The sequence below is a fragment of the Pseudomonas nitroreducens genome, from assembly GCF_024170165.1.
Lineage (GTDB): Bacteria > Pseudomonadota > Gammaproteobacteria > Pseudomonadales > Pseudomonadaceae > Pseudomonas > Pseudomonas nitroreducens_C.
Genome location: NZ_JALJXP010000003.1, coordinates 55,058 through 111,320, shown reverse-complemented (window position 1 = coordinate 111,320; position 56,263 = coordinate 55,058). Strand labels below are relative to the sequence as shown.

Sequence of the window (56,263 nt, the reverse complement as noted above, 5' to 3'; positions counted from 1 at the left end):
GCCCCCTTTCGGTGCAATGAAAGAGAGGGCTTGCCCAGTCCGGTGCAAAGGGTTAGTTTTAGTCACCGGCCTGCCTGGCTGATGTACGTTGGACCCCGGTGAAAGCCCCGCTCATTTCGCGGGGCTTTTGCTTTTTCGGACTACTGCGCAGCTATGTGGATTCGCGCTTTGCGCCATGCCAGGCCTGTGTTAGAAGGCTTGCGTGTCATTGAAGGAAGAACCCGCTTGCACTGTGAATCCATCGTCTATGGCTGCATCCGCGACTGGCCCGGCGACTCGATGGAGCGCCGCCTGCGCCGCGCCGCCAACCGCAAGGTGCTCGACAGCCTGCCCATGGGCGAGGCCTGGCCATTCCTCGGCCGCGAGATGTTCAGCCGCTGCGAGACCGAAGGCGCGGGCCTGTACCAGTCCCAGGTGATCCATTTCGGCGCCAGCTACCAGACCATCGAATACGAATGGAAACTCTGGGTCGAACAGTTCGAAGCCCTGCTGCGCCGCCTCTACTGGGCCAGCGCCGTGGTGCACCTGGAAACCGAAGTCAACGGCAGCCACACCTTCCGCTGGGAATCCGAGAATGGCTTCCACAGCCCCCGCGAAGGCGAGCTGAAAGTTCGCTGCGCCTGGGAACGCGAGGGCGGCCTGCGCGGCTGAGCGACAAACATCGCGTCACGGAAACAACAGCATGATCAACTACCTCTGGTTCGTCCTCGCCGCCTTCTGCGAGATTGCCGGCTGCTATGCCTTCTACCTCTGGCTGCGCCTGGACAGGAGCGCCCTGTGGATAATTCCCGGCCTGCTCAGCCTGACGGTCTTCGCCCTGCTGCTCACCCGCGTCGAGGCGAACTACGCCGGGCGCGCTTATGCCGCGTACGGTGGCATCTATGTCGCGGCATCGCTGTTCTGGCTGGCCTTCGTCGAGAAGAGCCGCCCGCTGTGGAGCGACTGGGTAGGCGTGGCGCTGTGCGTGATTGGCGCCAGTGTGGTACTGCTCGGGCCGCGTATCGCGCCCTGAGCCATCGAGCACCCGGCGGATAACGCCGTTGGCGTTATGCGCCCTACCTGCTGAACAGGACTGAAACCTGTAGGAGCGAGCTTGCTCGCGAACAGCGTATCCGGCTGCACAGGCGTGGCCGGCGAGCGCAGGGTTCGCGAGCAAGGACTAGGCGTCCCCCTCGGTCCTACGAAGAGCCAAAGCCATTCCTGCTGCTCAGTCCTCCAGCCACTCCTTCGGCACTTCGCTTTTCAGCATCAGCTGGCACTGCTGGCTTTCCGGCTCGAAGACGATCACCGCCTCGCCGCGCTTGAGCGCATGGCGCGCCCGCTCCACGCGCACGTCCAGCGGCGTGTCGTCGCCGTTGTCGGTACCTTCGCGGGTGACGAAGTCTTCCAGCAGGTTGTTGAGGGTGTCGGCTTCGATCAGCTCGAAGGGGATCAGCATGGCGGGGTACTCGTGAGTCGTGCTGGTGAATCGCAGCGCGGGATTGTAGTCCCGCGCTGCGCTCAGTGCAGCTTCACTTCCTGCTCTTGTCCGAGTCCTTGCCCTTGTCGGACGAGCCATCGCCGCTGTCGATCAGGTCATCCACCGGCGGCACATGGGTGGTGCTTTCCATGTGTACCGGGTGCTCCAGCTGCTTGCTGAAGCGCTCCAGCGTGCCCTCGCTGGGCTCCGCGTCGCTGTCGAACACCGGCGGGCTGAGCATGTAGGCCGTGAGCAGTTTCGCCAGGGCGGCGAGGCTGTCTATATGGGTGCGCTCGTAACCGTGGGTGGCGTCGCAACCGAAGGCCAGCAGGGCGGTGCGGATGTCGTGGCCGGCGGTGATCGCCGACTGCGCATCGCTGTGGTAGTAACGGAACAGGTCGCGGCGCACCGCGACTTCGTGGCGTTCGCCCAGGCGCAGCAGGTGCCGCGAGAGGTGGAAGTCGTAGGGCCCGCCGGAGTCCTGCAGGGCCACGCTCACCGCGTGCTCGCTGGAGTTCTGCCCCTCGGCCACCGGAGCGATGTCGATGCCGACGAACTCGCTGACGTCCCAGGGCAGCGCGCCGGCCGCGCCGGAGCCGATCTCCTCGGTGATGGTGAACAGCGGGTGGCAGTCGATAGGCGGCACCTGGCCGCTTTCCACGATGGCCTTCAGCGAGGCGAGCAGCGCGGCGACGCCAGCCTTGTCGTCGAGGTGGCGGGCGCTGATGTGGCCGCTTTCGGTGAATTCGGGCAACGGGTCGAAGGCGACGAAATCGCCGATGGCCACGCCCAGGGATTCGCTGTCGGCGCGGCTGGCGGTGTAGGTGTCCAGGCGCAGCTCGACGTGGTCCCAACTGATCGGCAGGGTGTCCACGGCGGTATTGAAGGCGTGCCCGGAGGCCAGCAGCGGCAGTACGCTGCCACGGAACACGCCGTTCTCGCAGAACACCGTGACGCGGCTGCCCTCGGCGAAGCGGCTCGACCAGCAACCCACCGGCGCCAGTGCCAGGCGTCCGTTGGGCTTGATCTCGCGGACGATCGCGCCAATGGTGTCCAGGTGCGCCGAGACTGCGCGGTCCGGGCTCTTGCGCCGGCCCAGCAGGGTGGCGCGGATGGTCCCGCGGCGGGTCATCTCGAAGGGCACGCCGATCTCCTCCAGCCGCTCGGCGACGTAGCGCACGATGGTGTCGGTGAAACCGGTGGGGCTGGGGATGGCGAGCATTTCCAGCAGTACGCGCTGCAGGTAGTTCAGGTCGGGTTGTGGCAGTTGGGTCATGCCGGGGCCTCCACGTTGGGGTGTGGCTGGTCACGGTTGTCGCGGTGCAGCAGTTCGCGGCTCAGCGGGAAGAGCAGGTCGACGAAGCGCTCGGCGGTGGGCTGCGGCTCATGGTTGGCCAGGCCCGGTCGCTCGTTGGCTTCGATGATCACGTACTCCGCCTGGTCGGCCTCGGTGACCAGCAGATCGAGGCCGGTGACCGGAATCTCCAGCGCCCGCGCCGCGCGGATGGCGGCGTCGGCCAGCGCCGGGTGCAGGCGCTCGGTGACGTCTTCCAGGGTGCCGCCGGTGTGCAGGTTGGCGGTGCGGCGCACGGCCAGGCGCTGGCCGCTGGGCAGCACGTCGTCGTAGCTGAAGCCGGCGGCACTCAGGGTGCGCTCGGTTTCGCCGTCCAGCGGGATACGGCTCTCGCCGCCGGTGGCCGCCTGGCGACGGCGGCTCTGCGCCTCGATCAGCTTGCGAATGCTGTGCCGGCCATCGCCGATCACCTCGGCGGGGCGGCGGATGGCGGCGGCCACCACTTCGTAGCCGATCACCACGATGCGCAGGTCCTGGCCGGGGTGGTAGCTCTCAAGGATGACGCGGGTGTCGAACTGCTTCGCGTGGGCGATGGCTTCTTCCACTTCCTCCGCCGTGCGCAGGTCCACGGCAACGCCCTGGCCCTGTTCGCCGTCTACCGGCTTTACCACCAGCGCGCCATGCACTTCGAGGAACGCGGCATTCTCCTGCTCGCTGCCGGCCAGGCGCTGCTGCGGCTGGCGCAGGCCGGCGCGGTCGAGGGCGCGGTGGGTGAGGGTCTTGTCCTGGCACAGGCTCATGCTCACGGCGCTGGTGAGATCACACAGCGACTCGCGGCAGCGGATGCGCCGGCCGCCCTGGGTGAGCGTGAAGAGGCCGGCGTCGGCGTCCTGCACCTGCACCTCGATGCCACGCCGATGGGATTCGTCGACGATGATCCTGGCGTAGGGGTTGAGGCCTTCCTCCGGGCCGGGACCGAGGAACAGCGACTGGTTGATGCCGTTCTTGCACTTCACCGCGAAGGTCGGCAGCTCGCGGAAGCGCAGCTTGCGGTACAGCGACTTGGCCTGCTGGTTGCCGTGCAGCACCGACAGGTCCAGGTACGCCAGGCCCCGGCTCATGAAGTGCTCGATCAGATGGCGCACCAGCGCTTCGCCGACGCCCGGCCGGCTGGACTGCGGGTCCACCGCCAGGCACCAGAGGCTGGAGCCGCCTTCCGGATCGCGGAAGGCCTTGGCGTGGTTGATGCCCATGACCGTGCCGATCACCGTGCCGGTCTCGGCGTCTTCCGCCAGCCAGTAGGCCGGGCCGCCCTGGTGGCGCGGAGTGACGTTGGACGGGTCGACCGGCAGCATACCGCGCGACAGGTACAGGCGGTTGATCGCCACCCAGTCGTCATCGCTGTGCACGCGGCGGATGCGGAAGCCACGGAAGGGCCGGCGCGCCGGGCGGTAGTCGGTGAACCACAGGCGCAGCGCGTCGGAAGGGTCGAGGAAGAGTTGCTGCGGGGCGTGGGCCAGCACCTGCTGCGGCGCGGCCACGTAGAGGGCGATGTCGCGTTCGCCGGGCTGCTCGTTGAGCAGTTCGGCGGCGAGCTTGTCCGGGCTGGAGAAGGTGTGGCCGATCAGCAGGCGACCCCAGCCGCACTGCAGGATCAGCGGGCCGTGGCTCTCCGCGTGGTCACCGGCGAAGCGCGCCTGCAGGCGCTCGTAGGTCGGCGTCTGGCCGCGCAGCAACCTCTGGTTGTGAGGATGGGGCAGGTTGGAATGGGGTTTCATCTTGCGCTCCCTGATAAGGCTTCTGTCCTGGGCTGAAAGAAAAGGCAACGCCGCACGAGGCGGCGTTGCCGAGCTCTAGAGGCCTTGTTCCGTCAGCCAGAGGTTGAGGGCCGCCAACTGCCACAACTTGGAACCGCGCAGCGGGGTGAGGTCGCTTGCCGGGTCGCTGAGCAGGCGGTCGAACATCGCCGTCTCGAACAGCCCACGGTCCTGGCTCGGGTCCAGCAGCAACTCGCTGACCCAGGCGCGGGTATTGCCTTGCAGGTGCTTGAGGCCCGGCACCGGGAAGTAACCCTTGGGCCGGTCGATCACCTCGCTGGGGATGACCTTGCGCGCGGCGGCCTTGAGCACCTGCTTGCCGCCGTCGCCGAGCTTGAAGCGGGACGGGATGCGCGCCGACAGCTCCGCGACGCGGTAGTCGAGGAAAGGCACGCGCGCCTCCAGGCCCCAGGCCATGGTCATGTTGTCCACGCGCTTGACCGGGTCGTCGACCAGCATGATGGTGCTGTCCAGGCGCAGGGCCTTGTCCACCGGGTCATCCGCGCCGGGCTGGGCGAAGTGCTCGCGGACGAACTCGCTGGCCACGTCTTCCACCCGCAGGGCTTCGCGCACGGTGTCCAGGTACTCGCCGTGAGTGCGGTCGAAGAAGGCCGCGCGATAGGCTTGCAGCGGGTCCTTGGCGCCGGCGACTTTCGGGTACCAGTGGTAGCCGGCGAACAGCTCGTCGGCGCCCTGGCCGCTCTGCACCACCTTGCAGTGCTTCGAGACTTCCCGCGAAAGCAGGTAGAAGGCGATGCAGTCGTGGCTGACCATCGGCTCGCTCATGGCGCGGAAGGCTGCCGGCAGCTGCGCGATGACTTCGTTCTCGTCGATGCGCAGCTGGTGGTGGCGAGTGCCGTAGCGCCTGGCGATCAGGTCGGAATACTGGAACTCGTCGCCGCGCTCGCCGCCGGCATCCTCGAAGCCGATGGAGAAGGTCAGCAGGTCCTCGACCCCGGCCTCGTGCAGCAGGCCGACCAGCAGGCTGGAGTCCACCCCGCCGGAGAGCAGCACGCCGACTTCGCGGGCGGCCCGCTGGCGCACGCTCACGGCGTCGCGCAGGCTGGTGAGCAGGCGGTCTTCCCAGTCGTCCAGGGTCAGCTCGCGCTCATCCGGCAGCGGGCCGTAGTCCAGGGTCCACCAGCGCTGGCGCTCGGTGTGGCCATCGGCGTCGATGGTCATCCAGGTGGCCGGCGGCAGTTTCTGCACCTCGGCCAGCAGCGTGCGCGGCGCGGGGACCACGGCGTGGAAGTTGAGGTAGTGGTTGAGCGCCACCGGGTCCAGCGCCGGGTCGATGTCGCCGCCCTTGAGCAGCGCCGGCAGGCTGGAGGCGAAGCGCAGGCGTTTGCCGGTCTGCGACAGGTACAGCGGCTTGATGCCGAGGCGGTCGCGGGCGATGAACAGGCGCCGTTTGTCGCGTTCCCAGATGGCGAAGGCGAACATGCCATTGAGGCGTGGCAATAGTTGTTCACCCCAGGCGTGGTATCCCTTGAGGAGTACTTCGGTGTCGCCTCCGGAAAAGAAGCGGTACCCAAGGGCTTCCAGCTCGCCGCGCAGCTCGGGGTAGTTGTAGATTGCCCCGTTGAACACCAGCGACAGGCCCAGCGAGGTGTCGATCATCGGCTGACCGGAAGCTTCGGCCAGGTCCATGATCTTCAGTCGCCGATGCCCCAGGGCCACCGGCCCTTCGCTGTGAAAGCCCCAGGCATCGGGGCCTCGCGGGGCGAGGTGATGGGTGATGCGTTCGACCGCGGCAAGGTCCGCAGCCTGTTTGTCGAAACGTAACTCTCCTGCTAGTCCGCACATTTCCTTACCGGTTCTCCGTTGGGGATCAAGTGGGTGGCGCCTCATGGACGCCTTAGGGGATGACCCGTCGATCTGGCGAGAGTTCTATCTGATTTCATTGAGAAAAAATGACGGAGCAGCAGGTGGACTGAGATGGCCGAGAGCAAGACTGCGATGCGCAACGCCCATGCACTGGCAATGTTGCAGGCCCTGCGGCGCCTGCAACAGGCGGCGGAAGTGCACTCCAAGAGCCTGGGCCGCGACGGCGAACTGACGCCGCTGCAGCTGCTGATCCTGCAGGTGGTGGAACTGGAGGGCGAGATAACCGCTGGTCAGTTGGCGCGGCAGGTGGCGCTGTCGCAGTCGTCCATTTCCAGCGCGCTGACCCGCCTGGAAAGCAAGGGTCTGCTGACCCGCCGGCGCGACGAGGATGACCGCCGCAAGCAGTGGCTGAGCCTGGAGGCGGTCGGGCGGCGGGCGCTCAGGGATGGTCCGGAGCTCCTCCCCGAACACGCCCTGGAGCGTTTTTCCGGGCTGCCGGAGTGGGAGCAGCACGCGATCCTCGCCGGGTTGCTGCGCGCCGCCGAGCTGTTCGAGACGCCGGGAACCGGCACCGAGGAAGAGGAGTTCTGAGGCCGCGTTCTCAGCTCATCAGCTTCTGCGCCGCCAGCGACAGGCTGACTGCCACCAGCATCAGCGCGAACAGGCGCTGCAGCGTTGCGCCGCCCAGGCGCACCGCCAGGCGATTGCCGAACAGCACGCCGAGTGCCCCACCCGCCGCGAGGCACGCCAGCAACGGCAGCGGCGGCTGTGCATGGGTGAGATAGAGCAGGAAGCCGCCGCCGGAGACCAGCGCGATCACCGCCATGGACGTCGCCGTCGCGGCCAGCATCGACAGCGGCGTGAACCACAGCAGCCCCGGCACGATCAGGAAGCCGCCGCCCACGCCCATCAGGCCGGACAGAAAACCCACCGCCAGGCCCACGCCCAGCAACGGGCCGTTGCGCATCGGCTTGTCGCAGGTGCGCGGCTGGCTCGAACCCTGCCACATGCGCCAGGCCGACCACAGCACCAGCAGGCAGAAGCCGACGATCAGCCAGGCGTCCGGCACGTACTTGCCCAGCCACTGACCGACGGCATTGCCCGGCCAGCCGGTGATCACCAGCCAGAACAGCGGCTTCCAGGCCACCTGGCCCTGCCGCGCGCGGGGTATCGCGCCAATGGCAGCGGACAGCGCCACGGCGCCGAGGCTGACGCCGATGGCATCGTGCAGCGGCAGGTGCAGGCTGAGCAGCAGGGGCAGGGCCACCAGCGAGCCGCCGGCGCCGGTCAGGCCCAGCAGCAGCCCGAGGATCAGGCCGATGGCGGAAGATTCAAGCAGCAGTGCATCCATGTCGGTGGTCCGCTCTGGAGGCTGGTCGCGGCCCGCTCGATGGGCCGCGAGGTGTTCAGGAGTTCTTCTGGCCGCGCACGACGTCGCGCAGGAAGAAACGGTTCGGGTGGCAGGCCTCGGCCACGGCACGGGGCAAGGGTAGCGGTTCGTCGTCGATCCACGCTGCCAGCAGCTCGCCCGCTAATGGCGCGGTGACCAGCCCGCGCGAGCCGTGGGCACTGTTCAGGTACAGGCCGTCGAGCCAGGGGCAGGGCCTCTCCGGCACCTGGCGCGCATCCTTGCCGAGCACCGCGTAAGCCTGGGCGAAGGCTTCGCGATCCGCCAGCGGGCCCACCAGCGGCAGGTAATCCGGGGTCGTGCAGCGGAAGGCGGCGCGGCCCTGCAATGTCGCCGGGTCGAGTTGGGCGATGTGCATCCGCTCGCTCAGGTCTGTGGATATCTCCGCCAGCAGATCGAGGTTGCCCAGGTGTTCTGCCAATGATGGCTCAGTGTCGTCTCGCTTGAATTCGAAACTGGCGCCCAGGGTGTGCTCGCCGTGACGGGGCGGGGCAACGTAGCCTTCGGCGCAGACCACGGTGCTCAGCGCGGCGCTCTGCGGGGTGGCCGGCACGCGGGTGATCTGCCCACGGATGCGCTTCATCGGCAGTGTCTCGGCCCCGGCGAAGCGGCGCACTTCAGCGGCGGTGGCGAGGATGGCGATGGGCGCGCCGGCGAGCTTCTGCTCGCCGCTCCAGGCGCTCCAGCCATCGGCTTCGCGTTGCAGGCGGACTTCCTCGCCGGTCAGCACGCGGATGTTCGGATGCGCTGCGAGATGCCGGCAAAGCGCGGGCGGATGGACCCAGCCGCCTTCGGGGTAGAACAGCCCGCCGGCCGGCAGGCCGATACCGGCGATGGATTCCGCCTCGGCCTTGTCCAGCCGGCGCAGCAGGGTCGGCGGGAAGGCGTCGGCCAGTTTGCTCTGACGCTGGGTCTCGGCGTCATCGAAGCCCAGTTGCAGCACGCCGCAATCGGACCACTCCTCGCCTTTCTGCAGGCGCTGGATCAACCGCCGCGTGTGACCGAAGCCACTGACGATCAGCCGCGACAGCGCGGTGCCGTGGGCGGACAGCTTCAGATACAGCACGCCCTGCGGGTTGCCCGAGGCTTCCTCGGCAAGGCCTGTGTGACGCTCGATCAGCGTCACCTGCCAGCCCCGCGCGGCGAGGCTGGCGGCGCTGGCGCAACCCGCCATGCCGCCGCCGATCACCAGTGCTTCCCGCGCACCATCCGGTCGAATGGGCCGGCTGTACCAGGGTTTCTCCGCCGGCTGTTCGACGCCGAGGAATTCGCCCTGGGACATCTCCCATTTCTTGCCGAAGCCCAGGGTGCGGCGGATCTTGAAGCCGGCGGCGCCCAGGCCGCGACGGACGAAGCCGGCGCTGGTGAAGGTGGCGATGGTGGTGCCCGGCGCCGAGAGGCGGGCGAGCTGGGCGTAGAGCGCGTCGTTCCACATCTCCGGGTTCTTTGCCGGGGAGAAGCCATCGAGGAACCAGGCGTCGATACGTGCGTCCAGCTCGGGCAGGGTGTCCAGCACATCGCCCACCAGCAGCGTCAGTACCACGCGGCCCTCGGCGAAGACCAGGCGCTGGAAGCCGGGGTTGATCGCCACGTACTGCTCCAGCAGTTGCGCCGACAGGTGCGCCAGCTCGGGCCAGAGGGCAAAGGCGCGGCGCATGTCTTCCTGCGTCACCGGGTACTTCTCGGTGCTGACGAAGTGCAGCCGCGCATCGCTCGGCGCGCGCTCTTCGAACAGCTGCCAGGCACAGAGGAAATTCAGCCCGGTACCAAAGCCGGTTTCGCCGATGCACAGGCGCCCGCCAACGGGCAGTGCGGCGAAGCGTTCCGGCAGGCGGTTGCCGTTGATGAACACGTGGTGCGTCTCGGCGATACCGGAGACGGGGGAGAAATACACGTCGCCATAGACGCGGGAGGTCGGCTGGCCGTTCTCGTCCCAGTCGATCTGGGCGCTGCTGATGTCTGGCATGTGGGGGCAGGGTTGTGAAACGAAGCCGGCAGTTTAGCCGATCCGCTGCGCAGACAGCCTGCGTCACATCCGCTACCTTTTACTCACTTCGAGACAAGGAGAGGTGCATGTTCGAATCCGCCGAGATCGGTCATTCCATCGACAAGGAAACCTACGAGAAGGAAGTCGCGGTGCTGCGCGAAGCCCTGCTCGAGGCGCAGTACGAGCTCAAGCAGCAGGCGCGCTTCCCGGTGATCATCCTGATCAACGGCATCGAGGGCGCCGGCAAGGGCGAGACGGTGAAGCTGCTCAACGAGTGGATGGACCCGCGCCTGATCCGGGTGGAAAGCTTCCTCCTGCCCACCGACGAGGAGCTCTCGCGGCCACCGCAGTGGCGCTTCTGGCGCCGCCTGCCGCCCAAGGGCACGACCGGCATCTTCTTCGGCAACTGGTACAGCCAGATGCTCTATGCGCGGGTCACCGGCGAGATCAAGGACAGCCAGCTCGATGGCCTGATCAACGACGCCGAGCGCTTCGAGCGGATGTATTCCGACGAGGGCGCGCTGATCTTCAAGTTCTGGTTCCACCTTTCCAAGAAGCAGCTCAAGGAGCGTCTCAAGGCGTTGGAGAACGACCCCACCCGCAGCTGGCAGCTGAGCGAGATCGACTGGAAGCAGAGCGAGGTCTACGACAAGTTCGTGCGCTACGGCGAGCGCGTGCTGCGCCGCACCAGCCGCGACTATGCGCCCTGGTACGTGGTGGAAGGTTCTGACGAACGCTACCGCAGCCTGACGGTCGGCCGCACCATTCTCGAGAGCCTGCAGGCCGCGCTCAAGCGCAAGGACCGGCCGACCCCGCAGCCCCATGCCGCGCCGCTGGTGTCCAGCCTGGACAACAAGGGCCTGCTGGATGCGCTGGACCTGAGCCTGTCGCTGGACAAGGACCAGTACAAGGAACAGTTGGCCAAGGAGCAGGCGCGCCTGGCCACGCTGATGCGCGACAAGCGCTTCCGCAGCCACTCGCTGATTGCCGTGTTCGAAGGCAACGACGCCGCCGGCAAGGGTGGCGCTATCCGCCGCGTCACCGATGCGCTGGACCCGCGCCAGTACCGCATCGTGCCGATCGCCGCACCCACCGAAGAGGAGCGCGCGCAGCCGTACCTGTGGCGCTTCTGGCGGCACATCCCGGCGCGCCGGCAGTTCACCATCTTCGACCGCTCCTGGTATGGCCGCGTGCTGGTGGAGCGGGTCGAAGGCTTCGCCTCCGATGCCGACTGGCTGCGCGCCTATGCCGAGATCAACGACTTCGAGGAACAACTGGCGAACTACAACATCGTGCTGGTGAAGTTCTGGTTGTCCATCGATCAGGACACCCAGCTGGAGCGCTTCAAGGAGCGCGAGTCGATCGCCTTCAAGCGCTTCAAGATCACCGAGGAAGACTGGCGCAACCGCGACAAGTGGGACCAGTACGTGGACGCGGTGGGCGATATGGTTGACCGCACCAGCACCGAGATCGCGCCCTGGACGCTGGTGGAGGCCAACGACAAGCGCTATGCGCGGGTGAAGGTGCTCAAGACCATCAACGATGCGCTGGAGGCGGCTTACGCCAGTGCGAAGAAGGGCAAGAAGGACTGACGTTTCGGGCCGCCTTTTGTAGGAGCGAGCTTGCTCGCGAACCAGACCTGGCGCCGGCCTTGCCGGCGGATCGCGGGCATGGCCCGCTCCTACAGGGAGCCGTCGAGCATCGGCTTTGGCTCTTGATGATTTCCAGTGAGATATCCGCAAGCGCCGAACTGCCCCGTTCAGGAGGCCGAAGGTGATCGGAGTTTCAGGGGTTGAGCGACATGGATGTCGCGAGAGCCGCGATGGGCCAGGGATGGCCCTTCGCGGCGGGCCCCTGAAACTCCGAGGAACCGAGGGTACTTTTCGCGAAGCGAAAAGCCGGATGCCAGGGGCAAGACTTTTGCCTACTTTGCGTCGTTTGGCAAAGTAGGTCGCCCGAGGGGGCGAAACAAGAAGTCCGCGCGCACGCCAAAGCGGCGCTTAATCACAGAACCCCAAGCAAAAGTATCGTGGACAAAGCCCGCTCCTGCGATAAGCGGAAACACCGGAGCCGATCTTGTAGGAGCGGTCCATGTCCGCGATCCGTCGGCAGGGCCGACGGTCTACCCGCCGCTCTTCTGCGAAGGCTTCGGCGCCCCGACCAGCCGCCCCATCGCCCCGGCAATCCCCATCTCCCGTAGCACCTGCAGCTCGCCCTCGGTCTCGACCATCTCCGCGATCAGCGGCAGGTCGATGCTGTTGGAGGCGCGGTACATGGCTTCGATGAACAGGCGCTTGTCGTTGTCCTGGTCGATGGCACGGATGTAGCTGCCGTCGATCTTCAGGTAGGCAAGGCCCAGCCGGGTCAGGTTGCCGATCAGGCTGAAGCGCCCGCCGAAGTGCTGCAGGCCGAGCTGGGCGCCGACGTCCTGCACCGACTGGGCGAGTTTTTCCAGCTCGGCCGGTGGCGGCAGGTAGCGTTCGTCCACTTCCAGGGTCATCAGCTGCGCTTCCTGCGGATGCGCACGGAGGATTTCGAACAGCTGGCGCAGGGGCTCGGCGCTGCGCACGGTTTCCGCTGACAGCGACAGGGCCAGCGGTGCCGGTTGCTGGGCGAGGTGCGCGAGGGCGTGTTCGAGCATGGCCAGGTCGAAGCGCGCGGACCAGCCGAAGCGTTCGATCCACGGCAGGAACTGCCCGGCAGCGACCGCCTCGCCCTTGGGGTCGAGCAGTCGCGCGAGGACCTTCTGGTGCAGCAGTGCGCCGTTCTCGACACAGGCGCGCACCGGCTGGAACCACAGCTGCAGCTTGCCCTTCTGCAGGGCATCGTCGAGCCAGTCGCGCCACGCGCGGGAGTCCTGCGCGGGCTGGCCGCCGGAGCTGTCCAGGCGCTGCCAGGGGCGGTCCGGCGAGGATTGCGCTTGCGCCAGTGCCTGGTCCGCGCGGGACAGCACGCTGGCCGCCGATTCGCCGGGGCGGAAGGCCGCCAGGCCAAGGTGCGCCACCGGCTTGCAGTCGCTGGCGCCGGTGCCGCGTAGGTTCTCCAGGGCGGCGCTGAGCTGGTCGGCGAGCAGTTCGGCGCTGGCGCTGTCGACGCCGGGGGCGAGCAGGGTGAACTCGCCGCCACGGCTGCGTGCGGCCAGCCAGTCCGGGGTGCCGTGGGTCTCGCGCTCACGCTCCAGCAGCTCGGCCACATCGCGGATCAGCGCGTCGGTGCGCTGCCCGCCCAGACGCTGGTTGAGGCCGGCCAGGTCGTTCAGGCGCAGCAGCAACAGATAGCCGGCGGCATTCTGCTCGCTGGGGGACAGTTGCGCATCCAGCCGTGCGTCGAACAGGCGGCGGTTGGCCAGGCCGGAGAGACTGTCCTGGTACGCTTCCTCGCGCAGCTTCTCGCTGCGGGTGGCTTCCTCGGCGAACAGCGCCTTGAGCTTGTCGACCATCTGGTTCATCGCCTGCACAACGCGCTTGAGTTCCGGGGTGCGCGGTTCCTTGGGCAGGGTGAGGAATTCGCGGCGGGTGATGGCGTGGGCCTGCTGCACCATCTGGTCCAGCGGCTTCAACTGGGTACGCAGCAGCCAGCCGCCGAGGACGGCGCTGACCAGCCCGCAGGCCAGCAGCCAGGCGAGGCTGCCCAGCGCGCCGTCCCACAGCTTGGCCAGGGCGAACTGCGGATGGCTGACCACCTCGACCCGCGCGGCCTGCTCCCAGCCGCGCATGATCAGCGCGTCACCGCCCTGGGCCTTGAGGTTGACCAGCCTGGCGAACCAGGCCGGTACCTGCTGGTTCTGTGTGTCGCTGTCGCGTTCGACTATCACCTTGCCCTCGGGAATGCTCACCACGCGGATGGTGGCGAAGTAGCCGGAGTCGAAGATCGAGCTGACCATCAGCTCGATCATCGCCGGATCGTCCACGTGCGGGGTGAGCGACAGCCCCAGCGCGGTGGCGGCGTCCTGGGCGTGGGAGCGCAACTGGCCGATCAGCTGCTCGCGGGAGCTTTCCAGGCTGGCGGCGAAGCTGCCGGCGAAGGCCACCACGAGGAACAGGCAGATCGCCAGGAACAGTTGCTTGAGCAATGACATGCCGGGGTTCTCCTATCGCGTCTCGTCGAGGTCCAGGCCCTCGGCGCGCATCTTGGTCAACAGGTCCTGCCAGCGCGACAGCTTCTTGCTGTCGCCGGTGCGCTTGCCGCCGCCGGGGCCGGGCAGCCAGAGCCCCTCGGCGTTGAAGGCGTAGACGGGCAGGAGGTCCTTGCGCTGGGAGGCGGGCTTGATCTGCGGGATCAGGTTGTCCAGCACCAGCGGTTCGGCAGTGGGGGAGGCGTAGTAGGTGAGCACCATGTGCGCTTGGTTCTGCTGCAGCGCCTTGACGTAGGTGATGCGCAGCTTGTCGCTGGCGACCCCGAGGCGGCGCAGGGTGACGAACTTGGCGATGGAGTAGTCCTCGCAGTCGCCGGCGCCCTTGTAGAGGGATTCCACCGGTGTCGCCCAGTAGTCCTCCTGGTGCCAGACGGTGCGGTCGTCGGTGAATACCAGGGCGCCGTTGAAGAAGGCGTTGACCGCCTTGAGCTTGGCGGGCTCGTCGAGGTTTTCGCTGTCGTCGATCAGCCGGCCCCAGGACTGGATACGGCCTTTTCCGGTGCCGAGGTCGGGGTACTTCTGCTCGGCGTTCTTCAGGATGGTGTCGAAGTTCCAGGCGGCGCTGGCGGTCAGTGCGAGGAGCGCGAGCAGCAGCACGCCAGCCCGCAGACGTAGCGGGCTGGCGAACAGCCGGGGGGCTCCTCGGGGTGGCTGCATCGCCAGCGCTCCATGTGGGATGTGTGGAGTCTAGGCGCTCTTCGCAAACTTGCGCTGGCGCATCGCCATTGGCCGAAAAGCCGCGTGGTACGGGACTTGGCGGCGAAACTGACAGGATTGTCATTTAAGGGTCAGCGTGCGGTCCCGGGCTCTGGCTTATAACCCCAGGATGCGGCCGCTGTGGCCGAACCAGACGCAGGAGAGCGGGATGCAGGGGCAACGGCGGGTTTGGCTGACGGCAGGGTTGCTGGGAGTGGCGGCGCTGGGAGCGGGCATCTGGGGCTTTGCCGGCCGCCACGAGGCCCCGCAGGCGGCGGCCCAGCCAGCCGGCGTGCCGGTGACCCTGGCGCGGGTGGCCCGCGAGGACCTGACGCAGAACCTCGACGGCGTCGGCACCGTTACCTCGCTGCACAGCGTGCTGGTGCGCCCGCAGGTGGAAGGCCAGCTCACCGCGCTGCTGGTGGAGGAGGGGCAGATGGTCAAGGAAGGCGAACTGCTGGCGACCATCGACGACCGCGCCATCAACGCCGCGCTGGAACAGGCCGAGGCGACCAGGCAGAGCAACCAGGCGCAGCTGCGCATCGTCGAGCAGGACCTGGCGCGCTACCAGACGCTGAGCCAGCGCGGCTCGATTTCCCGCCAGACCCTGGAACAGACCGAAGCCGAGGCCGCGCGTCTGCGCGCCACCCTGCGCGGCAACCAGGCCACCATCGATGCCGAGCGCGTGCGCCTGTCCTATACCCGCATCACCTCGCCGGTCGCCGGCCGCGTCGGCATCCGCAACGTCGACGTTGGCAATCTGCTGCGCAGCAATGACAGCAGCGGCCTGTTCACCGTCACTCAGATGTCGCCGATCTCGGTGGTCTTTGCCCTGCCGCAGGAAAGCCTGCCGCAGCTGCAGCCGCTGCTCAGCAGCGATTCGCCGGTGGTCGCCCGCAGCCGCGACGGTGGCCAGCTGCTCGGCGAAGGCCACCTGCGCAGCATCGACAACCAGGTGGCCAGCAGCACCGGCACCATCCGCGTGCGCGCGGTGTTCGACAACAAGGACGGCCAGCTGTGGCCGGGCCAGTTCGTCGCCATCGACCTGCAGTCCGGCGTGCTGCACAACGGCCTGGTGCTCGACAGCCGCGCCGTCCGCCGCGGCCTGGACGGCGCCTATGTGTTCCGCATCGAAGATGGCAAGGCGCAGAAGGTGCCGGTACGCATCGTCCAGGAAGTCGACGGCCGCACCCTGGTGGAAGGCCTCGCAGCGGACGATGAAGTGGTGCTCGACGGCCACTCGCGCCTGACCCCCGGCGCCCGCGTGGAGGTGCAGGGCGACGTGCAGACCCTGGCCCGCCGGAGCGAGCCGTGACTGTGCGCGCCGGCATGTCCGGCTGGTGCGTGCGCCACCCCATCGCCACCTGCCTGTTGACCATCGCTTCGCTGATGCTCGGCCTGCTGGCGTTTTTCCGCCTGGGCGTGGCACCGCTGCCGCAGGTGGATTTCCCCACCATCCAGGTACAGGCGCTGCTGCCCGGCGGTAGTCCGGAAACCATGGCGTCGTCGGTGGCGACGCCGCTGGAAGTGCAGTTCAGCGCCATCCCCGGCATCACCCAGATGCTCTCCACCAGCGCACTGGGCTCGACTACCCTGACCCTGCAGTTCGACCTGGACAAGAACATCGACGTCGCTGCCCAGGAGGTCACCGCCGCGATCAACGCTGCCGCCGGACGCCTGCCGGCGGACATGCCGAACCTGCCGACCTGGCGCAAGATCAACCCGGCGGACAGCCCGATCATGATCGTCCGGGTGAACTCCGAGCTGATGCCGCTGATCGAGCTGAGCGACCTCGCCGAAGTGCTGCTGTCGCGCCAGCTCAGCCAGATCAGTGGGGTGGGGCAGATCTTCGTGGTCGGCCAGCAGCGTCCGGCGATCCGTATCCAGGCGCAGCCGGAAAAGCTGGCCGCCTACCGCCTGACCCTGGCCGACCTGCGCCAGTCGCTGCAGTCGGCGAGCATCAACCAGGCCAAGGGTGCGCTGTTCGGCGATGGCCGCGTGTCGACCCTGGCGGCCAACGACCAGTTGTTCAGCCCCCATGAATATGGCGACCTGGTGGTGGCCTATCGCGCCGGCGCGCCGGTGTTCCTGCGCGATCTGGCCAAGGTGGTGAAGGCGCCGGAAGACGATTACGTGCAGGCCTGGCCGGATGGGCGCCCCGGCGTGGCGCTGGTGATCCTGCGCCAGCCCGGCGCGAACATCGTCGAGACCTCCGATGCGATCCAGGCCGAGCTGCCGCGCCTGCGCGACATGCTGCCGGCGGGCGTCGAGGTGGAAGTGCTCAACGACCGTACGCGCACCATCCGCGCCTCGCTGCACGAGGTGGAGATGACCCTGCTGCTGACCATGGGGCTGGTGGTGCTGGTGATGGGGCTGTTCCTGCGTCAGCTGTCGGCGACCCTGATCGTCGCCACGGTGCTGGCGGTGTCGCTCAGCGCGAGCTTCGCGGCCATGTACCTGCTGGGCTTCACCCTGAACAACCTGACGCTGGTGGCGCTGATCATCGCCGTGGGCTTCATCGTCGACGACGCCATCGTGGTGGTGGAGAACATCCACCGCCACCTGGAACAGGGCAAGGACCGGGTGCAGGCGGCGCTGGCCGGCGCCTCGGAGATCAGCTTCACGGTGGTGTCGATCAGCTTCTCGCTGATCGCCGCATTCATCCCGCTGCTGTTCATGGGCGGCATCGTCGGGCGCCTGTTCCGCGAGTTCGCCGTCAGCGTCACGGCGGCCATCCTGATTTCGGTGGTCGCCTCGCTGACCATCGCGCCGATGCTCGCCTCGCGCTTTATGGGCGCGCCAAAACACGGGCACGACGACGGAGGCATCGCCGGCTGGCTACTGGCGCGCTACGCCAGGGGGCTGGACTGGTCGCTGCATCACCAGCGCACGGTGCTCGCCGGTTTCGTGGTCTGCGTGGCCATTGCGGTGGGCGGTTACGTCGGCATCCCCAAGGGCTTCTTCCCGTCCCAGGATACCGCCTTCGTCTTCGGCACCACCCAGGCCGCCGAGGACATCTCCTATGCCGACATGGCCGAGAAGCACAAGCAGCTCGCCGACATCGTTGCCGCCGACCCGGCAGTGCAGAGCTACAACCACGCCATCGGCATCACCGGCGGCAGCCAGAGCCTGTCCAACGGGCGCTTCTGGATCGTGCTCAAGGACCGCGGCGATCGCGACGTCTCGGTGGACGAGTTCATCAACCGCATCCGGCCCAAGCTGGCCAAGGTGCCGGGCATCGTCCTCTACCTGCGTTCGGCGCAGGACATCAACCTCGCCACCGGGCCGGTGCGCACCCAGTACCAGTACGCCCTGCGCAGCAACGACAGCGCGGCGCTGGCGCAATGGGCGGACCGCCTGACCCAGCGGCTGAAGGAGGAGGGCGGCCTGCAGGATGTGTCCAACGACCTGCAGATGGGTGCCAGCGTGACCTCGCTGCAGATCGACCGGGTGGCGGCGGCACGCTTCGGGCTGTCCGCCGAAGACGTCAGTCAGACCCTCTACGACGCCTTCGGTCAGCGCCAGGTCGGCGAATTCCAGACCGAGGTCAACCAGTACAAGGTCATCCTCGAACTGGATTCACGGCAGCGCGGCCGCGCGGACAGTCTGGCCTGGTTCCACCTGCGCTCGCCGCTGACCGGCGAGATGGTGCCGCTGGCGGCGTTGGCGCGGGTCGCGCCGGACCAGTCGGGGCCGCTGCAGATCAACCACAACGGCATGTTCCCGGCGGTGACGCTGTCCTTCAACCTGTCGCCGGGCGTGGCCCTGGGCGACGCCGTGAACTTGGTGCAGCGTGCCCAGGCGGAGATCGGCATGCCATCGAGCATCAGCGGTGAATTCCAGGGGGCCGCGGCGGCCTTCCAGAGTTCGCTGGCGAGCCAGCCGTTGCTGATCCTCGCGGCGCTGTTCGCGGTCTACGTGATCCTCGGCGTGCTCTACGAGAGTTTCGTGCACCCGCTGACCATTCTTTCCACCTTGCCGTCGGCGGGCATCGGTGCGGTGTTCCTGCTCTGGGGCTGGGGCCTGGAGTTCTCGGTGATGGCGCTGATCGGCCTGGTGCTGCTGATCGGCATCGTCAAGAAGAACGGCATCCTGATGGTCGACTTTGCCCTGGCCGCGCAACGCCAGCGCGGGCTGTCGCCCTACGACGCGATTCGCGAGGCATGCCTGGCGCGCTTCCGGCCGATCATGATGACCACGCTGGCCGCGCTGCTGGGGGCTATCCCGCTGATGATCGGCTTCGGCACCGGTTCGGAACTGCGCCAGCCGCTGGGTGTGGCAGTGGTCGGCGGGCTGCTGTTCAGCCAGGCGCTGACCCTGTTCAGCACGCCGGTGGTGTACCTGGCGCTGGACCGGCTGTTCCATCGCCAGCAACCGGCGCCGGCCACGCTGGGAGGTGCGGTATGAGGAGCGCCTGGGTAGCATGCCGGACTGCGGGCTTCACGAATGGAGGGCTGGCATGCGCGTACTGATTGTCGAAGACGAGAGCAAGACCGCCGACTACCTGCAGCGCGGGCTGAGCGAGCAGGGCTTTACCGTGGACGTTGCCAGCAACGGCATCGACGGCCGGCACCTGGCGCTCAACGGTGAATACGACGTCATCGTCCTCGACGTGATGCTCCCCGGCATCGACGGCTACGGCGTGCTGCGCGCCCTGCGCGAACAGCGCCAGACCCCGGTGATCATGCTCACCGCCCGCGAGCGGGTGGAAGACCGCGTGCGCGGCCTGCGCGAAGGCGCCGACGACTATCTGATCAAGCCGTTCTCCTTCCTCGAACTGGTGGCGCGCCTGCAGGCCTTGACCCGCCGGGGCGCGCACCTGGAAAGCGCGACGCAGATGCGCATTGCCGACCTCGCCATCGACCTCGTCAGCCGCCGTGTGCAGCGCGGCGGCACGCGCCTGGAGCTGACCGCCAAGGAGTATTCGCTGCTCTGCGTGCTGGCTCAGCGCAGTGGGGAAATCCTTTCCAAGACGGCCATCGCCGAGCTGGTCTGGGACATCAATTTCGACACCGACACCAACGTCGTCGAAGTCGCCATCAAGCGCCTGCGCGCCAAACTCGACGGGCCCTTCGACACCAAGCTGCTGCACACCATCCGCGGCATGGGCTACGTGCTGGAAAGCCGGGCCGCCCAGGAGCGCGAAGCGTGAGGGGGCTGTCGCTTTCCACGCGTCTGGCGGGCATGTTCGCCGCCGCCGCGCTGGGCATCTTCCTGCTGATCGGCTCGGCACTTTATTGCGTGCTCGATGGGCAGATCGAGCGCCTGCAGCGCTCGGAACTGGACACCCGCTTCAACATGGTCGCGCGCATGCTCGACAAGCCCGACCTTGCCGAACGCTGGCCGCACATGCAGCTCAAGCTCAACACCCTGAGCCAGGAATACCAGCTGATCCGCTTCTGGATCGACAGCGACGATTCGCGCTTCCGCTATGGCCAGCCCAACGAGGCGGTGCGGCGGATGCTCGGCAGTGGCAACGGCTATGCCGAGCTGGAACTGCCGGAACACGAGGCGCCGCTCAGCGCCCGCGTCGGCGTGCTGCCCGCCAGCGGTGGTCGCCCGGCGCTGGTGCTGCTGGCGGCAATCGACAGCGTGGCCTTTCAGCACGCCCGGCATGCCACGCTGATCACCCTGTTCGTGCTGTCCGCGCTGGGTGTCGCCCTGGCGACGCTGTGCGGGCACTGGATCGCGCGGGTCGGTTTGCGCCCGGTGCACGAGCTGTCCGCCGAGGCGCGGCAGATCAGTCCGCAGCAGCTTTCCCAGCGCCTGCGCCTGGAAGGGCTGCCGGCGGAACTGTCGGCGCTGGCCGGCGCCTTCAACGAGGCGCTGGGTCGTCTGGAGCAGGCCTACCTGCGGCTGGAGTCGTTCAACGCCGACGTCGCCCACGAACTGCGCACGCCGCTGGCCAACCTGATCGGCCAGAGCCAGGTGGCGCTGTCCCGCGAGCGCAGCGCGCAGGATTACGAAGAGGTGCTGCAGTCCAACCTGGAAGAGCTGGAGCGCCTGCGCGCCATCGTCAACGACATGCTGTTCCTTGCCCGCGTCGATCAGGGCGGGCTGGCCGCCGAGCGGGTGGAAACCTCGCTGGCGACCGAAGTGGCGACGACCGTGGATTTCCTCGAGGTGATCTTCGACGAGCAGGGTGTGCAGGTGAACCTGCGCGGCGATGCGCGGGCCTGCGTCGAGCGTGCGCTGTTCCAGCGTGCGGTAACCAACCTGCTGTACAACGCTGCCCAGCACACTGCGCCGGGCGGTCGTATCGAGGTACGCCTGAGCGGCGAGCGCGGCGCCGCGCTGGTGGAAGTCAGCAACCCTGGCGAGCCGATCAACGCCGAACAGCGCGCGCGCCTGTTCGAGCGCTTCTACCGCGCCGACCTCGCCCGCGCCAACAGCCAGAGCAGCCACGGGCTGGGGCTGTCCATCGTCAAGGCGGTGGCGAGCATGCACGGCGGTTCGGTGTTCGTGCGTAGCGAGGGGGGCGTCAACACCTTTGGCTTTACCGTGGATGCGGTGGGGGTGGAGGGACGTCGTTCTGAGGGAGATGGGATGGCGGGGGCTGTGGTGCCTGCGTGAAGATCAACAGCCTGCATTCAGAAGCTTGAGGACGTCATTGTGATTCAGCAGCTTTGCCAGGTCGGAGGGCATTAGTCCGTTGGCATCCGGCAAAGCCTTCGCGCCCAGGGTGAGTAGTAGTGCTACAGCTTGAGGGTGATCCTGCTCAACTGCGCAATGCAGAGGAGTGAAGCCTGTTTCACCGGGTTTGTTGATATCCGCCCCAGCCTCGATAAGCACCCTTATGGCCTCGCAATCACCCCAGCAACTGACAATATGCAGCGGCGTATCACCCCAGCCATTCTGATAATTGACTGAGCTGATCTGATGACCGAAGTAGTCAGGGACAGACTCGATCTCGGTAAAAATTTCCTTGAGCGTGCGCATGGCCGTCAGCACCTCCACCAATCCTTGGAAAGTCTGGAAAGTATCGTGCCAGGCCGTCTATCTCAATGGCCTAATCCAGCCGCCGAGTCTTCGTCCGAATCAGATAGATAGTCACCAGTGTCGCGCTGGTCAGCATGAAGGCCCAGGCCCACGGGCGCTGCACCAGGAAACCGGAAATCAGGATGCTGCACCACATCAGGCCGATGGCGTAGACCTTGCCCTTGAGCGGGATGCCTTCGCCGTCGAGGTAGTCGCGAATCCACGGGCCGAGCTTCGGGTGGTTCACCAGCCAGTCGTAGAAGCGCTGGGAGCTGCGCATGAAGCAGGCGGCGGCGAGCAGGAGGAAGGGCGTGGTGGGCAGGACCGGCAGGAAGATGCCGATCACGCCCAGTGCCACGCTGAGCCAGCCGATGCCGAGCAGGCAGTAGCGAACCCAGGCGTGGCGGCTCTGGCGGATTTCCCGCGAAGACATCGAACGTTTAGTGAGTGCGCGGCTTCAGCAGAGCCGGCTTCTCTTCCGGCGCCTGGCACAGCAGGAACAGGTTGGTCAGCAGCTCGGGGATCTGCGCGACCATGTCGTCCACCAGCCCGCGGTCGCTGGCGATCTCGTCGAACTCGGGCTGTTCGTCGAACAGACCGGAACCGACCATGATCGGCAGCAGCAGCTCGCTGACTTCTTCCTCGGCCTGTTCGAACCAGATGGCCTCGCGCAGGAACACACCTTCCATGAAGCCGATGCACCAGCCGCGGATGTCGGAGTCGTCCGGCTCGTCGCCCAGGTAGGGCTCGCAGGGCAGCTCCAGCTCCTCGTCACCGGCCATCTGGCGGATGATGTGCGCCTTGAGCTGGGCCAGGGTGGATTCGATCTGGGTGCGTTCGTCCTCGCTGCGGTAGTGCGGCGGCTCGGCGAACAGGGCGTCGATCCACTCGCGCTCCGGCACTTCCTCCGGGCAGATCGCCAGGGCGGTCAGGTAACCGTGTGCCGCCACGTAGTCCAAGGCTTCCTCGTGCAGGTCATCGGCATCGAGAAAGGCTTGCAGGCGGGACAATTGGTCGGCGAAGGACATCGGGTACTACCTCGGAGGTGATCGGTCCCGAATTGTAGTCTTTCCGCTGGCCCGCGGCAAAAGCCAAATGCCCGTGCAGCCCGCGCCGACGCAGGGCTCCGACGCAGAGCTCGGACGCATGTGACGGATTTTTCCGCAGTTTCCCGGACAAGGTGCCGGCCGCAGTGGGATCGGCCTGCGTATAATGCGCGGCTTCATTCGGAGTCCCCCATGCTCGATCAGGCCCTGCGCATCCTCAAAGACGTTTTCGGTTACGACGCCTTCCGCGGCAATCAGGCGCGGATCATCGAGCGCGTGGCCGGCGGCGGCGATGCCCTGGTGCTGATGCCCACCGGCGGCGGCAAGTCGCTGTGCTTCCAGGTTCCGGCGCTGCTGCGCGAAGGCCTGACGGTGGTGGTTTCGCCGCTGATCGCGCTGATGGAAGACCAGGTCGCCACGCTGGACGAACTGGGCGTGCCGGTCGCGGCGCTGAACTCCTCGCTGAGCCCCGAGGCCCAGCGCGAGATCGCCGACCGCCTGCAGCGCGGCGAGATCAAGCTGCTCTACCTCGCCCCGGAACGCCTGGTGCAACCGCGCATGCTGGCCTTCCTGCAGCGCCTGGAGATCGGCCTGTTCGCCATCGACGAGGCGCACTGCGTGTCGCAGTGGGGCCACGACTTCCGTCCCGAATACCTGCAGCTCGGCCAGCTCGCCGAGCTGTTCCCGCACGTGCCGCGCATCGCCCTGACCGCCACGGCGGACATGCGTACCCGCGAGGAGATGATCCAGCGCCTGCACCTGCAGGACGCCGAGCAGTTCCTCTCCAGCTTCGACCGGCCGAACATCTTCTACCGCATCGTGCCCAAGGAGCAGCCGCGCAAGCAGCTGCTGGGGTTCCTGGCCGAGCGGCGCGGCGATGCGGGCATCGTCTACTGCATGTCGCGCAAGAAGGTCGAGGAGGTCGCCGAGTTCCTCTCCAGCCAGGGCTTCCCGGCGCTGCCGTACCACGCCGGGCTGTCCAACGACCTGCGCGCCTACCACCAGAAGCGCTTCCTCAACGAGGAAGGGCTGATCATGGTCGCCACCGTCGCCTTCGGCATGGGCATCGACAAACCCAACGTGCGTTTCGTCGCCCACCTGGACCTGCCCAAGAGCCTGGAGGCGTACTACCAGGAAACCGGCCGCGCCGGCCGTGACAGCCTGCCCGCCGACGCCTGGATGGCCTACGGCCTGCAGGACGTGCTGCTGCTGCGGCAAATGATGCAGAACTCCGAGGGCGACGAGCGCCACAAGCGCGTCGAGCGGCACAAGCTGGAAGCCATGCTGGCGCTGTGCGAGGAAACCCGCTGCCGCCGCCAGGCGCTGCTGGCCTACTTCGACGAGGTGATGCCCAACCCCTGCGGCCACTGCGACATCTGCGTCGACGGCGTGGAGACCTGGGACGCCACCGAGCCCGCGCGCCAGGCTTTGTCGGCCATCTACCGCAGCGGCCAGCGCTACGGCGTCGGTCATCTGGTGGACGTGCTGCTGGGCAAGGACACCGAAAAGGTGCGCAGCGTCGGGCACCAGCACCTGGCAGTGTTCGGCATCGGCAAGTCCCGCGGCGAGGACGAGTGGCGCACGCTGTTCCGCCAACTGGTCGCCCGTGGCTTCGCCGACGTGGATGTCGACGGCTTCAACGGCCTGCGCCTGACCGAGGCCTGCCGTCCGCTGCTGCGCGGCGAGGAGACGCTGGCCCTGCGCCGCGATCCCAAGCCGCAGCGCAGCAAGTCTTCCTCCTCCGGTGGCGCCAGCCCGGCCAGCCAGCTGGTGCGCCAGGAAGAGCGCGAGATGTGGGAAGCCCTGCGTACCCTGCGGCGCAAGCTGGCGGAGGAGCACTCGGTGCCGCCCTACGTCATCTTCCCCGACGCCACCCTGCTGGAAATGCTCCGCAGCCAGCCCTCGACGCTATCGGCCATGGCCCAGGTCAGCGGCGTCGGCGCGCGCAAGCTGGAACGCTACGGCCAGGCTTTCCTCGACGTGCTCACCGAGTCGGACAAGGCGCCGGACACTCCCGCCCCGGTCACCGACCTGCGCCACGAGCTGGTGACCCTGGCCCGCGCCGGCATGACCCCCGCGCAGATCGCCCGCCAGCTCGATTGCAGCGAGAAGAACGTCTACAGCCTGCTGGCCGAGGCCATCGGCCGCCAGCAGCTGACCCTGGAGCAGGCGCTGGACCTGCCCGAGGAGTTGCTCGGCGAAGTCCAGGACGCCTTCCTCGACGAAGACGGCGAACTGCCGCCAGTGAGTGCCATTGCCGAGCTGTTCGAAGGCCGCGTGCCGCTGGGCGTGCTGCACTGTGTGCGCGCTGCCCTGCAGGCCGAACTGGAAGTCTGATCGGCTGACGCCTGTAGGGCGAATAACCCGGTACGGGTTACCCACCAGGATGGCGGACAACGCCGTAAGCGTTATGCGCCCTACAAGGTGTCGTCGCACGCGGTTCGCGCTGAAATACGGCGTTACAGACGAAATATCAATGTGCCAGCAACGGCGCCCTTTTCCGCCAGTCCTATCCGTCAGTACGAATCACTTTCGGAGTGACAGATGGCGAGCTGGGTGCGGGTAGTGGCGGGGCTGCTGGTCGTTGGACAACTCAGTGGATGCGCCAGTGGCGGCGGGCTTTCCGAGAACGGCAAGAACGCCTTGATCGGCGTTGCGGCGGTGGCTGCACTGGCCGCCATGGTCGTGCTGTCGAAAGACCGCGACGACGATGACGACTATCGCAAAGGCTACGGCCGGGACTATCGCGATTCCGGTGACTATCGCTATGGCCGCGACAGTCGTGGCCATGACCGGCGCTCGCCGAATTACTGCCCCTGAAGCGCCCATGGTCGGGCGCCATAGCTGCCGGCCATCCTACGGGTGAATCTGAAGTGTCGAAGGGTGAGGCTGTCATTTTCGTGACGGGGCAAAACGACAAACTTGTGACGCACGTCCCGAACAGCTATGGTGGCACTTAGACCTCCACGAGAAGAGGTGAGCGTGCCACAACAACAAAGCTGGCTGGACGACGTCCGCTCCAATGCCTATGCCGAACAGCTCTCCCGGGGCTTTCGCCGCCTGCGTTTCGAACCCGACCTCGAGACCCAGTACCGCCATTACCTGCTGGAAGACAGCTTCGATCTCAAGCGCACCGCGCTGACCATCGGCGTGCTGATCTGGCTGGCGCTGGCGGCCATCGATTTTCTCCTGATCCGGACTGCAGAACACTGGGACATGCTCGCCGTGCGCATCGGCGTGCTGGTGCTGCTGAGCGTCTGCGGCGGGCTGATCCTGCAGCGTCGGCATACCCATCTGCTGGTGCCGCTGAGCCTGGCCTGCATCCTCGGCGTCGGCATCGGTGCGGCGGCCGTGGCGGGTATCGCCCACACCGTGGACCAGAGCTATCCCTATGAGGGCCTGTTGCTGGTCAGCATGGCGGCCTACTTCCTGATTGGCCTGCGCTTCGCCGAGGCGGTGGGCAGTGCTTCGGTGATCCTGCTGACCTATGTGGGCTTCGAGCTGTATGCGGGATTGCCGCTGCCCAAGCTGATCAGCAACGTGGTGTTCCTGTTGCTGGCCAATCTGGTCGGCGCGGTGGGCTGCTACCTGCTGGACTACAAGTCCCGCCAGCACTTCCTCATCAGCCGCCTGCTGAAGGTCATGGCCGAGCATGACGCCCTGACCGGCCTGCACAACCGCCGCAGTTTCAATCGCCAGCTGGAGCGCCTGTGGCGCCAGGCCCAGCGCGAGAGCGTAGGGTTGGCACTGCTGCTCTGCGATGTCGATCACTTCAAGGCCTACAACGACCGCTATGGCCACCAGGCCGGCGATGGCGTGCTGCAGCGCATCGGCGAGGTGCTCACGGCCAGCGCACGGCGCCCGCTGGACATGGCCGTGCGGCTGGGGGGCGAGGAGTTCGCCGTGCTGCTCTACGGCGCCAGTGAGCGCGAGGCGAGGGAGCGCGCCGAAGTCGTGCGCGAGTCGGTGCAGGCGCTGGGTATCGCTCACGAAGGGTCGCTGACGGCGGACGAGGTGACGTTGTCCATCGGCGTTTCCTGCCTGTGGCCGGAGACCGGCCATCCACTGCGCAGCATCTACGAGCATGCTGACCGCGCCCTCTACGAAGCCAAGGCATTCGGACGCAACCAGGTCGTCGCCTGATGGCCCATTCCGTCCCCCGCACTGGCGCCGTGCGTGACTGCGGCGCGAGCAGGCCCGGTGCTAGCATGCGCCGCACCCCGTCACCGAGCCCGCGCCCATGCAGCAGCTGATCCAGCCCAACGGCCAACCGCACTACGGCATCTTTCCCGGCACCCCGGCGACCATCAATTACCGCGACTTCGACTTCCGCTCGCCCATGGGCCGGCGCCTCGGCGCGTTGAGCAAGTGGCGGCGCTTCCACCAGTTCCAGTATTTCGGCCTGATCAGCCCGACGCTGATCGGCGGCTGTGCGCTGGCGGATGTCAGCCTGCTCACCGTCGGCTTCGTCTATCTCTATCACCCTGAGAGCGGACGGATGATCGAGCGCCAGTTCAAATGCCCGCTCGGCATGGGCGCAAACTTTTCGCAGAGCCCCAACGACGGCGTCTGCGAACTGCGCCAGGGACGCAACCTGCTGCGTCTGGAGAACAGCTCCTCGCCCTTCGAGAAGCGCCTGCTGGTCGAACTGGACGACGGCACCCGCATCGACGCGCGCTTCAGCGAGGAGCAGCCGGCGTTTCAGCCCATGAGTATCTGCACACCAACGGCGGTGAACGGCTGGGTCTATGCGCGCAAGGTGGCCGGCGTGCATTGCCACGGCGAGGTGCGCAGCGCGCTGGGCAACTACGACCTGCGCGAGCTGGGTGCCTACGCGCACCACGACTGGTCTGCCGGCTACATGCGCCCCGAGACCTTCTGGAACTGGGCCTGCTTGTCTGGCGAAGCGCAGGGCCGTCGCCTCGGCCTGAACCTGTCGTGCGGGGTCAACGAGACCAGCTTCACCGAGAACTGCTACTGGCTCGACGGCCAGCTGGTGAAGGTCGACACGGTGCGCTTCGAGTTCGATCGCGCCCATCCGCTGCAGCCCTGGACCATCCGTTCCCACGATGGCCAGGTCGAACTGCGCTTCGAGGCCCACGGGCTGCATGAGGAACGCCTCAATCTCGGCGTGCTGGCGAGCAACTTCAAGCAGATCTTCGGGTGCTTCAGTGGTGTGCTGCGGCCGGCGGGGCAGGCCGAGGTGCGCATCGACAACCTGTGGGGATTCGTCGAGGATCAATACGCGAAATGGTGAGATAGCGATTTACACCCTGCGACAATCTGTCATTGTACGGGCTTGATTAGCTGGCTAATAATTAGTCAAATCAATTAGCCGTCCAACCTCCTACCGTACGCAGCACAATGTCAGACAACGATAAGCACTATTTCGGTACCCAATTGGCTCAGGCTTCCCGTGCCTGGCGAGCCGAACTCGACCGCCGTCTCAGCCACCTGGGCCTGTCCCAGGCCCGCTGGCTGGTGCTGCTGCACCTGGCGCGCCATTCCGCCGCGCCGACCCAGCGCGAGCTCGCGCAGTCAGTCGGTGTCGAAGGCCCGACCCTGGCCCGCCTGCTCGATGGTCTTGAGGCCCAGGGGTTGGTCCGTCGCCAGGCCGTGGCCGAAGACCGCCGCGCCAAACGCATTGCCCTCACCCCCAAGGCCGATGTCCTGATCACCGATATCGAGAACATCGCCGCCGCCGTTCGCAACGAAGTGCTGGCGGGGATTTCAGAAGAAGAAATCGCGCTGTGTCAGAAAACGCTCAGTCGGATTCTCGGCAACCTCGAGCGAAACTGAGCAATTCATCACGTTATTCGGGTAAAGTAGCCATTTTTCTGGCGGTCCTTTGCGGGGCCGCTGGCCATTCGCTATCCACCCCCTAACCATTCGCCGGTTTTTCGACGATTTATCTTGACCAAACCCAGTGCACCACCTAATCCGTGATATCAGACGGCCTGTACCCTGCAAGGTACAGAGGAGTGGTGCGTTGCGGTCTGCAGTCCGGCATGGTTCCAGTGTGTGGACAGGTTCAACCTGCCGCTTCAGAGCGGTCAGGGAATGGCGTGCAGACCCGGACAATGGGATGGGGTTATGGCTCGAATAAATAGAATTCCGCTGACGCTTGCCGCACTTTCGGTTTTTGTCTCCGCTCATGCGAATGCCCTCGGACTGGGGGACATCACGTTGCACTCGGCGCTGAATCAGCCGCTGGATGCCGAGATCGCCCTGCTCGAGACCGGCGACATGACGTCCGACGAACTGATCGCGAAGCTCGCGAGTCCCCAGGACTACGAGAGCGCCGGCGTCGACCGCTTCGTATTCCTGCAGAACCTGCGCTTCACCCCGGTGATCCGCAACGGTCGCGGCTACATCAAGGTGGTATCCACGCAGCCGGTGCACGAGCCTTACCTGAATTTCCTGATCGCCGTGGAGCGCCCCAACGGACGCATGCTGCGCGAGTACACCGTGCTGATCGATCCGCCGGAGTACAGCGCCAACCGCAGCGTGGCCGCCTCCGTGGCGCGGAGCGAGCCTGCCCCTTCGCGGGCCACCGGCTACCGTGCGGAGCCTGTGCGCCGTGCCCCGGCACAACCGCCGCTGCCGGCGGGCGATGGCCGCTATACCACGGTGCGCAATGACACCCTGTGGAAGATCACTTCGCACCTGGGCGGCAGCGGAGCCTCGCGCGCGCAACTGATGGACAGCATCGTCGCGCTGAACCCGCAGGCCTTCGTCAATGGCGATCCGCACCGGCTGAAGGTGGGCCAGACGCTGATCCTGCCGCAGGGCCAGCAGCTTGCCGGCAACAGCGCCGCGGCTGCCCCGCAGCCTGCCGCGGCGGCGCCCACGACGACTGCCCAGCAGCCGGCCGCAGCGCCGCAGGCGCCCGCCAGCGCTGCTCAGGCACAAAGCAACGTCGCCGCACCGGCAGCACCGGCCGCGGATGCCAGCGTCGCCAAGGTGGAAGCCGACCTGTTGCTGGCCAACGCCCAGCGCGACCAGATGAATCAGCGCATGGACGACCTGCAGAAGCAGCTGGCATCCCTCCAGCAGGCCCTGCAGAGCCGCGACCAGCAGGTGCAGTCGCTGCAGGCCGAGCTGGATCGCCGCCAGGGCGCGGCAGCCTCGGGTAATGCGCCGGCAGCCAATGTTCCGGCAGCCGATGCACCGACCAACAACGCCCCGACCAATGCCGTGCCGGCCGCTCCCGACTCCGTGGCACCGGTGCAGCAGAACAACCCCGCTCCCAGCGTCGCACAGCCGGCAACTCCGGCACAGGATGCCCAGGGCGCCGGCTTCAACTACTGGCCCTGGCTGGGCGCCGGTGCCCTGGGTGCGCTGCTGGTCGGCCTGCTGTTCGCCCGTCGCAAGCGCGAGGAGAAGCCGGTCGAGATGCCGCCCCTGCGCGCGGCCGCGCCCGAGCCGGTGAAACCGCTCCCGCAGGTCAAGCCGCTGGCGGCTGCTGTCGTGGCCCCGGTGCCGACGCCGCATCCGGTGGTGGTCGCCACCCCGGAGCCGGGCGTTGCCCGTCTGCCCGCCGCCAGCGCGGACAGCCTGGAAGGCGCGGATATCTACATCGCCTACGGTCGCTTCACCCAGGCCCGCGACATGCTGCGCAAGGCGGTCAACGCCGAGCCGAACCGCCGCGAACTGCGCATGAAGCTGCTGCTGGTGCTGGCCGAACTGGGAGACGTGGCCGGCTTCCATGAAGAAGAACATGCCCTGGTCGCTGCCGGCGGTGACCAGAAGCAGATCGACCAGCTCAAGTCGCGCTACCCGGCGATGCTGATTCGCCCGGAAGATACCCTGCAGCCGCCCACCGGCGAGACGCTCACCGACTGGGACGACCTGGAATTGGGCGAGCCTGTGGCCACTGCCGTGGAGCAGCCCAGGGCCGCGCAGGACCAGCCGGACTTCGCGATGAATCTCAGTGACCTGTCGCTGGACCTGGACTGGGACAAGCTCGACAACCCCTTCGACTCCACCAAGCAAGGCAAGGCTGCTGCCCCCAAGGCTGCACAGGAAGTGCCCTCGGACTTCCGCAGCAATCTGCACGAGCTGCCGGAAATCACCGAGCTGGACCTGGGCGAGCACGGCGAGATGTTCGGCCATGGCAGCAAGACCATGGGGGTGGAGGAGGAATTGACCTTCGATCTGCCGGACGATATCGGCCACGAGCACGACGAACTGCTGGCCAGCCTCGATCGCGCCCGTCAGTGCATCGACCAGGGCAATCTGGAAGAGGCCTATGGCATCCTCAAGCAGGTAATCGCCAGCGGCGACTCCAAGGCCAAGGCTGAAGCGCGCGAACTGCTGGCGCTGATTGCCTGATCCTCACCGCGTATGAAAAAGCCCGGCACTTGCCGGGCTTTTTCATACCTGCAGGATATCGCTCCGGCCATACCCTGTAGGGGCCGTCAGCATCAGGGCATAACACTGCAAACGGTCGTGCGCCGTTCCCGGAGCGGCGCCGCCTTAGAAGTTGCGCCCCAGGTTGACGTACACCGCGTGCTCGCTCGCATCGTTCAGGCCGTAGCTGAAGGACAGCGGGCCCAGGGGCGTCTCGAAGCCCATGAGGATGCTGCCGGCGTTGACGTAGCCGGTGTCGTAGCTGTTGTCGTTGTTCCATACCCGCCCGCGCTCCAGGCTGCCGCCCAGGTAGAAGGGAAAATCCAGCGGCAGGAAGGAGCGCTCGGTCATGCGCCGGTAGTAGATGACCCGGCCGAGGCTGTAGTTCTGGCCGGCCAGCGCGTCCTGGCGGTAGCCGGAGAGCTGCCGCGCGCCGCCGAGCAGGAAGCTCGACACCACCACGTCGGCGTCGTCGAGGGTGCGCCCGTAGCCGCCGCCCAGGACCCAGGTGTTCGGACCGCTGCTCAGCGCCTTGTCCAGGTGGAATTCCCACTGCCGGTAGCGATCGTCGTCGCCCAGGGATGGCGTGTGCTCGCGGAAGGAGGTCTGGATGTTCTCGCCCTCGCGGGGGAAGTCCACGTTGTCCATGGTGTCGAAGGAGTACTGCAGCTGGGCGTAGCCCTCGGTGAAGTGGAAATCCGGCAGGTCCTGCTCACCCACGCGGACGTCGGCCTTGCCGAAGGCCTGGGCCACGCCGAGGCGGAATTCGCCGTTGTTGGCGATCTGCCGGCCGAGGTTGAGGCCATAGCCGTAGCGCTCGAGGCGGTACTCGGCAATCGGATCGTCGTTGTCGGTGGCCTCGACGTTCTGTGCCTCGTTGAACACGTAGGGGGCCACGAAGTAGCGCGAGCCCACGTCCAGCGGCTGGTAGAACTCGCTGTAGAGTTCCTGGCGGTCGCCGATCTGCAGGCGCGTCAGCCATTCCGCGCCGAGGCGGTTGATGCCGTTCATGCGGTAGCTGCCACCGACGTTGAAGGTGCTGTCGCCGCGCAGGTCGTCGGAGAGGTTCAGGCCCAGGCGCAGGTAGTCGGTACCGCCGCGCTTGCCGTACGCGTGGATCACCAGCACGTTGTCGGACTTGCCGTCCGCGCCCGGCTTGTTGTGCACCACGCGGTACTGCACCTGGTCGAAGTAATCCAGGCCGTAGAGGGTGCTCATGTCACGCTGCAGGCGCTCCAGGTCGAGGTGCTCGCCCAGCGGCTGACGGATGTAGTGGAGGATGACGTCGTCGCTGACCTTGGAGTTGTTCTCCACCTGGATGCGGTCGATCACCGGCTGGCGTTCGCCCGGCGCGCGCGCCTCGTTCAGCGCCACGGCCTGGGCGTCGGCGGGTTTGCGCAGGGCTGCCAGGCGCGGGGCGAGGATGCTGGTGGCCCGGTAGCCGGCATCGATCAGCTGCGGCACGCGGCCGAAGTCGGTGGAGCTGTAGCCGCTCAGTGGCGGCTGCACGAGGATGTCGCTGGACTTCAGGGTAGCCAGTTGCGCCTCGGAGTTCTTGCGGGTCATCAGGGTGACGGACTGGTTGAGCATGTCCAGCACCGTGGTCAGCTGTTTGCGGTCCGCCAGCGGGTTGCCGATGTCGACCACGATGACCACGTCGACGCCCATCTGCCGCGCCACGTCCACCGGGATGTTGTCGACCATGCCGCCGTCCACCAGCAGCTTGCCGTTGACCTCCACCGGGGCGAACACCGCCGGGATCGACATGCTGGCGCGGATCGCCTGGGGCAGGTGACCCTTGCTGAACACCACTTTCTCGCCGGTGGAAATGTCGGTGGCCACCGCACGGAAGGGGATCGCCAACTGGTCGAAGTTGCGCGTATCGCTGGTGTGCACCAGCAGGCTCTCCAGCAGCATCGACAGGTTCTGCCCCTGGATCGCCCCCAGCGGCAGACCGAGGGTGCCGTCGTCGCGGAAGCTGAGCTTCTGCTTCACCAGGAAGTCGCGGTCGTCCTGCTTGCGGCGAAAGGGCACGTCGACCCGCGGCGGCGAGTCGGACAGCGCCTGTTTCCAGTCCAGCCCCAAAGCCAGCTGTTCCAGCTCCCTGGGCGTATAGCCTGCCGCGTACAGGCCACCGATCACCGCGCCCATGCTGGTGCCGGCGATGGCATCGACGTGGATGCCCTGTTCATCCAGCGCCTTCAGCACGCCGATATGCGCCAGGCCGCGCGCCGCGCCGCCAGAGAGAACCAGGCCGATCTTCGGCGGGGTGTTCGCCGCCAGGGCGCCGAGGGGAAGGAGCAGGAGGAGGGCGAACAGCAGTCGGCGCATGAAGAGAAGAGTCCGGTAGGGCGTTTCAGAGCGGTATTATAGGAGCGCGTCCTACAGCAGAGTCTGATTCATGTCCGAAGCCAAAGCCGAAATCGTCATCACCTATTGCACCCAGTGCCAGTGGCTGCTGCGCGCTGCCTGGCTGGCTCAGGAACTGCTGAGCACCTTTGGCGACGACCTGGGCAAAGTCAGCCTGGTACCGGGCACTGGCGGGGTATTCCAGATTACCTGTGACGGCGAGCCGATCTGGGAGCGCAAGGCCGACGGCGGTTTCCCCGAGGCCAAGGTGCTCAAGCAGCGGGTGCGCGATCGTATCGATCCGCAGCGCGACCTGGGCCACAACGACCGCTCCTGAATCCGGGCGGTACCGCACGGCAGGTTAATTAGATAGCTGGCTAACTTCTTTGCTTCATATCAAAGGGAGACTTGCGTCTCGCTTTTAGGCTGGTGGCATCCATTCTCCGCAAAGGATGCCCCCACCATGAGCATCATCATCACTGGCGCTGCCGGGTTCATCGGCAGCAACCTGGTCAAGGCGCTGAACCAGCGCGGCGAGACCGACATCATCGCGGTCGATGACCTGACCGAGGGCGACAAGTTCGCCAACCTCGCCGACTGCGACATCAGCGATTACCTCGACAAGCGCGATTTCATCGAACGCTATGCCCGTGGCGACTTTGGCGTGGTGCGCGCGCTGCTGCACCAGGGCGCCTGCTCCAGCACCATGGAGCGCGACGGGCGCTACATGATGGACAACAACTACCGCTACAGCGGCGAGTTGCTCGACGCCAGCCTGTCCCTGGGCGTGCCGTTCCTTTACGCCTCGTCAGCGGCGGTGTATGGCGGCAGCCAGGAGTTTCGCGAAGTACGCTCCTGCGAGCGGCCGCTGAATGTCTATGGCTATTCGAAGTTCCTCTTCGACCAGCGTGTGCGCAAGGTGCTGCCCACCGCCCGTACCCAGGTGGCCGGCTTCCGCTACTTCAACGTCTATGGCCCGCGCGAGCAGCACAAGGGCCGCATGGCCTCGGTGGCCTTCCACTGCTTCAACCAGTTTCGCGAGACCGGCAAGGTGCGGCTGTTCGGCGAATACGGCGATTACCCGGCCGGCGGCCACTTGCGCGATTTCGTCTCGGTGGAGGACGTGGCCAGGGTCAACCTGCATTTCCTCGACAACCCCCAGCACAGTGGCATCTTCAACCTCGGCAGCGGCCGCGCCCAGCCGTTCAACGATGTGGCCCTGGCGGTGATCAACAGCCTGCGTGAACAGCAGGACCTGCAGCCGCTGACCCTGGACGCGGCGATCCGCGCCGGATTGCTGGAATACACCGAGTTCCCGGGCGAGCTGCGCGGCAAGTACCAGTGCTACACCTGCGCCGATATCGCCTTCCTCCGCGAGGCGGGTTACCGCGCGCCGATGATGGGCGTGGAGGAGGGCGTGCAGCGCTACTGCCGCTGGCTTCTGCAACAGGCCTGATACTGCGTGTATCGGGCTTTTTACCCAGTCTTTACCCAGTGCTGACACTGCGCGGGGGGCGGGCGCGAGACAATTCACCGCATGAACGGCGGGCGGTGGATCGCCCGTGACTGGAGGTGAAATGAAGCTGTCCTCGCGCATCGCGCTCAATTCCGTCGCCACGCTGCTGGCCCTCAGTCTGTCGGCTGCTGCCGTGGCCGGGCCCCACGGCGGCCCCGGTGGACCGGGCGGCCCGGGACCTGGCCCGTACCACGGCTGGGGGCCGGGGCATGGCTACGGTCTGCCGGATTACGCGCGGGAAGTCTGGATCGGCAGCATGCTCTACTTCGTCGCCGCCGGGACCTATTACCTGTGGAACGCCGACCGCCGCCAGTACGTTGCGGTGGAAACGCCACCGGCCGTGCAGGCCGCGCCAACCACCAGCTACGAGGTGATCGCCTATCCCGCCAGCGGCCAGTCGCCGGAGCAGCAGAGCCGCGACCGCTATGAGTGCCATAACTGGGCGGTCGGCCAGAGCGGTTTCGATCCGGCCAGCGCCACCCAGGCGCCGCCAGCAGGCCAGTCCGACACCTACCGCCGCGCACTGGGCGCCTGCCTGAGCGGGCGCGGCTACAGCATCAACTGATTCCCCGGCGCCTTATCCACAGGCGCCATCCCGAACAGGCCGCCACGCAGGCTGTCGTGCGATGAATCCTTGGCATTCCCTCCCCGGGGCAAGGTTCGAGTTTCGCTCGCTGCGTGGCGGCCTTCTTTTTGGCTCTCAGCTTTCGGCTCCTACGAGAAGCAATTCCGACAGATCAGTGCGAACCACGCGCACTGAGGAAGGTGGCGAAGATGATCAGCACGCCGCCCGCCAGCATGCGCAGGCTCGGCTCTTCGCCGAACAGCACGGCGGCGAAGGCGATGCCGTAGACCGGTTCCAGGGCGAAGATCACCGCCGCCGTGCGCGCCTTGATCAGGCGCAGGCTGGCGACGAACAGGCTGTGGGCGACGCCGGTGCAGAGCACGCCCAAAGCAACCAGCCAGAGCCAGTCCATGCCGCGTACCGAGGGCAGGTCGAGCAGCACCAGCGGCAGCAGGCAGGCGATGATCGTCAGGTTCTGGCACAGCGCCGCCTGGATCGGGTCGATGCCGCGCACGCTGACCCGGTTGGCCAGCGAAAGCAGGGCGAACAGCAGGCCGGAGAGGGTGCCCCAGAGCAGGCCTGCGGTGGCGCCGTCGCGCAGGTCGAGGGTCGGCGTGACCATCACCAGGCCGATGCACACCAGGGCTACCACCAGGTACTCGCCCTTGCGGATGCGCTCGCGGAACAGCAGGCCTTCCAGCAAAACGGTGAAGGCCGGGAAACTGGCGAAGCCAAGGGTGGCGACGGCGACGTTGCCTACCTTCACCGCGAGGAAGAAGGTCAGCCAGTGCGTGCACAGCAGCACGCCGCCGCCCAGCAGCATCGCCGCCTGTGTCAGCGTGGGGCGCTTCTGCTCGCGCAAGTGGCCGGCGAACACCGCCGCCAGCGACAGCGAGCCGAATAGCGCACGGCCGAAGACGATGACCAGGGGGCCGGCGAGGATGAGTTTGCCGAAGATGCCGGACAGCCCGAACATCAGGGCGCCGATGTGCAGGCCGATCAGGGCGCCGCGGGGAGTGAGTTGTGTAACGTGCTTCATGCCTGCGCTCCCGCCGACTGCAGTGGCGGGGCCTTGTCCGGGAAGAGGAAAGCACGCCGGGCCAGCCGGCGTGCAGTGATACGAGGGTCAGGCCAACCGTGAGCCATTGGGCAGCGGCTTGTCGAAACCGGCCAGCACCACTTTCTCGTCGCTGTCGTAGGCGCCGGTGACCAGCACTTCCGAGCGCACGCCGGCGATGGACTTGGGCTCGAAGTTGCACACGCACAGCACCTGGCGGCCGATCAGGTCGCTGGCTTCGTAGTGTGCGGTGATCTGCGCGCTGGAGGTCTTGATCCCCAGCGGGCCGAGGTCGACCTGGAGGATGTAGGCGGGCTTGCGCGCCTTCACGTTGGGTTCGGCCTGGACGATGGTGCCCACGCGTAATTCGACGCGCTCGAAATCCTGCCACTCGATGGTGTCTGCCGACATCGCTGCTCCCGCTGGTTGGCTCGGTTTGCCTGGTTCGATGGCCGGCAGTCTAGGCCGTAGGCGCGCAGCTGTCTGTCGCGCGGCTAGCGGGAATTGTCGCGCGCCTGCTGGCGCAATTGCCGCGGGGTAGTGCCGAACTGGCGCACCAGGGCGGCGGTGAAGGCGCTCTGCGAGGCGTAGCCGACCTGCGCGGCGATCTCGCCGACCGACTGGTGCGAACCGCGCAGCAGATCGCGGCCGAGCTGCAGACGGCGCTGGCGCACGTAGTCCATGGGCGTCTGCCCGGTCTCGGCGAGGAAGCGCGCGTGGAAGCGCGCCGCCGACAACCCGGCGAGCCGCGCCAGATCGGCCACCTGCAGCGGGTGTGCGGCATGCCGGTCGATGTAGCTGTCGAGGCTGGCCAGCGGCAGTTGCGCCGGTTCCTCGATGCGCTGTTGGCCGGCGGCGAGGCTGGCCAATAGCAGGATGGCGCCCTGGCGCGCCAGCACCGGGTCGTGCAGCGAGCTGCCGGCGAGCCAGTGCACCAGCTGCGCCTGGTCGTTGCTGAGCAGGCGCTGGCCGGGGGTTTCCAGCAGGCGGCGGCCGGCGTCGCTGTGCAGGCCGAGGCCGCCGAGCAGGTCGTCCTCGTCTTCCAGGTCCACCACCAGGCAACGGCTGCCGTCGGGGCTGGCGCAGGCGTGGTGCTCGTCGCGTGGTACCACGGCGAAGGTCTGCCGGGTCACCAGGCTGCCACGGCCGCCGACTTCGAAATCCAGGCTGCCGGATAGCCCCAGCACCAGCTGCGCATGGCTGTGGCTGTGGGCGAGGTGGTCGTGGCTGTAGTGGCGCAGGGAGAGGATCTGGCTCATGCAGGGCTGCTTTACGGGCTGGCGGGCAGGCTGACAGTCTAGCGCGCCGTGGGCTGTAACGGGACTGTCGCCAGTCGGTCACCTTCGCTTCACCGCGCGGGTCGACACTCGGAGAAACCCCACTGGAGGTCGCCGACGATGAGCAGCGCGCAACGCATGACGCCGACGAAGAAACAACGGGTACGCACCCTGTGGATATCCGATGTCCACCTGGGCACCCGCGACTGCCAGGCCGAGCACCTGGCCGGCTTCCTCAAGCGTTACCACGCCGACCGCATCTACCTGGTGGGCGACATCATCGACGGCTGGAAGCTGCGTGGCGGCATCTACTGGCCGCAGGCGCACACCAACGTGATCCGTCGCCTGCTGACCATGAGCAAGCGCGGCACCGAGGTGATCTACGTCACCGGCAACCACGACGAGTTCCTGCGCCGCTATTCGTCGCTGCTGCTGGGCAACATCCGGCTGGTCGACGAGATCGTCCACACCACCGCCGACGGCCGCCAGCTGCTGGTGATCCACGGCGACCAGTTCGACGTGATCACCCGCTACCACAAGTGGCTGGCCTTCCTCGGCGACTCCGCCTACGAGTTCACCCTGACCCTCAACCGCTGGCTCAACCACTGGCGCAGCCGCTATGGCTACGGCTACTGGTCGCTGTCGGCGTACCTCAAGCACAAGGTGAAGACGGCGGTGAACTTCATCAGTGATTTCGAGGAAGCCATCGCCCACGAGGTGCACAAGCGCGGCCTCAACGGCGTGGTCTGCGGGCACATCCACCACGCGGAGATCCGCCAGATCGGCGAGGTGGAGTACCTCAACTGCGGCGACTGGGTGGAGTCCTGCTCGGCGCTGATCGAGCACTGGGATGGCAGTATCCAGCTCTATCGACTGGCCGAGGAGCAGGCGCGCGCCGAGCAGCCCGTGGTGGTCGAGTCGGCGGCATGAGGCTGCTGATCGTCACCGATGCCTGGCTGCCGCAGGTCAACGGCGTGGTCACCAGCCTGAAGGCGCTGGTGGCAGAGCTGGAAGGGCAGGGCCACGTGGTCGGTCTGCTCACCCCGCAGGACTTTCGTCACCGCCCGTGCCCGAGCTACCCGGAGATTCCGCTGGCGTGGGATTTGTGGAAGGTCGGCGAAAAGATCACCGGTTTCGCTCCCGACTGCGTCCACCTTGCCACCGAAGGCCCCCTGGGCTGGGCCGCGCGGCGCTGGCTGATGCGCCGGGGGCTGAAATTCAGCAGCGCCATCCACACGCGCTTCCCGGAGTACGTGAATACCCGCTGGCCCTGGCTGCCGCTGGGCTGGGGCTATGCCTACCTGCGCCGCTTCCACGCACCCAGCTCGGCCGTGCTGGTGAGCAGCGAGCGCATGCGCGGCACTTTTGCCGATCACGCCTTCGATAACCTCGCACTGTGGCGCAAGGGTGTGGATATCCAACGCTTCCAGCCGGGTGCGGGCGCAGCACCGGAGGAGCCGGTGTTCCTCTATGTCGGCCGGCTGGCGCGGGAAAAGAACCTCGAAGCCTTCCTCGCCCTCGACCTCCCGGGACGCAAGCGCGTGGTAGGCGATGGCCCGCAGCGGGCCGAGCTGGAAGCGGCTTATCCACAGGTGGAGTTCCTCGGCTACCGCCATGGCGACGAGCTGGCGGAGGCCTATCGCAGCGCCAGCGTGCTGGCTTTCCCGTCGCTGACCGACACCCTCGGCCTGGTGATGTATGAAGCGCTGGCCTGTGGCACGCCGGTGGCGGCGTTCCCGGTGGCTGGGCCGCTGGACGTGCTGGAAGAGGGCGTTACCGGCGCGATGGACACAGACCTGCGCAGCGCCTGCCTGCGGGCGCTGGAGCTGGATCGCCAGGCCTGCGCGCAGTGGGCGCGTGGGCAGACCTGGCGGGCATCGGCGCAGGAATTCCTGGCGCTTCAGGTGCGCCTGTCGGCGACAACGCTCAGCGAAGAACCCGGCTACGCAAGCGGCTGATCAGAACAGCTGACGGTCGTGGTCCAGGCTCTGGTCCACCAGCCATTTGCCGTGGGCGATGGACGCATGCTGGGCTTTTTCCAGGTCGGACAGGAAGGCGTATTCCACCGGTAGCGTCTTGCGCTTGGTGGTGTGCCCGTCCGGGGCGGTGATATGGCAGCCGGCGGCCCAGGGGGTTGGCAGGCCGGGGTGTTCGACGACATCGGCGGTGATGGTGTACTTGCGGTACTCGCATTGCATCAGGCTCATGGGGCGTCCTCCGGGCGGTTCGCCAGCGCCCCGGAACGGGCGGCTGGCAAGCGGAAGGGTGCCGGCGTTGTGCGCCAGCAAGCCTTGCTCACCCCAACATAGACCACCCGGCAGGCCTTTCTGCCGGATACCGACGAACGCGAATGTCACCTTTGCCGAAGATTTCCCGGCCGAATCTTCCCAATGCCGACGCACCGCGCCAGACTGTCGGCCATGCCAATCCAGACCCTTTCCCGCCTCGCCGAAATCGATGCCCGCCAGTGGGACGCCCTGCTGCCGGACGACCAGCCGTTCCTGCGCCACGCCTTTCTCTCCGCGCTGGAGGAAAGCGGCAGCGTTGGCGGACGTACCGGCTGGATGCCGTCCCATCGCGTGCTGCTGGACGACGATGGCCGCCTGCTGGCTGCCGCGCCGGCCTATCTGAAGAGCCATTCCTACGGCGAGTACGTGTTCGACTGGAGCTGGGCGGATGCCTGCCTGCGCGCCGGCATTCCCTACTACCCCAAGCTGCTGGTGGGCATTCCCTTCACGCCGGTGGGCGGCGCTCGCCTGCTGGGCGCGCCCGCGGCGGCACTGAGCCTGGTCGGCGCATTGGCTGGCGAAGTGGACGAGGGGCATTGCTCCGGTGTGCACGTGAACTTCACCGATCCTGCCGCCGATGCGCTGCTGCGCGATGCCGACGGCTGGCTGGAGCGCCTGGGCTGCCAGTATCACTGGAGCAACCGTGGTTACCGCGACTTCCAGGACTTCCTCGACGCGCTCAGTTCGCGCAAGCGCAAGCAATTGCGCAAGGAGCGCGAGCAGGTCGCCGGACTCGGGCTGGACTTCATCTGGATGGAAGGGCGCGAGCTGTCCGAAGCGCACTGGGACTTCGTCTACGCCTGCTACAGCAGTACCTACGAGGTGCGCGGGCAGGCGCCTTACCTGAGCCGGGCATTCTTCAGCCTGATCGGCGAGCGCATGCCCGAAGCGATCCGTGTGGTCTTCGCCCACCAGAATGGCCGGCCGGTTGCCATGGCCTTCAGCCTGCTGGGTGGCGACACACTGTACGGCCGCTACTGGGGCTGTCTGGCGGAATTCGACCGGTTGCACTTCGAGACCTGTTTCTACCAGGGCCTGGACTTCGCCATCGGCCACGGGTTGAAGCGCTTCGACGCCGGGGCGCAGGGCGAGCACAAGCTGATCCGTGGCTTCGAGCCGGTGATCACGCGCTCCTGGCACCGACTGGGGCATCCGGGGCTGCGCGAGGCGGTGGAGGAATTCCTGGTGGGGGAGAGAGCGGGGATCCTGGCTTACGCCGAAGAGGCCCGCGCGGCGCTGCCGTATCGGCAGGATTGACGCCCATCGGCCAGCTCTGGGATTTCCCTGTAGGAGCGGGCTATGCCCGCGATCGCGCGCGTGGCGCGCTCCTACAGGTGGACTTCGGCGATTGCCGGCAGCGCAGAAACCTTATTCCGGCTTCGCCTCTCCCTTGCCCGGCAGCATGCGCACCAGGGTGTTGTCGCGGCTGATGTAGTGATGGAACAGGGCAGCCAGGGCGTGGAGGCCGATCAGCCAGTAGCCGAGTACGGCGATGGTCTCGTGCCAGTACTTCACCTGCTTGGCCAGGTCCGGGTTCTTGCCCACCAGGTGCGGCAGCTCCAGGCCCCAGAACGGCACCGGCTTGTCGGCGGCGCTGAGGATGATCCAGCCGGCCAGCGGCAGGCCGATCATCAGGCCGTAGAGCGCGAGATGCATCAGCTTTGCCAGGACCATCTGCCAGGCCGGCGGGGCCGGGACGATCGGCGGGGTGGGGTAGATGAAGCGGCCGATGATACGCAGCCAGACCAGCACGAAGACGCTTAGGCCGAACATGAAGTGAAACTGGGAAAACAGCGCACGGGTGTCGCTGCCTTTGGGGAAGTTGGTGCGGTACTCCATGCAGAAGTACGTGGCGGCGATCAGCACCAGCATGATCCAGTGCAGGGCAATGGACAGGCTGCCGTAGCGTGACGGGGACTTGGACAGGCTCATGACGGTTCCTTGTGTGGCTCTTTTTCGTGCGCCGCGTTCTGACGACGGGGCTGTCAGTCTGAGCATAGAGCCTTAAGCGTGCCTGAAAAACCGTGAAGCCAAAGTGAAAGGGCCGCAATGTGCGGCCCTTTTGCTGTCGGTCAGCCTTCGTCGTCGGCTGACTGGCGGGAGCGGATGGCGTTCACCAGCCGCTTGGCCAGGGCTGGATAGTCTTCGTCGAAGTGGTGGCCGCCGGGCAGTTGCAGGTTCTCGCCCACCGACTGCGGCTGAGTACAGCCGCTTTCGTCCTTCTCTTCGATGCCGTACACGCAGAGCACCTTCGGCCCCGGCAGACGAGCCATTTCCGGGCCGGTGGAGGCTTCCTGGCCGGCCTTGCCGAGCCAGCCCTGGACCTCGATCTCGAAGCTGCCGCTGCGGGCGAAGGCCAGCAGGATCACCGAGCTGACGTCCTTCTTGGCGTCCGCCGGCAGGCGATTGTAGATCGCCGGCAGCACGTCGGCGCCGAAGGAGTAACCGGCCAGCACGAAGTGCTTGGCGCCCCATTTCTCGCGGTAGTGCTGCATCAGCAGGGCGAGGTCGGCAGCGCTCTGTTCCGGGGTCTTGTGCTCCCAGAAGTAGCGCAGGGCGTCGACGCCTACCACCGGATAGCCCAGCTCGGCCATCTGCGCGGCGACGTCACGGTCCAGATCGCGCCAGCCGCCGTCGCCCGAGTAGAACAGGGTGACGGTTTCCGAAGGCTTGGCGGCCGGGACTTCCACCACGGGTACGTTGTCGCCGCCACCTTGCAGTTGCTGGCGCAGCTGGTCGGCGAGAACCTTGGGCAGCGGCGTGTCGTAGTCGGTGATCACTGTCTCGGCGTTCTTCAGGCCGCGGGCGAAGCGCGCACTGGCATCGTCCGGGTTGTCGTTCCAGGCGGCCAGCCAGTGGCCGTGGGCGGCAGTCGTCGGCAGCGGGGTAGCGGCGCAGTCGGGCTTCTCCAGGGAGAAGCCGACCGACAGGGCCTTGGCCTTGTCGTCGGTCTGCCCGGCCAGCCAGCGGAAGGCCCAGGCGCTGCCCGGGCCGATGCCGGCGACCAGGGTCGGCTGGCCGTCGAGCAGCTCACCGGCGGCCTTGATGCGAGCCTGCTGGGCGTTGCAGTCGTTTTCCGGGAAGACGAACTGCACCACGCGGGCGCCGCTGTCGTGGGCCAGGGCCAGCAGCTGGCCGTCGTCGAGTTTCTGGTCGGCCTGCACGGCCAGCAGGACCCGGGCGTTCGGTTGCTTGCCGGGGATGGCCAGGGCGACGGCACTGCCGTCGGCGAGCTGGCGGTGTTCGAGGGAAGCCTGGGAAGCCGGGCGGCTCCACAGCAGCAGACCCACGGCGATGATGACCAGCAGGAGGAGGGCGAGCAGGTGTCGCCAGCGTCGTTTCAACATATCAGCGTTTTACCAATCCACTCAGGCCGCCTGCGATGAGGGCGGCCGTATCGGCCAGGGCCACCAGCGGATCCAGTCCGGCGGGCACGGCCAGGTAACGGGGTTCCCAGTCGGGCTGGAACTTGTCCTTGAAGCGCCGCAGCCCCTGGAAATTGTAGAACTGCTCACCCCGGCGGAAAACCAGCGCGCCGAGACGTTGGGTCAGCGGGGCGCCACGGCGCGGCTGCAAGCCGGCCAGTGGCACCATGCCGAGGCTGAAGCGGGTGTGCCCGCTCTCCTTGTAATGCAGGATCAGGCCGAGCATGAGGAACTCCATGGTCAGCTTGGGTGCGTCGGGGGCCACGCGCATCAGGTCGATGCTCGCCAGTTCCTTGCCGGAGGTTTCCAGCAGGTTGGCGAAGGCCACGGCGCGACCCTGGAAGCGGACCACGACGACGCGGAAATAACGCAGGTATTCGGGGGTGAAGCGGCCGAGGGAGAAGCCCTTCTCGCGGACGTTCTTGCCGCCCAGCCAGGCATCGGAGATGGCGCGCAGTTCGTCCATCGGCGCGTTGCCGGCGTCATGGAACTCCAGGCTCAGGCCGTCGCGCTGGCCACGGTTCCAGGTGTAGCGCAGGTCCTTCATCTCCTTGCCCTTGCTCTCCAGGTCGAAGCGGCGCAGGTCGACCCGGGCCTCTTCGCCGAGCTTGAGCGCGGTCAGGCCGATGTCCATGTACAGCGGCAGGTTCTCCGCCCGCACCTGGTAGAACACCGGGCGCGCGTGGTGCAGGTCGCAGAGGTCGCGGAACTGCCAGATCAGTTCGGCGCGGGCCTGCGCCGGGCCGACCGGATCGAACAGCGCCACCAGGCTGCGGCCGCGGCGGGCGTACATCAGGAAGGCGTCGTTGCCCTCGTGGAACAGCAGCGCCTTGTCGCCGGACAGCGCCAGGCCGCCGTCGGGTTGCGCGGAGTTGGCCAGGATACCGGCGGCGATATCGAGGTCTTCGCGGGTTGGCGCGTGGATGGCCGGCGGCGCGGTGCGCAGCAGCCAGTAAAGCGCAAGGGCGGCGAGCAGCAGGCAACTGCCCAGGGCGGCACGCAGGCCACGCGGGGCGTCGGCGTCCAGGGCGAACTGCCACCAGAGTTCGTGGCTGTAGGGCACGTCCTGGTAGGCGAACAGCAGCAGCCAGATCGATGCGGCGATGACGCAGGCGGCGGCGCCCAGGTACAGCGGCGAGAAGGGCAGGTCCATCAGGCGGCTGCGACGGTAGAAGGCGCTGCGGAAGATCACCAGCAGGGCGGCGGTGAAGCTGAGGATCAGCGCTTCTTCCCAGTCGAAGCCCTTGAGCAGCGACAGCGCGGCGCCAGCGATCAGCAGGCCGAGGGTCAGCGCCCAGGCGGCGGAGAGGCGGCGGCGCAGGCCATAGGCGAGCAGCAGGCAGAGCACGCCGATCAGGCTGGCGGCCAGGTGCGAGGCATCGATCAGGCGGTGCGGTACGAGGAAGCCGACTTCGTCCAGGCGGGTGTCGATGGACGGCGTGGCGCCGGAGAACAGCAGTACGACGCCGGAGATGAACACCAGCAGGGAGAGGATCTGCGCGGCGAAGCCGGAGGTGATGCGCACGGCCTGTTTGGCCACCAGCACGCGGCGGGCTTCGAGGAACAGCAGCAACAGGCAGGCGACGATCAGCGGCAGGACCACGTAGATCAGACGATACAGCAACAAGGCTGCTGCCAGTGGCGCGGCGCCCAGCTGGTTGGCGAAGGCCGCCAGCAGCACTGCTTCGAACACACCGACGCCGCCCGGCACATGGCTGAGCACGCCAGCGGCCAGGGCGATCAGGTAGACCAGCAGAAAGGCGCCGAAAGGCGGAGCTTCCGGTAGCAGCAGATAGAGCACGGTGGCGGCGGCAGCCACGTCCAGCGCGGTGATCAGCAGTTGCAGCAGTGACAGGCGCAGACCCGGCAGGCGCAGGGTGCGGCGGCCAAAGCGGACCAGGTGGCTGTCGGGTGAGGGCCGTTCCGGCAGGCGACGGCGCTCGATGCCGACGACCAGCAAAAGGCAGAAGCCGATGATGCCCAGTGCCAGCACCGCCACCAGCCACTCCGGCAGGTGCAGGGCCAGGGAGGCGTCAGAGAGGTCGCTCAGTGCGGCGAGTGCGGCCAGTACCGGCAGCGCGCAGCCCAGCGACAGGCTGGCGAACAGCGTCATCAGCGCAACGTCGCCGGCGCCCAGCCCCTGGCGGGCATAGAGGCGATAGCGCACCGAGCCACCGGAGAGCATCGACAGGCCGACGGCATTGCCGATGGCAAACGCGGAGAAGCCTCCGGTCAGCAGCGCCGGGGCGGGCAGCTTTACGCCGGCGAAACGGCTGGCCGACCATTCATAACCGAGCAGGAAGACGAAGCCGACCACGGTGGCGGCAAAGGCGCCGAGCAGTGAGGTGGTCGGCACGTCGAGCAGCGCGTCGTGCAGGGAGTAGGCATCGATGTCGCGCAGCAGGTGATAGCAGGCGATCAGTGCGAGGCTGAACAGCACCAGGGTCACGCCCAGGCCGAGTGCCTGGCGGTTGGCGTTGACCCAGCTGAGCCAGGTCGCTCGGCTGGGAGCTTCCTCGGCGGCAGGGGTATCAGGTGTGGCGGGGTTGGCGCTCATCGGGCACCTCAATCGATTTAGCGCGACAGAGTAGGGGCACTGACGCGAATTCCCAAGTCCCCGGAAGAGTATTTTCCTGATCCGTGAGACGCCACCCGTGGGCGACCATTTTTTGCGCACAACGAAAAAAGCCACTCCTAAGAGTGGCTTTCTTCTTGATGTCTGGTTGCGGGAGCAGGATTTGAACCTACGACCTTCGGGTTATGAGCCCGACGAGCTACCAGACTGCTCCATCCCGCGGCGGCAATTCTACGGATATGAAGGTCCGTGTCAAACGATATTTCGTTTTCGATCAATAATTTAAACGCGCGCAAACGAAAAAGGGCCACTCCGAAGAGTGACCCTTTTCCTGTGTCTGGTTGCGGGAGCAGGATTTGAACCTACGACCTTCGGGTTATGAGCCCGACGAGCTACCAGACTGCTCCATCCCGCGGCGGCCATTCTACTCGGGTGAAAGGTCTTGTCAATCGATATTTCGCTTTCGATCAATAATTTAAATCGCGCGCAAACGAAAAAGGGCCACTCCGAAGAGTGACCCTTTTTCTGTGTCTGGTTGCGGGAGCAGGATTTGAACCTACGACCTTCGGGTTATGAGCCCGACGAGCTACCAGACTGCTCCATCCCGCGTCGGCCATTCTACGCCGATGGAGCGGCGTGTCAACGAAAAACGGGAAAAAGTGATTTTCTATCAGATATTTAGCTACGACGAGCGGCAGCGGGGCGGTTGCCCGAGGGTGGGATTTTCCGGGCTGTGGATAACCGGAGTGGCGGCTTTTTGCATTACCATGGTCGGGTTTTCCGCTGCCCTTCCGGGCGGCTTCCGATGGTGATGCAGGCGCCTTCTTCGTGACTCGGCAGAGAAAGATCATCCACATCGATTGCGACTGCTTTTACGCCGCCATCGAGATGCGCGACGACCCCAGCCTCGCGGGAAAACCACTGGCCGTGGGCGGCTCGCCGGACAAGCGTGGGGTGGTCGCGACCTGCAATTACGAGGCGCGCGCCTACGGGCTGCATTCGGCCATGGCCATGCGCACGGCGGTGAAGCTGTGCCCGGACCTCACCATCGTGCGCCCGCGCATGGACGTCTATCGCGAGACTTCTCGGGATATCCACGCAATATTCCGCGACTATACCGAGCAGATCGAACCACTGTCCCTGGACGAGGCCTACCTCGACGTCAGCGACAGCGATCGCTGCGGCGGCAGCGCCACGCGGATCGCCCAGGAAATTCGCCAGCGCGTCTGGGAAACCCTGCACATCACGGTGTCCGCCGGGGTGGCGCCGAACAAGTTCATCGCCAAGATCGCCAGCGACTGGCGCAAGCCCAACGGCCTGTTCGTGGTCACGCCTGACGAGGTGGATGGTTTTGTCGCCGACCTGCCGGTAAAGAAGCTGCATGGCGTGGGCAAGGTCACCGCCGAGAAGCTGGCACGTCTGGGGATCCGTACCTGCGCGGACCTGCGCGACTGGTCGCGCATCCAGCTGGCCAAGGAGTTCGGCAGTTTCGGCGAACGGCTCTGGGGCTTGTCGCGGGGTGTCGACGACCGTCCGGTGCAGGTGGACAGCCGGCGCCAGTCGATCAGCGTGGAGAACACCTTCGACCAGGACCTGCCGGACCTGGCGGCCTGCCAGGAGGAGTTGCCGTCGCTACTGGGCGAGCTGGAGCGGCGCATGACGCGCCTGGACACCAGCTACCGGCCGGGCAAACCTTTCATAAAGCTGAAGTTCCACGACTTCACCCAGACCACCCTGGAGCAGGCGGGCGCCGCGCGGGACCTGGAAAGCTACCGGTTGTTGCTGGGGCAGGCCTTCCAGCGCGGCAATAAAGCGGTGCGGCTGATCGGCGTGGGCGTGCGCCTGGTCGATCTGCGCGGCGCCCACGAGCAGCTCAGCCTGTTCTAGCCGCGTTCGGGCCACATGCGCATGGCGCGGCCGCTGGCCGGCCACAGGCGCAACTCGCCTTCCTCGGTGATATCCCAGCGCTGCACGTCGCCGAGCATCTTGAGGAACTGCTGCTCCTGCTCCATCACCCGGTCGGCGCACAGCTTGCGGGTGGCGCCGGGCTGGCCGAAGGTCAACTGGTCACCCTCGAGCTTGTAGCTGGCAAACCAGTGGTTGCAGCCGGCGCTGCCGTAGGCGCGGCCGTTGCCGTCCAGGGTCAGGCTGATGTGCGTGTAGTCGATCAGCGGGTGCTCGCCGACCCATTCCACGCGGTAGGTCTGCTCCGCTTCGGGAACCGGCTTGCTCGCGCAGCCGGCCAGGGTCAGCGCGGTGCAGGCGCTGGCGATCAGGGCTTTCATGCAGTCTCCTTGCTCTGGCAATCCGGGCAGAGGTGGCGGTTGCCAGCCTTGGCCCATCCGAGTTCGGCGATGCGCTGCTCGGCGGCGGGCTGCTGGGCAGCCTTGCCGAGGGTGGCATCGACGGCGAATTCGAAGTCCAGTGTAGCCGCGCAGCCGTCGCAATTGACCTTCCACTCGTGGATACCCAGTTCACGAAACACCGGTCCCTTGGCCACGGCCATCCACTGCCCCGGCGGGTTGATCAGGTGGCGGACCTTTTCCACTGCCAGGGTCATGCTCAGGCTCTTGCTGCCCTTGAGGCTGACCAGCAGGGTGTCGCCGGCCTTGATCGAGCCACCGATGCCGGTGACCTGGTAGCGGCCCGGAGTCAGCGCGCGGCACTCGTTGAGGGTGAATTGCGGGTTGAGCAGGGTGTAGCGGAAATCGTGCTGGGCCATGGGTCCTCCGGGAAAGCGCGGCATTCTAGGGCGCGTGGCGTGCGGATGCGAGCGCCTTCTGCTCAGTTTTTCACCAGGTTGACCGGATTGCCGGCCCGCCAGGCAGCGATGTTGGCCAGGGTGGTCTGGGCGATTCCGGCCAGCGCTTCGCGGGTCAGGAAGGCCTGGTGCGCGGTGATGATCACGTTGGGGAAGGTCAGCAGTCGCGCCAGCACGTCGTCCTGCAACGGCTGGTCGGAGCGGTCGGCGAAGAAGATGTCGGCTTCCTCTTCATAGACGTCCAGGCCGAGGTAGCCGAGCTGGCCGCTCTTCAGCGCCTCGATCAGCGCCGGGGTGTCGACCAGTGCGCCACGGCCGGTGTTGATCAACATGGCGCCGCGCTTCATGCGTTCCAGGCTGCGGGCATTGATCAGGTGCTTGGTCGCGTCGTTGAGCGGGCAGTGCAGGCTGAGGATGTCGGACTGCGCGAGCAGTTCGTCCAGTTCGACGAAGCGCCCGCCCAGTGCCTCGATGGCGTGGTTGGGATAAGGGTCGCAGGCCAGGATGTGGCAGCCGAAGCCGCTCATGATGCGGGCGAAGACTTCGCCGATCTGCCCGCTGCCGATGATCCCGACTGTGCGCCCGTGCAGGTCGAAGCCAGTCAGGCCGTGCAGGGAGAAATCGCCTTCACGGGTGCGGTTGTAGGCGCGATGCAGGTGCCGGCACAGCGCCAGGACCAGTCCTACGCCATGTTCGGCCACCGCGTGGGGCGAATAGGCCGGTACGCGCACCACGGCCAGACCCAGCGCATGGGCGGCGGCCAGGTCGACATGGTTGTAGCCGGCCGAGCGCAGGGCGATCAGTTTCGTGCCGCCGGCCGCCAGGTGCTCCAGCACCGGGTGCGACAGGTCGTCGTTGACGAAGGGGCAGACCACTTCGAAGCCCATGGCCAGGGCGACGGTGTCCTCGCGCAACTGCGCCTGCTGGAAATGCAGCTCGAAGCCGAGGCCATGGTTGGCAGCGAGGAAGCTGTCGCGGTCGTAGGTCTGGTTGCTGAACAGGATGATGCGCATCGATTGAATTCCGTCTTCAGTGCGTCTGGCCGGCTTCGACTTCCAGGAGGCCTTCGGTCGCTTGTGCCAGCTCGGCCATGGCCTTGTCCAGCTCATCCAGTGCGGCCGGGCCGTCCGGATCGTTCTGCTTGAGCAGCGTCTCGGCGCGCTGGCAGGCCGCGCGCAGCATCGGTACGCCGCAGTAGCGGGTGGCGCCGTGCAGGCGGTGGATGCGTTCGAGCAGGCTGTTGCGGTCGTTGCGCTCGCGGGCCTGGCGGATCACCTGGCGGTCGGCGGACAGCGAAGCCAGCAGCATGCCGAGCATGTCGGCGGCCAGCTCCGGTTTGCCGGCGGCCAGGCGCAGGCCTTCTTCCGGGTCCAGCACGCTGAGGCCTTCCAGGGAAGACTGGGCCTGGCGCGGACGCTCGTCGCGCGGTTCACCCAGCGCCAGGCCGGTCCACTTGAGGATCACCTGGACCAATTGGCGCTCGTCGATCGGCTTGGTCAGGTAGTCGTCCATGCCGCCCTGCAGCAGGGCGCGCTTCTCGTTGGCCAGGGCATGGGCGGTGAGGGCAATGATGGGCACCGGGCTGACCTCGCGGTCGCTTTCCCAGTGGCGAATCGCCTCGGTGGCCTGGCGGCCGTCCATGATCGGCATCTGCACGTCCATGAACACCAGGTCGAAACGCTCGCGCTGCACCGCTTCGACAGCGGCCAGGCCGCTATCCACCGCGACCACTTCGGCGCCCATGTCGCTCAACAGGGTCTTCACCAGCAGCAGGTTGGCCGGGTTGTCATCGACGCAGAGCAGACGCGGCGGGCGTTCCAGTCGACCGTTGACGGATTTTTCCCTGCGGGTGGGGCGCAGGTGCAGCAGTTCGTTCATCGCCTGCTGCAGCTTGCGTGTGCAGGCGGGTTTGCTTTGCACCTGGGCGTCGGGCAGCACGTCGTTGTAGTGCGCCTGTTCAATGGTCGGACAGAGCACCAGGCTCTTGCAGCCGTACTGTTCCAGCTCGCGGATGGACTGCCGCAGCGCCTCGGGCGGATGGTCGGCGGCGGTCACGCCGAGCAGTGCCAGGGTGATCGGCGCCTGGTCCGCCTGCCCGGCCAGCAGGGTCTTCTCCAGCGTGACGAGGTCAGGGAACTCGGTGACTTCCAGGCCGCAGTCTTCCAGTTGGTGGTGCAGCGCGGTGCGGGTCAGTTCATGGGGCTCGTACAGCGCCACGCGCAGGCCGCCGGCCATGGCGTGGGGCAGGTCGTCGCCGTCGTCGCGGGCCTTGGGCAGGTTGAGGCTGATCCAGAACTCGGAACCGTCGCCGGCGCTGCTTTCCACGCCGATCTCGCCACCCATCTGTTCGATCAGGCGCTTGGAGATCACCAGCCCCAGGCCGGTGCCGCCAGCCTGGCGCGACAGCGAGTTGTCGGCCTGGCTGAAGGCCTGGAACAGCGCGCGCAGGTCGGCGTCGGTCAGGCCCACGCCGGTGTCCTGCACGCTGATGCGCAGTTGCGCGCGGTCGTCGCTCTCGTCTTCGAGCATGGCGCGCACGGCGATGCTGCCGTCGTGGGTGAACTTGATGGCGTTGCTCACCAGGTTGGTCAGCACCTGCTTCAGGCGCTGCGGGTCACCCACCAGCTGCAGCGGGGTGTCGCGGTAGATCAGGCTGACCAGCTCCAGGTGCTTTTCGTGGGCGGCGGGGGCGAGGATGGTCAGGGTGTCCTGGATCAGCTCGCGCAGGTTGAACGGGATGTTCTCCAGCACCAGCTTGCCGGCCTCGATCTTCGAGAAGTCGAGGATTTCGTTGATGATCCCCAGCAGGCTCTCGGCGGACTTGTGGATGGTGCCCAGGTAGTCCTGCTGGCGGCTGGTCATCTCGCTCTTCTGCAGCAGGTTGGTGAAGCCGAGGATGCCGTTGAGCGGGGTGCGGATCTCGTGGCTCATGTTGGCGAGGAACTCGGACTTGATCCGGCTCGCCTCCAGGGCCTCCTTGCGCGCCAGGTCCAGTTCGATGTTCTGGATCTCGATGGTCTCCAGGTTCTGCCGCACGTCCTCGGTGGCCTGGTCGATGTTGTGCTGCATTTCCTCCTGGGCGCTCTGCAATGCCTCGGCCATGCGGTTGATGCCGCCGGCCAGTTCGTCCAGTTCGTGGCTGCCCAAGGCGGGCAGGCGGGTTTCCAGGCGGCCTTCCTTGAGCTGGGCGACCCCCTGGGCGATCTGCCCCAGCGGCGCGTTGATCGCGCGGCTCATGCGCAGGGCGAGGAGGGCAGTGACCGCCAGGCCCGCGCCGATCAGCAGCAGGCTGGTGAACAGGCTGCGGTAGCCGCGCAGCAGGGTGCCGTGGTGCGAGAGTTCCAGCTCGACCCAGCCGAGCAGCTTCTCGGCGTCTTCGTCCGGGTCGCCGGACAGGCTGCGGTGTTTGCCCAGCACCGGCAGGAGGAAGTGGGTGGTGTCCAGGTTGCTCGCCATGCTCAGGTGCGAGCCGTCTCCACTGGGCATTGGCGTCAGTATGCTGGGGCCGGCGTGGACGAGCTTCTCGCGGTCCGGGTTGAGGAAGGTGACGGCGCGCACGTCCGGCTGGTCCAGCGCTTCGTTGGCGATGCGCTCGAGCAGCTCGTTGTTGTGGTTGGCCATGGCCGGGGCGGACAGCGGCGCCAGTTGCTCGGCGATCAGTTGCCCGCGCTCGATCAACTGGGCGTGCATGTCCGACAGCTGCACCCAGGTGAAATAGCCGCCCAGTACCAGCGCCAGCAGGCTGGTGGGCAGCAGGGTGAGCAGCAGTACCCGTCCCTTGATGCCGAGATCCTTGAACACGCGCTTCCTCCGATGCGTTTATCCCCGGCAGTGTAGCGGTTCAGACCATCGTCGGAAGCCCTTTGCCTTGCCGGGAGCGCGCGGAATCGTGAATACTTCACGCAATTGCTAATCAGTCTTATTTAATATGAATGCCATCGCTTCATCCGGCCTGCGCCTGCTGACCATCGAGGACGACCCGACCCTGGGCGCCCATCTGTCTTCCCATCTGAGCGAGCGCGGCTTCGCGGTCACCTGGTGCCAGGATGGCGACGAAGGCCTGGCCCAGGCGCGCGGCGGCGACTACGACCTGGTGCTGATGGACATCATGCTGCCCGGCACCGGCGGTCTGGACATCCTCCGTACCCTGCGCCGCGAGCGCGCGGTGCCGGTGATCCTGATGTCCGCCCTGGGCGCCGAGCAGGACCGCATCGCCGGTTTCTCCCAGGGCGCCGACGACTACCTGCCCAAGCCTTTCAGCCTCGCCGAGCTGAGCGTGCGGGTGGATGCCGTGCTGCGCCGCGTGGCGCTGGAGCGCGGTAGCCAGTCGATGATGCCAGCGCCGACCGGGCTGCAGATGGATCCGCAGAAGGACGACGTCGGCCTCGATGGCCAGTGGGCGGGCCTGACCGGCACCGAGTACCGCCTGCTGGAAACCTTCCTTGGCAGCCAGGGCGAGACCCTGAGCAAACCCTTCCTTTATCAGCACGTGCTGCACCGCGCCTTCACCGCCCACGACCGCAGCCTGGACATGCACGTCAGCCACCTGCGCCGCAAGCTGCAGGCCATCGGCTACGTCCGCCACCAGCTGCATACCGTGTGGGGCAAGGGCTACGTGTTCGCCGAGGCCGAGGACTGAGATGCCTGGCCGCCACTCGCTGTTCTGGAAGCTCGCCGTCGCCCTGGTGGTGCTGTGCCTGTCGGTGATCTGGCTGTCCTGGAACTGGGGCAAACAGATGGAGCGCGACAGCTACTTCCTCTCCGAGGCGGCGCGGCAGGTGCTCGCCGGCTATGCCGACGAAGCCCAGCAAGCTTGGCGTACGGGCGGGGCGGCGGGTGTCGATGCCTGGCTGACGCAGATGAAGCAGCGCGAGCCGGTGTGGATGGTCGTGGTCGATGCCCGTCTGCAGTCGCTGGGCACGCAGCCGCTGCCCATGGAGGACGTGGCGCACCTGACCTTCCAGCGTGGGCTGGACTGGCCGGTGAGCTCGCGCTCGGTCACCTTGCCGTACATCGGCATTCCCTTTCCGGACGAGCCGGGCGCTGGCCGGCTGGTGGTGCAGCTGCCGCAGCGCTACCTGCCTGGTGGCCTGACCTTCCTGCGCCAGTCCATCAGCCACGCGCTGGTGCCGGCGATCCTTGCGCTGATGCTCTGCGGGCTGATCTATCGCCGACTGGTGCGCCCGCTCGGCCGTCTGCGCGAACACGCCAACGCCCTGCAGGCGGATAACCTCGGCTCGGTCGCCGGCCCGGAACTGATCGCCCGGCGCGACGAGCTCGGCGAGCTGGGTCGCGCGCTGGATCACATGGCCGAACGTCTGCGCGGCCATGTCGGCCTGCAGCGCCAGTTGCTGCGCGATCTGTCCCACGAGCTGCGCACGCCGCTCAGCCGCCTGCGGGTCGCCGGCGACAGCCCGATCAGCGAAGCCGCACTGCGCCAGCGCGTGGAGCGCGAAGTGGAAGTGATGCAGCGCCTGGTCGCCGACACCCTGGAATTGGCCTGGCTGGATACCGAGCGCCCGCGCGTGGAGCTGGAAGAGATCGACCTGCGCTCGCTGTGGGACCTGCTGGTGGACGATGCCTGCTTCGAGGCGGGCTGGAGCACCGAGCGCTTCCTTTATCAGGTGCCGTCGGACTGCCGCGTGCGCGGCCATCTCAACGGCCTGGCCCAGGCCCTGGAAAACCTGCTGCGCAACGCCATCCGTCACTCTCCGGAAAACGGCCGCATCCGTCTGAGCGGCCGGCGCGAGTCCGCTGGGTGGCACCTGTGGCTGGAAGACGATGGTCCCGGTGTGGCGGAAAGTGACCTGGAGCGCATCTTCCTGCCCTTCACCCGGCTCTCCGATGCGCGCACCGGCGAAGGCTTCGGCCTGGGCCTGAGCATTGCCCGCAGCTCGCTGCGCATGCAGGGCGGCGAGCTCTGGGCGGACTGCGCCGAAGCGGGGCTGCGTGTGCACCTGCGGCTACCCGATGCGGCGGCGGCCTGAGCGGGCGCCGGCCCCTGTACACGGCTTGTTAGGAAGTTTCGTATGGCGGGGCGACTTTTGCCGGTATCATAGGGCGCCCTGTTCCAGATCCGAGTGCTTCCATGACCGTGCAGTACCCGACTATCGCCGATTGCGTCGGCCATACCCCGCTGGTGCGCCTGCAGCGCCTGGCCGGGGAAACCTCCAACACCCTGCTGGTTAAACTCGAGGGTAACAACCCCGCGGGTTCGGTGAAGGATCGCCCGGCGCTGTCGATGATCACCCGTGCCGAACTGCGCGGCGACATCAAGCCCGGTGACACGCTGATCGAAGCCACTTCCGGCAACACCGGCATCGCCCTGGCAATGGCGGCGGCGATCAAGGGCTACCGCATGATCCTGATCATGCCCGACAACTCCACCGCCGAGCGCAAGGCCGCCATGACCGCCTACGGCGCCGAGCTGATCCTGGTGACCAAGGAGCAGGGCATGGAAGGCGCCCGCGACCTCGCCGACCAGATGGCGCGCGAAGGCCAGGGCAAGGTGCTCGACCAGTTCGCCAACGGCGACAACCCGATCGCCCACTATCACTCCACCGGCCCGGAAATCTGGCAGCAGACCGGCGGCGAGATCACCCATTTCGTCAGCTCCATGGGCACTACCGGCACCATCATGGGTGTGTCGCGCTACCTCAAGGAGCAGAACCCCAACGTGCAGATCGTCGGCCTGCAGCCGATGGAAGGCTCGGCCATCCCCGGCATCCGCCGCTGGCCGCAGGAATACCTGCCGAAGATCTTCGATGCGACCCGAGTCGACCGCGTCGTCGACATGCAGCAGACCGAAGCCGAGGACGTGATGCGCCGGCTGGCCCGCGAAGAGGGCATCTTCTGCGGCGTGTCCTCCGGTGGTGCGGTGGCGGCCATGCTGCGCCTGTCCCGCGAGCTGGAAAACGCGACCCTGGTGGCGATCATCTGCGACCGTGGCGACCGTTACCTGTCCTCGGGCGTGTTCGACTCCAACTGACATGGCCAAGCAGAGATCCGGCCTGCGCTTCCAGCCCAGCGGCGGAGCGCGCAGCCCTGCGGTACCGGTGGGCAAGAAGCAGCGCCTGAATATCGAGCGCCTGGCCCACGACGGCCGCGGCATCGCCCACATCGACGGGCGTACCTGGTTCGTCGACAACGCGCTGCCGGGCGAGTCGGTGGAAGCCCGCGTGCTGTCCGCCCGCGCGCAGATCGTCGACGCCCGTAGCGAACGTATCCTCACCGCCGCCGCCAACCGCCGCGCCGAGCCTTGCCCGGTGGCAGGTACCTGTGGCGGCTGCAGCCTGCAGCACCTGTCCCATGCCGATCAGCTGGCGCTCAAGCAGCGCACCCTGGCGGAGCAGCTGGAGCGCTTCTCCGGCCTGGTCCCGCAAGAGTGGGCCGCACCGCTGGTCGGGCCGGAATTCGGCTATCGCCGTCGTGCCCGCCTTGCCGTGCGCTGG

Annotated in this window: 48 protein-coding genes and 3 tRNA genes (1 of these 51 only partly in view); 25 read left to right on the top strand and 26 right to left on the bottom strand. The window is 66.8% G+C overall.

The annotated features are described in order from the left end of the window. Positions 1 to 225 precede the first annotated feature (225 nt). Together J2T47_RS07495 and J2T47_RS07490 are read left to right on the top strand one after the other, a co-directional pair. Positions 226 to 651: a hypothetical protein gene (locus tag J2T47_RS07495; RefSeq protein ID WP_024766159.1), complete on the top strand. Its 426-nt coding sequence runs from the start codon at positions 226 to 228 to the stop codon at positions 649 to 651. 31 nt (positions 652 to 682) lie between these two features. Continuing rightward, positions 683 to 1,012, top strand: coding sequence for a YnfA family protein (locus J2T47_RS07490; protein ID WP_253444173.1), 330 nt, complete (start codon positions 683 to 685; stop codon positions 1,010 to 1,012). Positions 1,013 to 1,207: 195 nt separating this feature from the next. Here J2T47_RS07490 and J2T47_RS07485 read toward each other — a convergent pair whose 3' ends face one another. The 4 genes from J2T47_RS07485 to J2T47_RS07470 all read right to left on the bottom strand — a co-directional run bounded on the left by J2T47_RS07485 (position 1,208) and on the right by J2T47_RS07470 (position 6,376). Then, positions 1,208 to 1,438: a YheU family protein gene (locus J2T47_RS07485; protein WP_253444169.1), complete on the bottom strand. Its 231-nt coding sequence runs from the start codon at positions 1,436 to 1,438 to the stop codon at positions 1,208 to 1,210. 73 nt (positions 1,439 to 1,511) lie between these two features. Then, positions 1,512 to 2,735: an osmoprotectant NAGGN system M42 family peptidase gene (locus J2T47_RS07480; protein ID WP_253444164.1), complete on the bottom strand. Its 1,224-nt coding sequence runs from the start codon at positions 2,733 to 2,735 to the stop codon at positions 1,512 to 1,514. Further along, positions 2,732 to 4,531: an N-acetylglutaminylglutamine synthetase gene (gene ngg / locus J2T47_RS07475; RefSeq protein ID WP_253444161.1), complete on the bottom strand. Its 1,800-nt coding sequence runs from the start codon at positions 4,529 to 4,531 to the stop codon at positions 2,732 to 2,734. The genes J2T47_RS07480 and ngg overlap by 4 nt, the downstream gene beginning before the upstream one ends. A 75-nt stretch (positions 4,532 to 4,606) precedes the next feature. Next, positions 4,607 to 6,376: an N-acetylglutaminylglutamine amidotransferase gene (locus tag J2T47_RS07470; protein WP_253444158.1), complete on the bottom strand. Its 1,770-nt coding sequence runs from the start codon at positions 6,374 to 6,376 to the stop codon at positions 4,607 to 4,609. A gap of 132 nt (positions 6,377 to 6,508) precedes the next feature. On the opposite strand from J2T47_RS07470, the gene J2T47_RS07465 reads away from it, so the two are divergent. Beyond that, entirely contained in the window at positions 6,509 to 6,988 is a 480-nt protein-coding gene (locus J2T47_RS07465; RefSeq protein WP_253444154.1) for a MarR family winged helix-turn-helix transcriptional regulator, read from the top strand. Positions 6,989 to 6,998: 10 nt separating this feature from the next. Here the strand turns inward: J2T47_RS07465 and J2T47_RS07460 are convergent, their stop codons facing one another. Continuing rightward, positions 6,999 to 7,748 carry a sulfite exporter TauE/SafE family protein gene (locus tag J2T47_RS07460; RefSeq protein WP_253444151.1) on the bottom strand — a complete coding sequence of 250 codons (750 nt, stop codon included), beginning with the start codon at positions 7,746 to 7,748 and terminating at the stop codon, positions 6,999 to 7,001. A 55-nt stretch (positions 7,749 to 7,803) separates the two neighbouring features. Next, entirely contained in the window at positions 7,804 to 9,771 is a 1,968-nt protein-coding gene (gene mnmC, locus J2T47_RS07455; protein WP_253444148.1) for a bifunctional tRNA (5-methylaminomethyl-2-thiouridine)(34)-methyltransferase MnmD/FAD-dependent 5-carboxymethylaminomethyl-2-thiouridine(34) oxidoreductase MnmC, read from the bottom strand. Positions 9,772 to 9,878: 107 nt separating this feature from the next. Here mnmC and pap point away from each other — a divergent pair, with 107 nt between their 5' ends. After that, entirely contained in the window at positions 9,879 to 11,384 is a 1,506-nt protein-coding gene (pap, locus tag J2T47_RS07450) for a polyphosphate:AMP phosphotransferase (RefSeq protein WP_253444145.1), read from the top strand. A gap of 530 nt (positions 11,385 to 11,914) precedes the next feature. Here pap and lapD read toward each other — a convergent pair. After that, positions 11,915 to 13,870: a cyclic di-GMP receptor LapD gene (gene lapD, locus J2T47_RS07445; RefSeq protein ID WP_253444142.1), complete on the bottom strand. Its 1,956-nt coding sequence runs from the start codon at positions 13,868 to 13,870 to the stop codon at positions 11,915 to 11,917. A 12-nt stretch (positions 13,871 to 13,882) separates the two neighbouring features. Continuing rightward, positions 13,883 to 14,584 (bottom strand): cysteine protease LapG, encoded by a 702-nt coding sequence (gene lapG, locus J2T47_RS07440; protein ID WP_253444139.1) that lies wholly within the window; start codon positions 14,582 to 14,584, stop codon positions 13,883 to 13,885. A gap of 208 nt (positions 14,585 to 14,792) precedes the next feature. Between lapG and J2T47_RS07435 the strand changes: the two genes are divergently transcribed. The 4 genes from J2T47_RS07435 to J2T47_RS07420 are packed head-to-tail and all read left to right on the top strand — an operon-like array spanning position 14,793 to position 21,196. Next, positions 14,793 to 15,938: an efflux RND transporter periplasmic adaptor subunit gene (locus J2T47_RS07435; RefSeq protein WP_253444136.1), complete on the top strand. Its 1,146-nt coding sequence runs from the start codon at positions 14,793 to 14,795 to the stop codon at positions 15,936 to 15,938. Next, positions 15,935 to 19,030 carry a multidrug efflux RND transporter permease subunit gene (locus tag J2T47_RS07430; protein WP_253444132.1) on the top strand — a complete coding sequence of 1,032 codons (3,096 nt, stop codon included), beginning with the start codon at positions 15,935 to 15,937 and terminating at the stop codon, positions 19,028 to 19,030. Before J2T47_RS07435 ends, J2T47_RS07430 begins: the two co-directional genes overlap by 4 nt. 52 nt (positions 19,031 to 19,082) lie before the next feature. Next, positions 19,083 to 19,775 carry a heavy metal response regulator transcription factor gene (locus J2T47_RS07425; protein ID WP_253444129.1) on the top strand — a complete coding sequence of 231 codons (693 nt, stop codon included), beginning with the start codon at positions 19,083 to 19,085 and terminating at the stop codon, positions 19,773 to 19,775. A 5-nt stretch (positions 19,776 to 19,780) separates the two neighbouring features. Then, positions 19,781 to 21,196 carry a heavy metal sensor histidine kinase gene (locus tag J2T47_RS07420; RefSeq protein WP_301295441.1) on the top strand — a complete coding sequence of 472 codons (1,416 nt, stop codon included), beginning with the start codon at positions 19,781 to 19,783 and terminating at the stop codon, positions 21,194 to 21,196. A gap of 3 nt (positions 21,197 to 21,199) precedes the next feature. Here the strand turns inward: J2T47_RS07420 and J2T47_RS07415 are convergent, their stop codons facing one another. From J2T47_RS07415 to J2T47_RS07405, 3 genes are all read right to left on the bottom strand, one after another. Beyond that, complete coding sequence (locus J2T47_RS07415) at positions 21,200 to 21,562, bottom strand: ankyrin repeat domain-containing protein (RefSeq protein ID WP_253444124.1); 363 nt, start codon at positions 21,560 to 21,562, stop codon at positions 21,200 to 21,202. Between the two features lie 70 nt (positions 21,563 to 21,632). Further along, complete coding sequence (locus J2T47_RS07410; protein WP_253444122.1) at positions 21,633 to 22,034, bottom strand: YbaN family protein; 402 nt, start codon at positions 22,032 to 22,034, stop codon at positions 21,633 to 21,635. Positions 22,035 to 22,041: 7 nt separating this feature from the next. Further along, positions 22,042 to 22,629, bottom strand: coding sequence for a YecA family protein (locus tag J2T47_RS07405; RefSeq protein ID WP_253444120.1), 588 nt, complete (start codon positions 22,627 to 22,629; stop codon positions 22,042 to 22,044). Positions 22,630 to 22,839: 210 nt separating this feature from the next. Between J2T47_RS07405 and recQ the strand changes: the two genes are divergently transcribed. The 6 genes from recQ (at position 22,840) to J2T47_RS07375 (ending at position 30,981) form a co-directional block, all read left to right on the top strand. Further along, the gene (gene recQ, locus J2T47_RS07400) at positions 22,840 to 24,984 is read left to right on the top strand and encodes a DNA helicase RecQ (protein WP_253444118.1); all 2,145 of its coding nucleotides are present in this window, start codon (positions 22,840 to 22,842) and stop codon (positions 24,982 to 24,984) included. Positions 24,985 to 25,191: 207 nt separating this feature from the next. Continuing rightward, the gene (locus tag J2T47_RS07395) at positions 25,192 to 25,467 is read left to right on the top strand and encodes a hypothetical protein (protein ID WP_253444116.1); all 276 of its coding nucleotides are present in this window, start codon (positions 25,192 to 25,194) and stop codon (positions 25,465 to 25,467) included. Positions 25,468 to 25,593: 126 nt separating this feature from the next. Continuing rightward, positions 25,594 to 26,790, top strand: coding sequence for a GGDEF domain-containing protein (locus J2T47_RS07390; RefSeq protein WP_253444114.1), 1,197 nt, complete (start codon positions 25,594 to 25,596; stop codon positions 26,788 to 26,790). Positions 26,791 to 26,887: 97 nt separating this feature from the next. After that, positions 26,888 to 27,904: a DUF2804 domain-containing protein gene (locus J2T47_RS07385; RefSeq protein ID WP_253444112.1), complete on the top strand. Its 1,017-nt coding sequence runs from the start codon at positions 26,888 to 26,890 to the stop codon at positions 27,902 to 27,904. 107 nt (positions 27,905 to 28,011) lie between these two features. Then, the gene (slyA, locus tag J2T47_RS07380; protein WP_045212475.1) at positions 28,012 to 28,446 is read left to right on the top strand and encodes a transcriptional regulator SlyA; all 435 of its coding nucleotides are present in this window, start codon (positions 28,012 to 28,014) and stop codon (positions 28,444 to 28,446) included. 387 nt (positions 28,447 to 28,833) lie between these two features. After that, a complete protein-coding gene (locus J2T47_RS07375; protein WP_253444109.1) occupies positions 28,834 to 30,981 on the top strand; it encodes a FimV/HubP family polar landmark protein in 2,148 nt (715 codons plus the stop codon). Between the two features lie 144 nt (positions 30,982 to 31,125). On the opposite strand, the gene J2T47_RS07370 is transcribed toward J2T47_RS07375, so the two are convergent. Next, entirely contained in the window at positions 31,126 to 33,330 is a 2,205-nt protein-coding gene (locus J2T47_RS07370; RefSeq protein WP_253444106.1) for a patatin-like phospholipase family protein, read from the bottom strand. A gap of 70 nt (positions 33,331 to 33,400) precedes the next feature. Here J2T47_RS07370 and J2T47_RS07365 point away from each other — a divergent pair, with 70 nt between their 5' ends. The 3 genes from J2T47_RS07365 (at position 33,401) to J2T47_RS07355 (ending at position 35,429) form a co-directional block, all read left to right on the top strand. Further along, positions 33,401 to 33,685: a SelT/SelW/SelH family protein gene (locus J2T47_RS07365; protein ID WP_045212468.1), complete on the top strand. Its 285-nt coding sequence runs from the start codon at positions 33,401 to 33,403 to the stop codon at positions 33,683 to 33,685. A 126-nt stretch (positions 33,686 to 33,811) separates the two neighbouring features. Then, positions 33,812 to 34,804, top strand: a complete 993-nt coding sequence (gene rfaD, locus J2T47_RS07360; protein WP_253444103.1) for an ADP-glyceromanno-heptose 6-epimerase — start codon at positions 33,812 to 33,814, stop codon at positions 34,802 to 34,804. A 121-nt stretch (positions 34,805 to 34,925) separates the two neighbouring features. Beyond that, the gene (locus tag J2T47_RS07355; RefSeq protein WP_253444100.1) at positions 34,926 to 35,429 is read left to right on the top strand and encodes a hypothetical protein; all 504 of its coding nucleotides are present in this window, start codon (positions 34,926 to 34,928) and stop codon (positions 35,427 to 35,429) included. Positions 35,430 to 35,601: 172 nt separating this feature from the next. On the opposite strand, the gene J2T47_RS07350 is transcribed toward J2T47_RS07355, so the two are convergent. The 3 genes from J2T47_RS07350 to J2T47_RS07340 form a co-directional block, all read right to left on the bottom strand. After that, the gene (locus J2T47_RS07350) at positions 35,602 to 36,468 is read right to left on the bottom strand and encodes a DMT family transporter (protein ID WP_253444097.1); all 867 of its coding nucleotides are present in this window, start codon (positions 36,466 to 36,468) and stop codon (positions 35,602 to 35,604) included. A gap of 87 nt (positions 36,469 to 36,555) precedes the next feature. Beyond that, entirely contained in the window at positions 36,556 to 36,897 is a 342-nt protein-coding gene (locus tag J2T47_RS07345; RefSeq protein WP_253444094.1) for a tRNA-binding protein, read from the bottom strand. 83 nt (positions 36,898 to 36,980) lie between these two features. Continuing rightward, positions 36,981 to 37,745 (bottom strand): helix-turn-helix transcriptional regulator, encoded by a 765-nt coding sequence (locus tag J2T47_RS07340; protein ID WP_253444091.1) that lies wholly within the window; start codon positions 37,743 to 37,745, stop codon positions 36,981 to 36,983. A gap of 138 nt (positions 37,746 to 37,883) precedes the next feature. Between J2T47_RS07340 and J2T47_RS07335 the strand changes: the two genes are divergently transcribed. Together J2T47_RS07335 and J2T47_RS07330 are read left to right on the top strand one after the other, a co-directional pair. After that, positions 37,884 to 38,693, top strand: coding sequence for a UDP-2,3-diacylglucosamine diphosphatase (locus J2T47_RS07335; RefSeq protein ID WP_253444088.1), 810 nt, complete (start codon positions 37,884 to 37,886; stop codon positions 38,691 to 38,693). Further along, complete coding sequence (locus J2T47_RS07330) at positions 38,690 to 39,721, top strand: glycosyltransferase family 4 protein (protein WP_253444085.1); 1,032 nt, start codon at positions 38,690 to 38,692, stop codon at positions 39,719 to 39,721. Before J2T47_RS07335 ends, J2T47_RS07330 begins: the two co-directional genes overlap by 4 nt. Here the strand turns inward: J2T47_RS07330 and J2T47_RS07325 are convergent, their stop codons facing one another. After that, positions 39,722 to 39,970, bottom strand: a complete 249-nt coding sequence (locus J2T47_RS07325) for a hypothetical protein (protein WP_253444082.1) — start codon at positions 39,968 to 39,970, stop codon at positions 39,722 to 39,724. Positions 39,971 to 40,183: 213 nt separating this feature from the next. Between J2T47_RS07325 and J2T47_RS07320 the strand changes: the two genes are divergently transcribed. Next, a complete protein-coding gene (locus J2T47_RS07320; RefSeq protein WP_253444079.1) occupies positions 40,184 to 41,308 on the top strand; it encodes a GNAT family N-acetyltransferase in 1,125 nt (374 codons plus the stop codon). Between the two features lie 111 nt (positions 41,309 to 41,419). Here J2T47_RS07320 and J2T47_RS07315 read toward each other — a convergent pair whose 3' ends face one another. From J2T47_RS07315 to J2T47_RS07290, 6 genes are all read right to left on the bottom strand, one after another. After that, positions 41,420 to 41,983: a cytochrome b gene (locus J2T47_RS07315; RefSeq protein ID WP_253444076.1), complete on the bottom strand. Its 564-nt coding sequence runs from the start codon at positions 41,981 to 41,983 to the stop codon at positions 41,420 to 41,422. Positions 41,984 to 42,123: 140 nt separating this feature from the next. After that, the gene (locus tag J2T47_RS07310; RefSeq protein ID WP_253444073.1) at positions 42,124 to 43,398 is read right to left on the bottom strand and encodes a virulence factor family protein; all 1,275 of its coding nucleotides are present in this window, start codon (positions 43,396 to 43,398) and stop codon (positions 42,124 to 42,126) included. A 1-nt stretch (position 43,399) separates the two neighbouring features. Further along, entirely contained in the window at positions 43,400 to 46,033 is a 2,634-nt protein-coding gene (gene mprF, locus J2T47_RS07305; protein WP_253444069.1) for a bifunctional lysylphosphatidylglycerol flippase/synthetase MprF, read from the bottom strand. A gap of 163 nt (positions 46,034 to 46,196) precedes the next feature. Further along, positions 46,197 to 46,273, bottom strand: a tRNA-Met gene (locus tag J2T47_RS07300). 116 nt (positions 46,274 to 46,389) lie between these two features. After that, positions 46,390 to 46,466 (bottom strand) — tRNA-Met (locus J2T47_RS07295). 117 nt (positions 46,467 to 46,583) lie between these two features. Continuing rightward, positions 46,584 to 46,660, bottom strand: a tRNA-Met gene (locus J2T47_RS07290). A 219-nt stretch (positions 46,661 to 46,879) separates the two neighbouring features. Here J2T47_RS07290 and dinB point away from each other — a divergent pair. After that, entirely contained in the window at positions 46,880 to 47,938 is a 1,059-nt protein-coding gene (gene dinB, locus J2T47_RS07285) for a DNA polymerase IV (protein ID WP_367399499.1), read from the top strand. On the opposite strand, the gene J2T47_RS07280 is transcribed toward dinB, so the two are convergent. The 4 genes from J2T47_RS07280 to J2T47_RS07265 all read right to left on the bottom strand — a co-directional run bounded on the left by J2T47_RS07280 (position 47,935) and on the right by J2T47_RS07265 (position 52,613). Beyond that, entirely contained in the window at positions 47,935 to 48,336 is a 402-nt protein-coding gene (locus J2T47_RS07280) for an META domain-containing protein (protein ID WP_253444066.1), read from the bottom strand. The two genes, dinB and J2T47_RS07280, sit on opposite strands and share 4 nt — an antisense overlap. After that, positions 48,333 to 48,773: a hypothetical protein gene (locus J2T47_RS07275; RefSeq protein ID WP_253444063.1), complete on the bottom strand. Its 441-nt coding sequence runs from the start codon at positions 48,771 to 48,773 to the stop codon at positions 48,333 to 48,335. The genes J2T47_RS07280 and J2T47_RS07275 overlap by 4 nt, the downstream gene beginning before the upstream one ends. 62 nt (positions 48,774 to 48,835) lie before the next feature. Then, entirely contained in the window at positions 48,836 to 49,825 is a 990-nt protein-coding gene (locus J2T47_RS07270; RefSeq protein WP_253444060.1) for a 2-hydroxyacid dehydrogenase, read from the bottom strand. A gap of 16 nt (positions 49,826 to 49,841) precedes the next feature. Next, positions 49,842 to 52,613 carry an ATP-binding protein gene (locus tag J2T47_RS07265; RefSeq protein ID WP_253444056.1) on the bottom strand — a complete coding sequence of 924 codons (2,772 nt, stop codon included), beginning with the start codon at positions 52,611 to 52,613 and terminating at the stop codon, positions 49,842 to 49,844. A gap of 127 nt (positions 52,614 to 52,740) precedes the next feature. On the opposite strand from J2T47_RS07265, the gene J2T47_RS07260 reads away from it, so the two are divergent. From J2T47_RS07260 to rlmD, 4 genes are all read left to right on the top strand, one after another. Beyond that, positions 52,741 to 53,451 carry a response regulator transcription factor gene (locus tag J2T47_RS07260; RefSeq protein WP_253444053.1) on the top strand — a complete coding sequence of 237 codons (711 nt, stop codon included), beginning with the start codon at positions 52,741 to 52,743 and terminating at the stop codon, positions 53,449 to 53,451. A gap of 1 nt (position 53,452) precedes the next feature. Next, positions 53,453 to 54,799: a HAMP domain-containing sensor histidine kinase gene (locus J2T47_RS07255; protein WP_253444050.1), complete on the top strand. Its 1,347-nt coding sequence runs from the start codon at positions 53,453 to 53,455 to the stop codon at positions 54,797 to 54,799. 101 nt (positions 54,800 to 54,900) lie between these two features. Next, entirely contained in the window at positions 54,901 to 55,800 is a 900-nt protein-coding gene (gene cysM, locus J2T47_RS07250; protein ID WP_253444047.1) for a cysteine synthase CysM, read from the top strand. Position 55,801: 1 nt separating this feature from the next. Continuing rightward, positions 55,802 to 56,263 carry the 5' end (the start) of a 23S rRNA (uracil(1939)-C(5))-methyltransferase RlmD gene (gene rlmD / locus J2T47_RS07245; RefSeq protein ID WP_253444044.1) on the top strand. Its footprint extends 909 nt past the window's final position, so the window shows 462 of its 1,371 coding nt (coding positions 1–462); the start codon lies at positions 55,802 to 55,804; its stop codon lies off the right edge, out of view.

Coding starts and splice junctions, on each gene's coding strand:
- J2T47_RS07490 (WP_253444173.1), top strand. CDS start 683: ATGATCAACTACCTCTGGTTCGTCCTCGCCGCCTTCTGCGAGATTGCC.
- J2T47_RS07485 (WP_253444169.1), bottom strand. CDS start 1,438: ATGCTGATCCCCTTCGAGCTGATCGAAGCCGACACCCTCAACAACCTG.
- J2T47_RS07480 (WP_253444164.1), bottom strand. CDS start 2,735: ATGACCCAACTGCCACAACCCGACCTGAACTACCTGCAGCGCGTACTG.
- ngg (WP_253444161.1), bottom strand. CDS start 4,531: ATGAAACCCCATTCCAACCTGCCCCATCCTCACAACCAGAGGTTGCTG.
- J2T47_RS07470 (WP_253444158.1), bottom strand. CDS start 6,376: ATGTGCGGACTAGCAGGAGAGTTACGTTTCGACAAACAGGCTGCGGAC.
- J2T47_RS07465 (WP_253444154.1), top strand. CDS start 6,509: ATGGCCGAGAGCAAGACTGCGATGCGCAACGCCCATGCACTGGCAATG.
- J2T47_RS07460 (WP_253444151.1), bottom strand. CDS start 7,748: ATGGATGCACTGCTGCTTGAATCTTCCGCCATCGGCCTGATCCTCGGG.
- mnmC (WP_253444148.1), bottom strand. CDS start 9,771: ATGCCAGACATCAGCAGCGCCCAGATCGACTGGGACGAGAACGGCCAG.
- pap (WP_253444145.1), top strand. CDS start 9,879: ATGTTCGAATCCGCCGAGATCGGTCATTCCATCGACAAGGAAACCTAC.
- lapD (WP_253444142.1), bottom strand. CDS start 13,870: ATGTCATTGCTCAAGCAACTGTTCCTGGCGATCTGCCTGTTCCTCGTG.
- lapG (WP_253444139.1), bottom strand. CDS start 14,584: ATGCAGCCACCCCGAGGAGCCCCCCGGCTGTTCGCCAGCCCGCTACGT.
- J2T47_RS07435 (WP_253444136.1), top strand. CDS start 14,793: ATGCAGGGGCAACGGCGGGTTTGGCTGACGGCAGGGTTGCTGGGAGTG.
- J2T47_RS07425 (WP_253444129.1), top strand. CDS start 19,083: ATGCGCGTACTGATTGTCGAAGACGAGAGCAAGACCGCCGACTACCTG.
- J2T47_RS07415 (WP_253444124.1), bottom strand. CDS start 21,562: ATGCGCACGCTCAAGGAAATTTTTACCGAGATCGAGTCTGTCCCTGAC.
- J2T47_RS07410 (WP_253444122.1), bottom strand. CDS start 22,034: ATGTCTTCGCGGGAAATCCGCCAGAGCCGCCACGCCTGGGTTCGCTAC.
- J2T47_RS07405 (WP_253444120.1), bottom strand. CDS start 22,629: ATGTCCTTCGCCGACCAATTGTCCCGCCTGCAAGCCTTTCTCGATGCC.
- recQ (WP_253444118.1), top strand. CDS start 22,840: ATGCTCGATCAGGCCCTGCGCATCCTCAAAGACGTTTTCGGTTACGAC.
- J2T47_RS07395 (WP_253444116.1), top strand. CDS start 25,192: ATGGCGAGCTGGGTGCGGGTAGTGGCGGGGCTGCTGGTCGTTGGACAA.
- J2T47_RS07390 (WP_253444114.1), top strand. CDS start 25,594: ATGGTGGCACTTAGACCTCCACGAGAAGAGGTGAGCGTGCCACAACAA.
- J2T47_RS07385 (WP_253444112.1), top strand. CDS start 26,888: ATGCAGCAGCTGATCCAGCCCAACGGCCAACCGCACTACGGCATCTTT.
- slyA (WP_045212475.1), top strand. CDS start 28,012: ATGTCAGACAACGATAAGCACTATTTCGGTACCCAATTGGCTCAGGCT.
- J2T47_RS07370 (WP_253444106.1), bottom strand. CDS start 33,330: ATGCGCCGACTGCTGTTCGCCCTCCTCCTGCTCCTTCCCCTCGGCGCC.
- J2T47_RS07365 (WP_045212468.1), top strand. CDS start 33,401: ATGTCCGAAGCCAAAGCCGAAATCGTCATCACCTATTGCACCCAGTGC.
- rfaD (WP_253444103.1), top strand. CDS start 33,812: ATGAGCATCATCATCACTGGCGCTGCCGGGTTCATCGGCAGCAACCTG.
- J2T47_RS07355 (WP_253444100.1), top strand. CDS start 34,926: ATGAAGCTGTCCTCGCGCATCGCGCTCAATTCCGTCGCCACGCTGCTG.
- J2T47_RS07350 (WP_253444097.1), bottom strand. CDS start 36,468: ATGAAGCACGTTACACAACTCACTCCCCGCGGCGCCCTGATCGGCCTG.
- J2T47_RS07345 (WP_253444094.1), bottom strand. CDS start 36,897: ATGTCGGCAGACACCATCGAGTGGCAGGATTTCGAGCGCGTCGAATTA.
- J2T47_RS07340 (WP_253444091.1), bottom strand. CDS start 37,745: ATGAGCCAGATCCTCTCCCTGCGCCACTACAGCCACGACCACCTCGCC.
- J2T47_RS07335 (WP_253444088.1), top strand. CDS start 37,884: ATGAGCAGCGCGCAACGCATGACGCCGACGAAGAAACAACGGGTACGC.
- J2T47_RS07330 (WP_253444085.1), top strand. CDS start 38,690: ATGAGGCTGCTGATCGTCACCGATGCCTGGCTGCCGCAGGTCAACGGC.
- J2T47_RS07325 (WP_253444082.1), bottom strand. CDS start 39,970: ATGAGCCTGATGCAATGCGAGTACCGCAAGTACACCATCACCGCCGAT.
- J2T47_RS07320 (WP_253444079.1), top strand. CDS start 40,184: ATGCCAATCCAGACCCTTTCCCGCCTCGCCGAAATCGATGCCCGCCAG.
- J2T47_RS07315 (WP_253444076.1), bottom strand. CDS start 41,983: ATGAGCCTGTCCAAGTCCCCGTCACGCTACGGCAGCCTGTCCATTGCC.
- J2T47_RS07310 (WP_253444073.1), bottom strand. CDS start 43,398: ATGTTGAAACGACGCTGGCGACACCTGCTCGCCCTCCTCCTGCTGGTC.
- mprF (WP_253444069.1), bottom strand. CDS start 46,033: ATGAGCGCCAACCCCGCCACACCTGATACCCCTGCCGCCGAGGAAGCT.
- J2T47_RS07280 (WP_253444066.1), bottom strand. CDS start 48,336: ATGAAAGCCCTGATCGCCAGCGCCTGCACCGCGCTGACCCTGGCCGGC.
- J2T47_RS07275 (WP_253444063.1), bottom strand. CDS start 48,773: ATGGCCCAGCACGATTTCCGCTACACCCTGCTCAACCCGCAATTCACC.
- J2T47_RS07270 (WP_253444060.1), bottom strand. CDS start 49,825: ATGCGCATCATCCTGTTCAGCAACCAGACCTACGACCGCGACAGCTTC.
- J2T47_RS07260 (WP_253444053.1), top strand. CDS start 52,741: ATGAATGCCATCGCTTCATCCGGCCTGCGCCTGCTGACCATCGAGGAC.
- J2T47_RS07255 (WP_253444050.1), top strand. CDS start 53,453: ATGCCTGGCCGCCACTCGCTGTTCTGGAAGCTCGCCGTCGCCCTGGTG.
- cysM (WP_253444047.1), top strand. CDS start 54,901: ATGACCGTGCAGTACCCGACTATCGCCGATTGCGTCGGCCATACCCCG.